We start from the raw sequence: 53,516 nt of genomic DNA, 5'->3' as shown, positions 1-53,516 counted from the left end.
GAAAGCACGTCGTCGTGGCGCGCGGCTTCCCAGATGTCGAGCGGTGGCGAAGGCATGGCGAATCTCCGTTGGCGTGGGTCAGGATTCGCCAGCGTAGGCTGAGGAGGAGAGCTCGGGGGAAAACTTGCCCAGCCGACCACCTCGAGCGTCGAATCACTTCAGCAGATTCACGAAGGTGCCGCCGCTGCCCTACCCGCCAAGCACACCTGGCAGCCAGAGCGAAACCAGCGGCACATAGGTGACGACCAGCAGAACGGCGATCAGGGCCAGCGTGAACGGCACCGCCTCCTTGAACACGGTGTGCAGTGGCGCACCGGCAATCTGCGCGGTGAGGAAGGTGATGACGCCAGACGGGGGCGTGAGCTGACCGATCATCAGATTGAGCACGACAATGACACCCAGATGGACGAGGTCGATGCCGTAGGCATTCGCAATCGGCACCAGCACAGGCACCAGGGTGACCAGCGCCACCGCTGGCTCGAGTGCGAGACCCCAGAGCAGCAGCACGACGTTGATGAGCGCCAGCATGATCCACGGGCTGTCGGTGAGGGTTTTGAGCGTGGTGGCCAGGGTTTCGCCGATGGCCAGGTTGGCCACCAGCCAGGAGAAGATGCCCGACGCTGCGATGGTGAGCAGAATGATGCCGGAACTGACCATGCATTCGCAGAAGATGTGCCAGGTCTGCGACCACGTGAGTTCCCGGTAGAAGAACACGCTGATGACAATGGCGTACAGCACGGCGATGATGCCCGCCTCGGTGGGGGTGACCATGCCGCCCACGATGCCACCGATGATGATGACGGGCATGGCGAGCGCAGGCAAGGCATCGCGCAAGGCGATGAGCACGGCACGCATGGAGGTGCGTTCGGAAAACGGCAGGTTGCGGCGGTGCGCCACCCAGCTGGCCGCGGCCAGCAGGTACACGCCCATCAGAAGCCCTGGAATGGCGCCGGCCAGAAACAGCTGGCCCACCGACACGTCGCTCACCAGCGCATAGACGACGAAGGCAATCGATGGCGGGATGATGGGGCCCATGGTGGAAGCGGCCGCCACCACGGCGGCGGCGTATGCGCCGGGGTACCCCTTGTCCTTCATGGCGGGAATCATGGAAGAGCCGATGGCCGACGCATCGGCCACGGCCGAACCCGACACGCCCGAGAACACCATGCTGGCCAGAATCGCCACGTGTGAGAGGCCACCCTTGATGTGCCCGACGGCGGCGGAGGCAAAGTTCAGGAGCCGCCGCGTGATGCCACCGGTGTTCATGAGTTCGCCGGCCAGAAAGAAGAACGGGATCGCGAGGAACGCGAACGAGTCCATGCCCTGGATCATCGAAGAGGCCACGATGTTCACCGGCACCGCGCCGCCGCTGAAGACGATGAACACCAGCGAGGCCAGACCCATGGCGAAGAACACCGGCACGCCGATGAGCGCGAAGCCCATGAAGGCCACCATCAACACGCCGAAAAGCATCACCTGTTCCATCAGGGCGCCTCGATTCCGCGCACCTGTAGCCACAGGCGATTCACCAGAGCCAACGCCATGAGCAGGGCCCCCACGGGCAACGACCAGTACAGCACCGGCTGCGTCACCGACAGCGAGGTGAACGGGATGCCCTCCATGGCATCGATCACCAGGCGGCTCTGCCAGCCATACACCAGCACGAACAGCAGCGAGAGCAGCAGCGCCAGCGTGGTCAGCGCGCGCCGTGCGCGCTCGGACATGCTCAAACCCAGAAAATCGGCCGACAGATGAGAGTTGCGCCGCACGCCCACGTAGCCGGTGAGCATGGTCGCCCAGATCATGATGAGCACGCTGAGTTCCATGGCCCACGGCAGCGGTGTGCCGATGGTTTCGCGCAGCACGATCTGTGCGCCGCCGATGCCCACCAGGCTGAGCAATGCCAGACCCAGCAGGGCCAGCACGATCCGATCGAGCAAGCCCAGGAGCCAGCTCATTTAGCCGCCCGGATCTTCTCCACCGTGCCCTTGCTCCAGAGCTGGCCATCGAAGTTCGCCACGATGCCATCGGCCATCTTGCGGAACGCGGCCAGGTCAGGTTCCACGATCTCCATGCCATTGGCCTTCAGCGTCTCAATCGACTTTGCCGCAGCGTCCCAGGTTTCCTTGCTGGCCCACTTCTCGGTTGCCACCGCCGCATCGGTCATGGCCTTCTGCTGGGCCGGCGTGAGGCGTGCCCACTTGTCGGCAGCGATCAGCACGATCAGCCCAGACTGGATGTAGTCGATCTTCATCGCGTACTTCTGCACCTCGTAGTACTTCGCCCCGGCGATGGCATCGAAGCCGTTGTCCTGCCCGTCGACCAGGCCCTGCTTCATGGCGAGATACAGCTCGGCTGCCGGCACCGGGGTGGGCGAAGCGCCCCAGCCCTTCATCACCTCCAGAATGGCCGGCGTCTCGGGCACGCGCACCTTCAGGCCCTTCATGTCTTCGGGCTTCAGCACCTTGCGGTTGGAGGTGGTGAGCTGGCGCGGCGTGCGGTCCGACACGTAGCCGACCAGCTTGAAGCCGGCTTCCTTCTCCACACCATCAAGCATCTGGCGGAAGGTATCGGACTGCATGAAGGTCTTGAAGTGCGAGTGATCGCGGAAAACGTAGGGCGCGAACAAGGCGTTGAAGTCCTTGCCGCCGCGCGCCAGCGCCAGCGTGCCCGTGTCGGCCAGCATCATGTCGATCTGCCCGGTGCGAAGACCCGCGTAGTTCTGCGGCAGGCTGCCGAGCTGGCCGGCGCCGAACGACTGGATCTTGACTTCCGCGTTCGTGCGATCGGCCACCTCTTTAGCGAAGCGGTCGGCGATCGGACCCCACACCGGCGGGGGCGCCACGTAGGCCATGCGCAGCGCAGGTTGCGCCTGGGCGGTGGAAAGGAAAGCCAGGGCAAGCCCGGCCATCAGTGGGCGAATCCATTTCATGGCGAAGTCTCCGGTGAAGGTGGCGCAGCGTGTTGCACTTGCCGGGCGGCCACGTAGTCCCGGTAGGGGGTGCCGTTGGACACCAGCATGCCGCCATCCACATCGATGGTGCTGCCTGTGATCATGGCGGCGGCGGAAGAAAGCAGGAAAGCGATGGCCTGGGCCACATCGTCCGCCTGAACCCAGCGACCCAGCGGCACCGACTCGGCGACGGCTGCGATGCGCTCTTCGTTCAAGCTGCGGTAGATCATGGGCGTGAGCGTGGGGCCAGGGCACACCGCATTGACGCGGATGCGGCGGCCCGCGAGCTCGAACGCCATATGGCGCGTGAAGGCGAGCACCGCGCCCTTGGACGCGGTGTAGGCCGCGTCACCGGAATACGACATGCGCTTGCCCGCGATGGAGGCCACATTGACCACCGATGCGCCTTCGCGCATGAGCGGTGCGGCCGCCTGCAGGCACAACATGGTGCCGCGCAGGTTGATGTCCATCACCCGGTCCCAGGCAGCCACTGGCATGTTCTCCAGCAGGTGCCGCGATTCGACGCCGGCACAGTTCACCAGCCCATCCACATGGCCATGCTCCTGTTCGATGCGCGCGAACGCTTTGCCGATCGCGTCTTCCGAGGCCAGGTCGCAGGCGAGGTGTTGAATCAGGACGTCCGCACCAACCGAGCCTGCGGTCGGCGCCACCACATCGAGCGAAACCACGCGGTGCCCAGCCGCCGCCAGCAACGCTGCAGTGGCCGCGCCGATGCCATGGCTGGCACCGGTGACCACGTGCACACCGGGCGTTTTCGAAGTGGTCGGTGGACTCGAAAGAAAAGACATGACAAGGCCTTTGGTTCCGTCATATAGTAACGTTCGTTACCTTGATGACAGCCCCTCGTTTACCCTAGGACGACACCATGACCGTTGCCGCCGAACCCCTCATCGCCACACCCGACCACGCACCCGCCACAGTCGCAGGACATCGAGTCCAGCCCGGCGTGTACGCCTACGATCTCGAGGCCATTCCGTGGCGCACGACGCCGCGCGGAACCTCGCGCGAGAAGGCCGTTCGGCGCGATCCAGAGCGCGGCCTCTTCCTCGGCATGCTGGTGTTCGACCCCATGAGCCGCTCCGGCGTGCACCAGCATCGCGGCGTGGCGAGCAGCTATTTCCTCTCGGGCGAACTCACCGATTTCCAGTGCACCACGCGCGCTGGTGCGGTGGGCATCAACCTCACGGGCGCCACCCACGATGCGGTGTCCTATGGCGGCTGCACGCTGTTCTCGCGGCTGGAGGGACCGGTGATCATCGAGCCGGATGGTGCCGCGATCCATCCGCACGCGAAGAAAACCACGGTGACCAACGCGCAGCCGTTCACGCCCCCAGACCTCACGGTGGTGCTCGACTCGGTGGCACCAGTTGCCTCGCCGTTTGCGGGGGTGTTGCGCCGTCCGGTGTTCGATTACGCGGGCACCGGCAGCAACCACCGGTTGTGCTCGTTGCAGCTCTGGCCAGGGGCCCGGCTCAGCGACCTGCACCACACGGGCCTGACGGACTTTTTCCTGCTCGCTGGCGACCTCAGCGTAGGCGACGTCACGGTCGCAGGGCCATCGGTGATGGTGATCGAACCCGGCGCGCGGGTGCAACTGGGTTCGCGCTACGGCTGCAGTTTGATTGCATGGGCAGAAGGCCCTGCGCACGCGGGCGACGACCCCGCGCTGGATCCTTACGGCTTCTGAATCAACCCATGGGAAGCCGTGCGCGCACCGAGAGCTTGCCCAGCAACTCGTGCAGCGTCTTCACCTCGGCGGCGCTCAGGCCGGCATAGACCTGCGTTTCACGCTCGATCGCGGCCACCGCGATCTCCTCGTACACCGCCCAGCCGGCCTCGGTGAGATTGAGGTGGAAGCTACGCCGGTCGGCTTCGCTGTTCTCACGCACCAGCCTGTCTTGCGCTTCCAGCTTGCGCACCACGCGCGAGACGCTCATCTTGTCCAGACCGGTGTAATCGGCCAGGCCTTGCGCGGTGATGCCGGGCTTGTCAGCCAGCGTCAGCAGGATGCGCCAGTCGGTAAGGTTCAGATCGAAACGCTCGCCGAAGCGAACGATGAAGGGCTTGGCCGTGAGGTTGGTCAGCACCCAGATCTGGTAGTACGGCGAGGCTTCGGTGGCCAGCAGCGCCTGATGGTTGCGCCGGGTTCTGGCGCGGGTGGCCTTTTTCGCGGTCGCGGGAAAGGGATTCTGGCGGGTGGCGCTGCGGGTACTCATGGAGATGCGGAGTGTATGTTCTCCGCCGACCACGCTGTCAACGCTCATCGTTAACTCAGTGGTTCAGAGTATGAGTATTTCAACCCGCCGGTTCCTCGGGTCCGATGCCCGCGTCTCTGCGCTCAATGGCCTGGTATCGCCGAAATACTGAATCTCGATGTCTTTCAGCGTGGGATCGTTGTTCCTGAGCAGCTGGGCGGCCGTCTCGGCTCGTTCGGCCGACAGTTTCAGGTTCCACTCTTGCGACCCACTGGCGTCCGCGTGACCGAACACCGTGATGCGCGTGGGCTTGCGCTCGCGTGCCGCGGCGAACACAGCGGGCAGCAGGGCCCTGGATTCTTCCGTCAGCACCGTCTTGTCCAGCATGAACTGCAGCACGAAGGTTCTGGGTGGCGAAGGTTGACTCTTGATCAGTTCGCCGTAGACGGTGTCCACCAGGCCGCGGCTGACGGGCCGCGCCTGCGATGGAGCCACGCGGTTGCCATGCACCATGGTGTGGCTGAAGGCTTGATCGAGCAGCTGCGTACCCGACGCGGTGGACATGGAAACGGTGCCGACCCTGCTGTCCTCATCGGGCAACAGGACAACGGACGTTCTCGTGGCTGGCTTCAGGCCGGTGGCACAGCCGCCCAGGCAGGCCAGGGCGACGGCGATCAGGGGCGCGCACCTTGCCCATCGCATCTGTGGAGTCTTCATGGCGTGATCAATCCGCCTCGATGATGAATCGCGTCCCGCGAATGCCGATGGTCGCCGTGGGTGTGGCCACCTTGATCGCCTCCGGTGCGAGCCTGCCCATCATTCCCGATGTGTAGATCGCGGCCCCTCTGGCGAGGTAGACGAAGAAATCGTAGCGGGACTGCCTGGGTTCAAAGGTGTAGTCGCGAACCTCGATGTCGGTGGAAGGCCCGACCGTGAGCTGCGTGCCGTCGTTGAACACGATGCCGGCCGACGCGCCGGTACCGGAGACGATGCGGTCGGACACGAACAGCGGCATGCCGGACACGGCATCCAGCCGGGCGTCGTTTCGAGCGATATCAATGTTGCCCGACACGTTCTTGAACGTGGCGACCTGGCCGTTGTTCGCCGCTTCGGGCCCCGCAAATCCCAGCGGGCAGACCACGCCCAGCAGTGCGGCAAGCATCAAACGCTTCATCCAGTTTTCCCAGTTGTCGTCCGTCACAGAACAGGTGAACAGATGTTGCTGGGGCCGATCTCCTCCGTCAGTGCGGCAACGTACGCAAACAGCTCACTCCACCGTGACGCTTTTGGCAAGGTTCCGGGGTTTGTCCACATCGGTGCCCTTCGCCAGCGCCGTGTGGTACGCCAGCATCTGCAGCGGCACCACGTGAAGCAGCGGGCTGAGTGCGCCATAGTGCTCGGGCATGCGAATGACATGAATGCCCTCGCTGCTGGCGATGCGGGTGTCGGCATCGGCCAGCACATAGAGCACGCCACCGCGCGCACGCACTTCCTGCATGTTGCTCTTGAGCTTTTCCAGCAAGGCATCGTTGGGCGCCACCGTCACCACCGGCATGGCGGCGGTCACCAGCGCAAGCGGGCCGTGCTTGAGCTCGCCGGCCGGGTACGCCTCGGCGTGGATGTAGCTGATTTCCTTGAGCTTCAAGGCGCCTTCCAGCGCAATGGGGTAGTGCAGGCCGCGGCCCAGAAAGAGCGCGTTGTCCATGCGGGCAAAGTCTTCGGCCCAGCTGATCACCTGCGGCTCCAGCGCCAGCACGGCCTGTAGCGCCACGGGCAGGTGGCGCATGGACTTGAGGTGTTCGGCTTCGGCTTCGTCGCTCAGGTGCCCGCGCACCTGAGCCAGCGCCAGCGTGAGCAGGAACAGGCCGGCGAGCTGCGTGGTGAAGGCTTTGGTAGAGGCCACGCCGATCTCCACACCGGCCCGGGTGATGTAGGCGAGCTCGCACTCGCGCACCATGGCCGAGGTGGCCACGTTGCAGATGGTCAGCGTGTGCTTCATGCCCAGACCCTGCGCGTGGCGCAGCGCGGCCAGCGTGTCGGCGGTCTCGCCACTTTGCGTGATGGTGACCACCAGGGTGCGCGGGTTGGGCACGCTGGTGCGGTAGCGGTATTCGCTGGCCACTTCCACCTGGGTGGGGATCTTCGCCATGCTCTCCAGCCAATATTTGGCGGTGCAGCCGCTGTAATAGCTGGTACCGCACGCGAGGATGAGCACGTTGTCGATGTCCTTGAACACGCTGTACGCACGGTCACCAAACAGCTCTGGCGTGATACCGACAACGCCTTCAAGCGTGTCGCCAATGGCGCGCGGTTGTTCGAAGATTTCCTTTTGCATGTAGTGCCGGTAGGGGCCGAGTTCGGCCGCACCGCTGTGCGCGTGCACGGTCTTCACCGGGCGCTGCGTGGCATCGAGCGAACGGCCCGAGGCGTCGAGCACCCAGTAGCGGCCGAGCTGCAGGTCCACCAGGTCGCCCTCTTCCAGGTAGACGATCTGGTCCGTCACGCCGGCCAGGGCCATGGCATCGCTGGCCAGGAAGTGCTCGCCATCGGCAGTGCCCACGCCCAGCACCAGCGGTGAACCGGCGCGCGCGCCCACCACCCGGTGCGGCTCGTCCTTGTGGAACACGGCCAGCGCGTAGGCGCCGTGCAGTTGGGGCACGGCCGCCTGCAGCGCGGCAAAAATGTCGCCTTCGTAGAGTGAATCGATCAGGTGGGCGATCACCTCGGTGTCGGTCTGGCTCTCGAACACATAGCCTTTGGACTGCAGCGCTGCGCGCAGCTCGTCGTGGTTCTCGATGATGCCGTTGTGCACCAAGGCCACGCGGCCCGCAGCCGTGCTGCTGCTGCCGGGACCGTGGCTGAAATGCGGATGTGCGTTGTGCACCGCTGGCGCGCCATGCGTGGCCCAACGGGTATGCGCGATGCCGGTACCGCTTCCGATGCCCTCGATCTGCACCTGTTGCGCCAGCTCGGCCACACGAGCCGTGCTGCGTGCCCGCTTGAGCCCCCCGCTGTGCACCGCCACACCGCAGGAGTCGTAACCCCGGTACTCCAGACGTTGCAGCCCCTGAACCAGCACGGGCACGATGTCGCGCCCTGAAACCCCCGCCACGATCCCGCACATGTCACGCTCCTTAAATTTGAATGGGCAGATGCTAATCAGACCTTTGAGAAATAAGTCGACATACTTTCGTTAGCTATGACAGATAATTTCTCATTAACACATGACCGGAAGAAAAATTCATTTATTGACAAACTATGGAAGTAATCACCATCGATGACGCCGATCTGCGTCTGCTCGATCTGCTCCAGACCGACGCTTCACGCAGCAACCAGACCCTGGCCGAGCTGGCCCATCTCTCGCCGCCCACCAGCTTGCGGCGCGTGAAGCGCTTGCGTCAGCTGGGTGTGATCGAGCGCGAAGTGGCCTTGCTCAGCCCCGACAGGCTGGCACCCCTGCTGGGCCACGGGCTCACTGCGCTGGTGGAAATCACCCTGGAACGCCAGGGTGCCGAGCAACTGGATGCGTTCGAGACGCGCGTGCTGCCGGTGGTGGAGGTGCAGCAGTGCTACCGCGTGAGCCCGGGACCCGACTTCATGCTGGTGGTGCATTGCACCGACATGCCGGGCTACCTGGCCCTGGCGCAGCGCCTGTTCACCAGCGATGCGAATGTGCGCAACATCAAGGCCTTCTTCAGCCTCAAGCGCGCCAAGTTCGAACCCCGCCTGCCGTTGGGCCAGACACCCAAGGGCTGACGGGATATGTGTACCTTTGGCCACAATTGCCCGGCGCTTTTGATGCAAAACGCACAGTTGGGGGAATCGACTCGCCAACCAAGTGTTGACGCGCCTGCCGGTCTGTAACAACCTCACCATCTCGACTGGGCGGACTCGCCGTCCAGCCAAAGGAGGTTGTATGGAAATGATGTGGATCGCCATTGCCGCGGGCGTGATCGTCTTGCTCGGGCTGGGTGCGTGGGCCTACAGGAAATTGTCCCAGGGCAAATCGTCCGGTCGCGAAGACCGCTACACGCCTGAACGCATTCTCACTATCGAGCAGGTGCACATGCTCGACTATCTGCAGGACACCTTTCCTGGTCAGGTGGTGCTGCCCAATGTGGCCCTCAAGAGCATGCTCTCGGTGCGTCGCGCGGCCGATCGACAGCGCGCCATGGAACGGCTGAACAACCAGAAGGTGGACTTCGTGGTGTGCGGTGAAGACGGCCGGCCCAGTTTTGCTTTCGATATCGAGCAATACCACCTGAGCGACGCCAAGGCCAAGACGCACCAGGCCAAGATGAAGAACCGCATCCTCAAGACCGCCGGCGTGCGCTTTGTGTTCCTGAAGAACGGCCTGCACCGCATGCCGTCACCCGCAGATTTCCGCGAGCAACTGAACCTGGCTGCGCTGCCCAAGCCCAAGCCGAAGGAAGACGCTCGCGAAAGCGCCATGCAGCAACTGGAAAGCCAGTTCTCCGAATTCGACCAGCAGCACTCGCAGACCGGTTTCCGCGACTCCGAAGTGATGGGTCTGAGCCGTCTGATGGACCTCAACGGCATTGGCCGTCGCCCTGCAGCCAACAGCGGCCACAGCGGCTTCGGCAACAGCCGCTTCAACGGGCAGTCGCTCGACGTGCGCGGAGGCTGAGCAATCAGCGTTTCTTCTCGGGGCGCTTCCAGTTCGGCAGCGACACCTGCCGGCCACGAGCAACGGCAAGCACACCCGGCGCTGTGCTTTTGCTGATGGTGGAACCCGCGCCCACCGTGCCCCCCGCGCCGATGGTGACGGGTGCCACCAGCACGCAATTGCTGCCCACGTGCACGTCGGCCTCGATCACGGTTCGGTGCTTGTTCGCCCCGTCGTAGTTCGCCGTGATGCTGCCCGCCCCGTAGTTCACCCGCTCGCCCACCGTGGCATCGCCCAGGTAAGCCAGATGGTTGGCTTTGGCGCCGGCGGCCAGGGTGGAATTCTTGACCTCGACAAAGTTGCCGATGTGCACCTCGGCACCGAGTTGCGCGCCCGGCCGCAGCCGCGCGAAGGGCCCCACCAGGGCGCCGCGCCCCACCGACACGCCCAGCTTCTCGCCGTCGATGTGGGTGAAGGGGTGAATCACCGCCCCGTCGTCGATGGCGGCGTTGGCGATCACGCAGTTCGCACCGATGCGCACGCCTTCACCGAGCTTCACGCGGCCTTCAAACACGCAGTTGACGTCGATCTCCACGTCCTGGCCGCAGAGCAGCTCACCCCGCACGTCCAGCCGCGCCGGATCCGCCAGACGAACGCCCTGCTCCATCAGGCCATGCGCCAGGCGGCGCTGGTACGCGCGCTCGAGTTCGGCGAGCTGCACCGGACTGTTCACCCCCGCCACCTCCACCGCGTCGTGCGTGGTGATGGCTCTCACCACCAGTCCCTGCGCCACGGCATGCTTCACCACGTCCGTCAGGTAGTACTCGCGCTGGCTGTTGTCGTTGGTCAATCCCGCCAGCAAAGGCTTGAGCAACGATGCCGGCGCCGCCATGACGCCGCTGTACCACTCGGTGATGCGCCGCTGCGCCTCATTGGCGTCCTTGTGCTCCACGATGGCGTGCACCGACCGGTCTGCGTCCACGGAGCGCACGATGCGCCCATAACCCGTGGCGTCGCCCCCCGTGTCCACGCTGAGCAGCGCCAGATGCTGCCCACCGCACGCCTGCAGCAAGGCCTCCAGGGTGCCCTGCCCGATCAAGGGCACATCGCCGTTGAGGATCAGCACCACACCGTCGTTGGCCAGCACCGGCACCGCCTGCTGCACGGCGTGGCCGGTGCCCAGCTGCGGTTCCTGGCGCACAAAGCGCAGGCTCGGGGCGGGGCTTTCGGTGGTGCCCACCGGCGTCGTGAGGCCGCCTTCAACCTGCTCGGCGCCGTGGCCGGTGATCACCACCACCGAGCGCGCCGATAACCGCGCTGCACAGTCGATCACATGCTGGGCGAGTGCGCGGCCACCCAAACGGTGCAACACTTTGGGCCGCAGACTCTTCATGCGCGTGCCTTTGCCGGCCGCCATCACCACCACATCCACCGGGAACGACATGAACACCTCTTTCGGAGACTGGCTGCGCGGCGCACTTGCCGGCCTTCGCCTGCGGCGGATTATCGCCCGCCGCCTCGCCTGGCTGGGGGCGGGGCTGGTGCTGGCGGTGGCCATGTCGGCCTGCACTGCGGCGCGCCTGGCCTACAACCAGGCACCTACCATCAGCTACTGGTGGCTCGACGCGTATGTGGATCTGGACGATGCGCAGTCGACGCAGACGCGCGATGCCCTCGACCAGTTCTTCCAGTGGCACCGGCAGAACGAGCTCCCGGTGTACGCCGGGCGGCTGCGGGAGTGGCAGGCGCTGGCGCCGGCAGACCTGACGCCCGCGCAGGCCTGCGTGCAGTTCGAAGATGTGCGCGAACGCATCGAGCGTGCGGCGGACCGGACTGTGGAGCCCTTCACGCGCCTGGCCTTGCAGCTCACACCGGCACAGCTGGAGCACCTGCAACGCCATCAGGCGCGCAGCAACGAGGAGTTTGAGAAGGACTTCCTGCGCGGCAATCCCGAGCAGCGCCTGAAGAAGCGCCTGGAGCGCGCCACCAGCCGCAGCGAAATGCTCTACGGCACGCTCAGCAAGGAGCAGCTTGCGCTGCTGCGCGAGTTGATCCAGTCCTCGCCGTTCGACGCCCAGCGAACCCAGGCCGAGCGGCTGCGCCGCCAGGCCGACCTGCTGCAGACCGTGCGCGAAGCACAGGCGGCGCCCGCGCGAGCGCAGCAACTGGTGCGCGAACACTATGCGCGCGTGAACCGTTCACCCACACCGGGCTACAACGACTACCAGCGCGAGCTGGTGCGCCAGGGCTGCGCGCAATTCGCCCGCCTGCACAACAGCACCACGCCCGAGCAGCGGGCGAACGCGGTGCGCGTGCTCAAAGGCTACGAAGACGACTTCCGGGTGCTCAGCGCCCAGCGCTGAACACGCACCAGAACGGCGGCCCGGCGGCATCGGGCGCAACACGCTTTGGTGCGCGCAGGCGCGCGCGCACCCTGAGTGCGCACAAGCCAGGTGCATTCATCTTGCATACAAGGCTTGTATGGCCGTGGCACGGAATTCGCATGGAAGACCCCCAAGAGGTCTTCCATGGTCAGTTCCACCGACATCGCCCAACGCATCATCGAAGCCGTGCTGGCCCAGCGTCTGGCGCCAGGCACGCGCCTGGGCGAGCAGAGCCTGTCGATGCTGTTCGACTGCAGCCGCACGCTGGTGCGCGAGGCGTTGGTGCGGCTGGCTGCGCGCGGCATCGTCACCGTGAGTTCGCGCCGCGGCTGGTACGTGGTGCAACCTTCGCACGAGGAAGCGCGTGACGCCTTCGAGGCGCGCCGCGTGATCGAAACCGGCCTGATCCGCAGCGCGCGCGCGATCGACAAGAACGCCTTGCGGCGACTGCGCCAGCACCTGAAACAGGAACAGGCCGCCCTGAAGGGCGACGACGTGGGCCAGCGCAGCTACCTGCTGGGCGACTTTCATGTGTGCCTGGCCGAATGCCTGGGCAACCAGCTGCTGGCCGACACGCTGCGCGACTTCACCGCCCGCACCACGTTGATTGCCATGCTCTACCAGAGCAACCACGACGCGGTGCAGTCGTGCCAGGACCATGTGGACATCGTCGCCGCCCTGGAGCGCGGCGATGTGGAGGCCGCCGAGCAGCTGATGGCCGCACACATTGGCCAGGTGCAGGCCGCACTGCGGCTGGGCGCGCCCAACGATCCGCTGGCCGATCTGCGCGAGGCGCTGGCTCCCGTGCGCGAAGCCAGCAGCCCCGCCGTGAAAAAGCGCCATCGAAAAACAGACCTCAACCCCGCCACCCCGACCGAAACCTACCTAGGAGCCCTGCTATGAGAACCACCAAACGCGCCTTCATCACGTCCACGCTGGCCCTCGCCGCCGCACTCGGCATGGGCGCTGCCCATGCCCAGACAGCGCTGGAAGGTGTGATGAAGAACAAGCTGATCAAGATCGCCGTGCCCACCGATTTCCCGCCCTATGGCTTCGTGGGCATCGACCTCAAGCCGCAAGGGCTGGATGTGGACACCGCGAATCTCATTGCGGCCAAGCTGGGCGTGAAGGTTGAACTGGTGCCCGTGACCAGTGCCAACCGCATCCCCTACCTGCAGACCAAAAAGGCCGATCTTGTCATCTCCACGCTGGGCAAGAACCCGGAGCGCGAGAAGGTGATCGACTTCACCGCCGCCTACTCGCCCTTCTTCCAGGCGGTGTATGGCCCCAAGGGTGCGGCGCTTGCGGACTTCAATGGCCTTGGCGGCAAGTCGGTGGCCGTGACGCGCGGCGCCATCGAAGACCAGGAGCTCACCAAGGTGGCTCCAGCCAACACGGACATCAAGCGCTTCGAGGACAACAACGCCACGGTGTCGGCTTTCGTCTCGGGCCAGACCCAGTTCATCGCCACCGGGGTGTCCGTGGCCGACAACATGATCAAGCGCAACCCTGCGCTCGGCGCCGAATACAAGCTGCTGCTCAAGGACAGCCCGAACTTCATCGGCGTGGCCAAAGGTGAAGACGCGCTGCGCGCCAAGGTCAGCGAGATCATCGTGGCGGCGAAGAAGGCGGGTGAACTCGATGCCATGGCGAAGAAGTGGCTTGGCCGTCCGGCGGGCACGCTCCCGGAGTGAAAGAGCCCCATGGGCATCGAACTCGACTTTCCCGCCGTGCTCGCCCAATGGCCTCTTCTGGCCAAGGGCGTGCTCTGGACGCTGGGCCTGACCGCCATTTCGGCGGTGATCGGCCTGCTGCTGGGCACGGCCTGTGCCTGGGCGCGCAGCAGTGGCCCGGTGGCACTGCGCTGGCTTGCAGGCACCTACGTGGAGCTGATCCGCAACACGCCTTTCATCGTGCAGTTGTTTTTCGTGTTCTTCGGCCTGCCCGCCGCCGGGGTGAAGCTCACGCCCGAGATCGCGTCGGTGATCGCCATGGTGATCAACCTGGGGGCGTATGCCGCCGAGATCATCCGCGCGGGCATCGAGGCCACGCCCAAGGGACAGTTCGAGGCGGCCGCCAGTCTGGCGCTCTCGCGCGTACAGACGTTTTTTCACGTGGTGCTGCCACCCGCGCTCAAGAAGGTGTGGCCCGCGCTCACGAGCCAGATCATCATCGTGATGCTCGGCTCGGCGGTGTGCGGGCAGATTTCCACCCAGGAACTCAGTTTTGCGGCCAACCTGATCCAGAGCCGAAACTTCCGCGCGTTCGAGGCTTTCATCGTCGCCACCGGCATCTATCTGGTGCTGTCCATCGGTGTGCGCGCATTGCTGAACTGGATGGGACCGCGCTACCTGTTCGGAGGCCGCCGTGGTTGACTTCACCTTATGGGACATCGTCCGCAACCTCCTGCTGGCCGCGCGCTGGACGGTGGTGCTCTCGCTCATCGCCTTCGTCGGCGGTGGCATCGTCGGCATGGCCTTGCTGGTGGCGCGCACCGCGAAATGGCCGGGCGCAGAAATCTTCGTCGCCGGCTACGTGCAGCTCTTCCAGGGCACACCGCTGCTGATGCAACTCTTCCTGGCGTATTTCGGTCTGGCGCTGTTCGGCTTCGAGACTTCGGCGTGGACAGCCGCATCGGTGGCGCTCACGCTCTACACCAGTGCCTTCCTGGTCGAGATCTGGCGCGGTTGCGTGGCCGCTGTGCCCAAGGGCCAGTGGGAAGCGGCGCAAAGTCTGGCACTCAACTTCGGCGAGCAGTTGCGCTATGTCGTGCTGCCGCAGGCCACGCGCATCGCCATCGCGCCCACGGTGGGCTTTCTGGTGCAGGTGGTCAAGGGCACGGCACTGGCCTCGGTGATCGGCTTCATCGAACTCACCAAGGCCGGCACCATGATCACCAACGCCACTTTCGCGCCCTTCCTGGTCTACAGCTGTGTGGCCCTGATGTACTTTGCGCTGTGCTTCCCCGTGAGCCTGTACGCGCGCACCCTGGAAAGGAAACTCAATGCAAGTCGCTGAAGCTCCCGCCTCCCCCGCCACCGTGCGCACCATCGTCGACATCAAACAGCTGCGCAAATCCTACGGCAGCAACGAGGTGCTCAAGGGCATCGACCTGCAGGTGAAGGCGGGCGAGGTGATCGCCATCATCGGCAAGAGCGGCTCCGGCAAGAGCACGCTGCTGCGTTGCATCAACGGGCTGGAGGTTTTCCAGGCCGGTTCCCTCAGCGTGGACGACAAGCCCCTGCTGCACAAGGACGCCGCCGCCATGCGCGAGCTGCGGCAGCGCGTGGGCATGATCTTTCAGAACTTCAACCTGTTCCCGCACCTGAGCGTGGGGCGCAACGTGATGCTCGCGCCGGGTCTGGTGAAGAAGACCTCGCCCACCGAAGGCGCCGAACGCGCGCGGCAATTGCTGTACCGCGTGGGCCTGGGCGAGAAATTCGATGCGTTTCCCGATCAACTCTCCGGCGGCCAGCAGCAGCGCGTGGCGATTGCGCGCGCCCTGGCCATGCAGCCCAGCGTGCTGTTGTGCGATGAGATCACCTCCGCGCTCGACCCCGAGCTGGTGGGCGAGGTGCTGCGCGTGGTGGAGTCATTGGCCGACGAGGGCATGACGCTGCTCATGGTGACGCACGAGATGAGCTTTGCCCGCAAGGTGAGCGACCGCGTGATCTTCATGCACCAGGGACGCGTGCATGAAATGGGCCCGCCGGCAAAACTCTTCGGGTCGCCCGAGACGCCGGAACTGCAGCAGTTCCTGTCGTCCATTCACGACTAAGCCACAAACTTCATCCAGCCCCACACCACAGCCAGCGTCATCAAGGTCACCGGAATGCCGGTGATGGCGTGTCGCTTCCAGTCGATCTCGATGCCCTGCTGGCGCGCGAGGTCGGCCACGATCAGGTTGGCGATCGAGCCGACCAGCAGCAAATTGCCGGCAAACGTGCTCACCAGCGCGAGCATCACACCCGCCTGCTCACCGCTCCCGCCCAGGTGCGGCAACAGCAGCATGACCGCCGGCACATTCGACACCAGGTTGGACAGCACCGCCCCCGCCACCAGCAGCGGACCGGGGTCGGCCAGGTGGACGCTCTGCGTGCCCAGCCAGGCCACGGCCTGCGCCGCCAGCCCAGTGGTTTCAAACGCGTGGTTCACCACGAACAGGCCCATGAAGAGAATGAGCAGCGGCCAGTCGATCAGGCCCATGACATGCGCCGAATGCAGACGACGACTCAGCAACAGCACGCCGGCCCCCACCAGCGCGGCCACGTCGCGTGGCCAGTCGGTGAACAGGAAAATCAGCAAAAGCGAGCAAGCGACCACCAGACCTTTTGCGGTTTGCCAGGCATCGAACGAGGGCTCTGCATTCACTCCCTCTCCCTCTGGGAGAGGGCGGGGGTGAGGGCTCCTAGCCCCTGCCCCCGCTTTCGCCCCAGGCCCGAACGCCAACCACCCCCACAACAGCACCAGCCCGATCAGCACCGGCGGCAACGCCTGACGCACATACCCCGCAAACGGCAACTGCAACACCGATCCGATCAACATGTTCTGCGGATTGCCAATCAACGTGGCGGCCGAGCCGATGTTGGCCGCACAGGCCAGCCCGATCAGAAATGGCAGCGGATCGATGCCGCGGCGCAGGCACAGGCGCGCCACCACCGGCGTCATGGCCAGGCAGACGATGTCGTTGGAGAACACCGCCGAGAGCGCGCCCGCCACGAGGATGAGCGCCGCAAGCAGACCACTGCGCGAGAGCGGCATCTCGCCCACCCGGCGCGTCACGGCGCCGTAGAAACCACCCAGCCGCATCTGCGCCGACACCACCATGAAGGCGAACAGCAGCACGATGGTGGGCAGGTCGATGGCCCGCGCCGCGTCTTCCACCGGCAGCCCGGCCAGCGCAATCACGGCGATGGCACCCAGCAAGGCAACGCCCGAGCGGTCCAGCTTCAGCCGAGGCAGGCCGCCGAGGAACATGCCGAGGTACACGACGGCAAAGACGGCGACGACGCCCCAGTCGGTGGCGGAGTGGTCGAGCATGTGGTTAGCGGATGTAGCCGTGGATGTTGAGGGCCGAATTGTCAGCGACCTGCCGCAGGCACAACTTGCCTGGCGACTGGTAGTAAGATATCAACACCTCAAATTTCTTTGGCAATCCATGTCGAACGTTTCCGTCAAGCTCGACGACTCCACGCACTCACGACTCAAGGCCATCGCCTCGCGCAAGGGCGTCACACCCCATGCACTCATGGTGCAGGCGATTGGCGGCGAGCTTGATCGTATCGAGGCCGAAGTCAGTTTCGTGGAGCGCGCCGCACAAGCACTGGCGCGGGCGGAATCGGGTGGGCCCGTTTTCGATGGTCCAGCGTATGCCAGCCACCTTCGCGAACGCGTGCGGGCGGCAGTGGCCGGCAGCAAGCCCACCACACGACCTCCGAAAGCCACAACGCTGGCAGCCCTCAAGAAAAAGCCTCGCGCGTGACGCGCTGGCTGCTGGCAGACGAAGCGGTTGCCGACCTGAACCGCCTGACCGAATTCCTCCTTCAATCAGCGCCTGAGGCTGCGGTGGGCACTGTGGATCTGATCCTGAATGCACTGCATATCCTGGGTGACCATCCCCTGGTGGGCCGCCCACTCCCGCAAGGGTTGCGTGAACTCGTGATCTCCCGGGGGCGCACCGGCTACCTCGCGCTGTACCGGTACGACGACACCGCCGATGTCGTGCTCGTGCTGGCTTTGCGCCACCAGCGCGAATCGGACTACCACTGATCGAAACGGGCGTCAGGCCTGCAGTGCGCTCCACATTTCCTTGTCGCGCTCGGCCGTCCAGATGCGTGGGTTCTTGATGCCCTTGGCTTCGTCGTAGGCGCGGCTCACGTCGAACGGCAGGCAGTGTTCGTAGATGAACACGTGGCCGAACACCGGGTCCATGCTCTTGCGGGTGTGCGCCATGGCGGACTTGAGGTCCATGCCGGCGGCAGCGGCTTCCTTGCCGGCCTGGAACAGCGTGGTCACCCAGCGCTGCGTGTAGTCCAGTGCCTTGTTCACGTCGGCGTTGCCCTTCATGGCCTCGCCCCGGCCCGGCACGATGTACTCGGCCTTGAGCGCGCGCAGGGCTTCGAGCGTGGTGGGCCACTCTTCCAGCTGGGCGTCGCCGGTGTAGACGCCGGCCTCGTATTCCACCAGATCGCCGCTGAACAGCACCTTCTCTTCTTCCACCCACGCAATGGTGTCGCCGCGGGTGTGGCCCGGGCCCGGGTGCCAGATCTGCACCTTCACGCCACCGAGGTCCACCTCCAGGCTGCCCTGGCGGCCCGGTTTTCCATCACCCACCACCAGGGTGGGCCAGGTCAGGCCGGGCACGCTGTCGGCACCCCGGAAGAGGCGCGGGAAGCGTTCCATTTCGCTCTGCATGTCCTCGGCGCCGCGCTCCACGATCAGCTCGTAGGTGCCACGGCTGGCGATGATTTCCGTGGCGCCTTCGGCCACATACGCACTCGCGCCCAGCACGCGCACCGCGTGGTAATGCGTGAGCAGCACGTATTTGATGGGTTTGTCCGAGACCGTTCGGATCTGCTGGATCAGGTCGCGCGCCATGGCGGGCGTGGCGGTGGCGTCGCTGACCATGATGAATTTCTCGCCAATGATAACGCCCGAGTTCGGGTCACCTTCGGCGGTGTAGGCCCAGCAGTGCGGGCTGAGCTGCTCGAAGGTGATTTTCTTGTCGGCCAGGTCGGCCTGGGAGGCGAAGGCTTTGCTCATGGTTGTCTCCAGGTGGGGTGAGGCGCGATTTTAACTAAACGAAATTCGTTACGCATACGTAAATCACTAAACCCCGACCGCGCCACCGGTCATGCCGCGTTCCAACATCGCCACCACCTCGTCGGCGAAGGCGCTGTAGCTCATGGGGCCGCCGGGGCGCAGCCAGGTGAAGGTCCAGTTGATCATGCCGAACAGCATCATGGTCAGGGCGGTCTGGTTGGCGCCGGTCACGCGCTCCGGGTAGGCGCGTTTGAGGAAACGGGTGAAGGCCGCCACCACGTCGCGCTGGCGGTTCAGGATGAGCTCGCGCTGGACTTCGCCCAGGAATTTGGTGTCGGACACCAGAGCGACGTGGCGCGTGGCCGAGGTTTCGTACTCGGCCAGGAAGGCCCGCACCAGTTCGTTGAGCGCTTCACGCTCGCTGAGGTTTTTGCGCTGCGCGCGCGCTTCTGACTCGCCAATGAGCGCCAGCAGGCGCTGGGTGTAGCGGTCCAGCAGGTCGTACAGGATCGCTTCCTTGCTCTCGTAGTAGTGGTAGAGGCGCGCCTTGCTCGTGCCGCAGGCGGCGGCGATGTCGTTCATGCTGGCGGCGGGAAAGCTCTGTCGCGCGAAGCATTGCGCGGCGACATCGAGGATCTGGTCGCGCTTGAGGTCGTGGGAGGCGGATTTGGGACGGGCCATCGGCGCATTCTGCCGGAGGGAATCTAAGATGGCGCATGGCCAAGCCGATCGACCCCTTTGCCTCTTACGCCTGCGAACTGCTCTCTGGCCTGGGGCCGTGTGTGGCCAAGCGCATGTTCGGCGGCTGGGGCATCTCGGTCGATGGCATGAACGTCGGGATCATTGCGTGGGACACGCTCTTCCTGAAGACCAACGCCGACACCGAACCGCAATGGCTGGCCGTGGGCGCGGAGCCCTTCGTGTTCGAGGCCAGGGGCAAGCGCATGAAACTGAACTACCACACGCCCCCGGCCGAAGCGCTGGAGTCGCCTGCGCTCATGCTGCCCTGGGCGCGGCTGGCCCTGCAGGCCGCTGTGGCGGCCCGCAAGCCCAAACGCAAACCGGTCAAGGTGGGTTCGACTCGTAAGGCGTGAGAACGCGGCCGCGGCCCGCGACCAGGTACTCGCTGTAGCCGAGCAGCCCACGCACCAGCCGCACCAACGCCCAGCCGGCCTGACCCAGCGCCACCACCAGCTCGCGGCCGGGTGTGGCCACTTCGCGACCAAAGCGGGATTGGACCTCCGCGGCGCGGGCTTCGGCCTCGCTGCACCACTCGAAGCGCACCGGCGTGGGTTGCGCGGGCTGCCACGGCTCCATGACCACGCGCGCACCGGCCGGCACCGCCAGGCTTTGACCGGCCTCCAGCATGTGGTCGCCGAGCTCGTTGCCGTGGCCCTGCGCGGGCAAGCCCAGCGTCACCCAGGCGCGCCCCTGTGTGATGTACAAACGGCTGGGTACCTTGGGGCGCAGGCTCATCGCGCGGCGGGCATCCAGCCGCCAGCCACGCGCCGCAGCGGCGCCAATGGCGCGCTGGAGGGTCGGGGAGCAGGAAGCGGAATGGGTGGTCATGTGAAACTCCTGGTAAGGGACGATGGCTCATCCTGGGCATCAATCTTCTCCGCTTTGCCCCCATGGGTCCAATGAATACGCAGTAACCTATTGATTCGACAACCGCATCAATGCCCGGAGCCTCGACATGCAGCTCACCAGCAGCCACCCCCGTACCCGACCGATCGCCGCAGGTCATTTGCGGGCCTTCGACGCGGTGGCCCGCCACCTGAATTTCCGCGCTGCCGCTGAAGAACTCTCGCTCACGCAGAGCGCGGTGAGCCGGCAGATCCAGGCGCTGGAAGACGAGGTGGGCACGGCCCTTTTTCTGCGCCACACGCGCGCGGTCGAGCTCACCAGCGCGGGATCGCAGCTGCTGCGGGCGACCAGCACGTCGCTCGAGCGCATCGACACCGCCGTGCGGCAGATTCGCCAGAGCGCCGGGCGCAAGAGTGTGGCCATCGCCACCTGGGCATCGTTTGCCTCCATGTGGCTGATCCCCCGGCTGGAGGCTTTCCAGCGCGACCACCCCGACATCGACATCCGGATCGACGCGACCGACAACGCGGTCGATCTCGCCACCGCCGACGTGGACCTGGCCCTGCGCTACGCCGTGCCGCAGTCGGTGCCCTCCTCGGCAACGCGGCTGTTTGGCGAGCAGCTCACACCGGTCGCCAGTCCGTGGCTGCTCAAGAGCCACCCCATCCACAGCATCGAAGACCTCTCGAACTGCGCGCTGATCGAAGCCGGCGATGCGCACCGCACACGCCACCTGGAGTGGCTCACCTGGCAACGCTGGCTGGACACGTTTGGCAGCGTGCCCATGAACAAATCGGGCAAGCGCGCAACGCGCAGCCACCTTCAGCCCAAGCTCACGCCGCAGCGCTGGATGTACTTCAACTACGCCAACCAGATCGTGCAGGCCGCGCTCACCGGCCAGGGCGTGGCGCTGGCGCGCCTGCCACTGGTGGCAGAAAGCCTCGCCAGCGGTGACCTGGTTGAGCCGCTGCCGCACACACGGTTGGACTCGCCCCTGGTCTACTGGTTGATGGTGGCGCCCCGCAGCGTGCAGCGCCCGGAAGTGAAAGCGTTTTGCGAATGGCTGCTGCTGCAGGCGGCGCTGACCCGCGAGGCCATTGGTGATGTGCCCGATCCCGATACCGTCGACCAGATTGACTGAAGCCCATGACGAAAATGCGTGACCATGCCAGTGGCAACCTGCGCAGCATCGTTTTCATGCTGGTGGCGGTGGGCTTCTTCGCGCTGATGGACGCGGTGCTCAAGACGCTCGCCGCCCGTTACCCGGTGCTACAGATCGCCGCACTGCGCGGCATGACGGCGCTGCCGCTGGTGCTCATCTACATCGCCTGGCGCGGTGCCTGGCATACCGTGCTCAAGGTGCGCTGGCCACTGCACCTGTTGCGCGGCCTGCTGGGCATCACCATGCTGGCGCTGTTCACCATGGGCGTGCGCGAGCTGCCGTTGTCGGCCGCTTACACACTGTTTTTCATCTCGCCGCTGCTCATCACAGCCCTGTCGGTCCCGGTGCTCAAGGAGCGGGTGCCCATGGCGCACTGGTGGGCCATTGGCATCGGCTTCACGGGTGTGCTCATCGCACTGCGCCCGAGCGGTGCCGACCTGCAGACGGGTTTTGTCACCATCGGCGGGCTGGCCACGCTGGGCGCCGCCCTGTGCTATGCCATCGCGGCCGTCGCGGGCCGGCTCGCCAGCCGCACCGACAGCAGCGAGAGCATGGTGCTGTGGATGATGGTGATCATGTCCATTGGCGCGGGCGCCCTGGCCTTGCCCGAGTGGGTGGCCATTCAGCGCGCCGACGCGCCCTTGCTGCTGGCCCTGGCCATCACCGGCTTCTGCGGCCAGCTGGCCATCACAGAAGCCTTCCGCCACGGCCAGGCTTCCGCCGTGGCGCCGTTTGAATACAGTGCGCTGGCGTGGGGGCTGGGGCTTGACTGGCTGATCTGGCACACGCTGCCCAGCTCACACACCTGGCTGGGCGCGGCCATCATCATCGCCAGCGGGCTCTACCTGGTGCGTCGCGAGAAGCGCATCACCGAGGCACACGCCACGGCAGAGCACCCTTGAAGTCGGCCGCAGCGCAGGGCCGCCCCAAGCAAGGCCAGCCACCTCGGGGGGCAGCGACCCGAGCAGCGGCGGAGCGTGGGGGCTCTATCTTTCAGGCCACATCACGCCGGTGTCGCTCAGGATCGCATCCAGCGGGACGTCGTGGGCTTCCGGCTTCAAATACGGCAAATAACCGAAGTCGTAGCCCAGCCCCACGGTGAAGGGCTTGGGTTGCAGGCTGGCGAGCGTGCGGTCGTAGAAACCGCCGCCGTAGCCCAGGCGGAATCCCCCGGGTCCATAGCCCACACACGGCACAAAGATCAACGTGGGTTCGACGATTTCGGTGTCCTTCGGTTTCGGAATGCCGTAGGCGTCTTCCTCCATCGGGCAGCCGGGGTACCACGTGTAGAAGGTCAGGGTCTTGTCCACCTTGTTGACCACCGGCAGGCCAATGCGGCGGTGCCGCTGCGCACCTTGAGCGTCTTCCTCCAGGCCCGCCTCCTGCCATCGGAACAACGCGGGCAGGGGATCGAACTCGCCCTTGATGGGCCAGTAGGCACCAATGATGGCGTCGGGCCGCTCGATCAACCAGACGCGCATGACCCGCTGCAGCAAGTCGTTGCGCAGGTTGCGGTCGGCCAGGGCCTGGCGCTTCTCGATCAGCGACTTGCGCCACTCGATCTTCAGCGCCGCAGCCGATCCTTCAGCGGGCGCCGTGTGGGGTCGTGAGGCACTGTGACCGTCTTTGTTGTCCATAATCAGCGCATGAAACGGGTTGGTATGACACAGGGAATTCAAAAGCAGATCGTGGCCGGCTTGCGGCTCATTATGGCGGGCACGCTGTTGCACGCCGCTGCAGCGTGTGCGCAGCCGGCGTCGGGCGGGTCGGATGCCACCTTGCTTGAAATGCGCGAAGCCTTTCGGCGCAGCAATACAGCGCAACTGGACAATCTGTTGCCTCAGGCTCGGGGGCACGCCCTCGAGCCCCTGGCGATGTACTGGACCATGCGGCCTCGACTGGAAACCGCCAGCCCGTTTGAAATTCGCGCTGCGCTGGACCGCATGGCGGGCACCTACTGGGAAGACCGGCTGCGCAACGACTGGCTGCTGCTGCTGGGCAAGGCACGCAACTGGGCCGACTTCGAAGCTGAGTTGCCGAAATTCCGGATGCAGGACGACCGCCAGGTGAGGTGCTACGGGCTGATGCTCGACGCCGCCGCCGGGCGAGTGGCTGCAGACGCAGCAGCGGTGCAGGTGCAGACCAACTGGCTCGCTCAGCGCGAAGCCGAAGACGGTTGCGCCACCGCGGCGCAGTCCCTGCTGGCCAGCGGCCACCTGAAGCCCGAGGCGGTGTGGCAACGTGCACGGCTGGCGATGGACTCCAACCGCCCGCGAGTGGCCAGCCAGGCCGTGGCGCTGCTGGACCCGGAACGGGCCTCGACGGTGGACCAGATCGCGAGCGACCCAGCCAGGTACCTGGACGACAAGATCACCGCCATCCGCCCGCGCACCAAGGAACTGGTCACGCTGGCCATCATCCGCCTGGCCTCCAGCGACCCCGCCGCCGCAGCGGTGGAGGCCGACCACGTGCGCTGGAAGACCCAGCTCACGAAGGAGGAGCGAAGCTGGATCTGGGGAGTGATCGGCAAGCGATCAGCCCAAAAGCTGCAAACTGAAGCCCTGAGCTACTTCGCCAACGGCGAAGACCGTTTCATGCACGACGAGCACCTGGCCTGGAAGGCACGCGCCGGCATGCGCGCGGGCGCCTGGGGCCATGTGCGCGACGCCGTGGCCGCCATGAGCGAGGCGCAGCGCAACGATCCGGCCTGGGTCTACTGGAAGGGGCGCGCGGTGCAGGCGCTCAAGCTGCCCGATCCGATCGCCGCTACCGCTCAGGCCAACGCGCTGTTCGAGTCCGTCGCCGCCCCGCGTGGCTTCTACGAGATGCTCGCCATGGAAGCGCTGGGCCGTCCGATCACGGTGCCAGCGGCTCCGGAGGCTCTCAGCCCGGAGGAAATTGCAGGCGCACAAACCAACCCGGGCCTGCGCCGCGCCCTCATCGCCATGAAGCTTGGCCTGCGCAGCGAAGGCGTGCGCGAATGGAACTACACGGTGGGCCTGCACACGCCCGGCGGACTGCCCGAACGCGAGCTGCTGGCTGCCGCCGAACTGGCTTGCCGCCACGAGCTGTGGGACCGCTGCATCAACACCAGCGAGCGCACGCCGCAGGCACTCGACCACGCGCAGCGCTTCCCCATGCCACACCGCGAATCGGTGGTGCCCCGTGCCAGGGAGATCGGACTGGACCCCGCCTACGTGTACGGCCTCATCCGGCAGGAAAGCCGCTTCATCACCGATGCCCGTTCGGGCGTCGGCGCCTCGGGCCTCATGCAGGTGATGCCCGCCACCGCCCGCTGGACCGCGCGCAAGATCGGCCTGACCGATTTCAAGCCCGGCCAGATCAACGATCGCGACATCAACATTCAGATCGGCACTGCTTACCTGAAGTTTGCGCTGGACGACTTCGAAGGATCGCTGCCGCTGGCCGCCGCCGCCTACAACGCCGGGCCCGGCCGCTCACGCGCCTGGCGCAACGGCCCCACTGTGACGGGCGAGGTGTGGGCCGAGAACATTCCTTTTGAAGAAACGCGCGACTACGTCAAGCGCGTGCTGGCCAACACCACACACTACGCCGCCATCCTCAGCGGCCAGCCGCAATCGTTGCGCGCACGCCTGGGCACCGTAGGCCCACGCGCCCAGACCGCACAGGCCATCAACACCGAATTGCCATGACACCGATCAGAAATGTGCTCGTCCTGGGTGGCACCGGCTTTGTCGGCCGCCATGTCTGCGAAAAACTTCACCGCCAGGGCTGGCGCATCACCGTGCCCACGCGGCGCGCGGTGAACGCGGCCCACGTGCAGCCGCTGCCACGCGTGACCGTGATCGAAGCCGACGTGCACGACTCCACGCAGCTGATTGCACTGATGCAGGGACACGATGCCGTGGTCAACCTGGTGGCCATCCTGCACGGCAGCGAAGACGCCTTCGAGAAGGTCCATGTGGAGCTGCCCCTGTCCATGGCCGAAGCGTGTGTGGCGAATGGTCTGCGAAGGGTGGTGCACGTCAGCGCGCTGGGCGTGAGCCTGGACGCGCCCTCCCGCTACCAGCGCAGCAAGGCGCGTGGCGAAGAGGTTTTGCGTGGCGCCAGCCTCGACCTGACCATCCTGCGTCCCAGCGTGATCTTCGGCGCCGGAGACCGCTTCCTCAACCTGTTTGCCCGCATGCAATCGGTGCTGCCACTGGTGCCACTGGCCGGCGCCAGGGCACGATTCCAGCCCGTGTGGGTGGAAGACGTGGCCAGCGCGGTGGTGGCCGCCCTGCGCGACACCGACCTGCCGATGAGCAGCGTAGGCCAGACCTTCGAGTGCGCTGGCCCCGAGGTGTACACGCTGGCGGATCTGGTGCGCATCGCGGGGCGCCATGGCAGCCGCCAGCGGCCGATCCTGCCGCTGCCCGGTGCGCTGGCGAGGCTGCAGGCGCGCGTCATGGAAATGCTGCCGGGCGAGCCCCTGATGAGCCGCGACAACCTGGATGCGATGTCGGTCGACAACGTGGCCTCCAACCAATGGCCCGGCCTGGCTTCACTCGGCATCGCCGCAGCCAGCCCGCTCACCATCGCCCCCACCTACCTGGGCGACCAAGGCGGCCGCAGCCGGTTGCTTGCCTACCGCCATTCGGCACGTCGCTAGCGCGTTTCGGGCTCGAACCCCTCAGGGTGAGGTATTTGTTTGGCACACTTCGTCGCCTCGTCAAAAGCGAATACTTTCAACCGACAGGAGAGCCCATGACCGCCACCCTAGTACCCTCCCCGCTTCCGGTTCCGCTCACGTCCCGCAAGATCACCCTGCTGCAGGGAAATCCGGGTGTTCGCACCGAACACCAGCGAGAGGTGATCAACCGCCTCAAGCGCATCGAGGGTCAGGTGCGAGGCCTGATTGAAATGGTGGACAGCGCACGCCCTTGCGAAGATGTGGCCCAGCAGATGTCGGCGGCGCGCAAGGCCATGGACAAGGCCTTCTACCGCATGATGGCCTGCACAGTCATGGAAGCGATCTCGGAATCGAACTCGGAAGTAGAAACCTTCCGCGAAGTCGAGCGCTCGACACGCATCCTCGAAAAATACGCCTGATCGGGCGAATCAATGGAGGCCCGGTTTGGCATCAATTGAGGACCGGGCTCCACTAACATCCCGGGATTCAACCAGGGGAATCCCATGTCACTGCAGCTCTACGTCGGCAACAAGAACTACTCGTCCTGGTCCATGCGCCCCTGGGTGCTCATGAAACAGGCCGGTATCGAGTTTGAAGAAGTGATGGTGCGATTCGACTCGTTCGACGCCCAATCTACGTTCAAGAGCAAGCTGCGCACCGTCAACCCCCTTGGCAAAGTGCCGGTGCTGGTGGACGACGGTTTTGCCGTCTGGGACACCCTGGCGATCGCCGAGTACCTCGCCGAGACCTTTCCTGACAAGCAGCTGTGGCCCGCAGAAAAGACAGCGCGCGCCCGGGCCCGCAGCATCTGTGCCGAAATGCACAGCGGCTTCAGCGCGCTGCGCAACCACTGCCCCATGAACATCGAGGCTTCGCTGCCCGATGTGGGCCGCCTCATCTGGCGCGACAAACCCGACGTGCGTGCCGACGTCGCGCGGCTCTGCGGCATGTGGAGCGACCTGCTGGCCTCTCAACCCGAGGGCAGCCTGCTGTTCGGGGACTTCACCATTGCCGATGCCTACTTTGCACCGGTCTGCATGCGCATCAACACCTACGGCCTGCCGGTACCCGCCGATCTGGCGGCCTACGTCGCGCGGGTCACGGCGCTGCCCGGTGTGCAGGCCTGGATCAAGGACGCACTGAAGGAACAGGATTTCATCGATTTCGATGAACCCTATCGACTGGGCCGCTGACAGGGCGATACCCCTAAACTCGCCCCCATGAAAATTTACCTTGTGGGCGGCGCGGTTCGAGACGCGCTGATGGCGCGCGACGCAGGCTCGCCTGAAGGCTCGCATGTGGACCGCGACTGGGTAGTGGTGGGTGCCACGCCCGAGGCCATGGTGGACCAGGGCTTCCTGCCGGTGGGCCGCGATTTTCCGGTGTTCCTGCATCCCCAAACGCACGAGGAATATGCGCTCGCGCGCACCGAGCGCAAGACCGCGCCGGGATACCACGGCTTCGCATTCCACGCTGCGCCTGGCGTCACACTGGAAGACGACCTCGCGCGGCGCGACCTGACCATCAACGCCATGGCGGTCGCTGCCGAGCACGCCGACCAGCCGGCCCACGCACCGTTGATCGATCCGCACCAGGGCCAGCAAGACCTGCGTGATCGCGTGCTGCGCCACGTCACCACTTCGTTCGCTGAAGACCCCGTGCGCATCCTTCGCGTGGCGCGGTTTGCCGCGCGCTTTCCCGATTTCACGGTGGCAGAGAAGACGCTGGAACTGATGCGCCAGATGGTCGAGCACGGCGAGGTGGACCACCTGGTGGCCGAACGTGTGTGGCAGGAACTCGCGCGGGGACTCATGGAGCAACGGCCCAGCCGGATGTTCGAGGTGTTGCGCGAATGCGGTGCCCTCAAGCGCCTGCTGCCCGAGGTGGATCGCCTCTGGGGCGTGCCACAGCGCCCCGAGTACCACCCGGAAATCGACACAGGCGTGCACCTCATGATGGTGCTGGACATGAGCGCGCACCTGGGCGCAAACCTGCCCACACGCTTCGCCTGCCTGTGCCACGACCTTGGCAAGGGCACGACGCCGGTAGAAGAGTTGCCTCGGCACATCGGGCACGAAGCGCGCAGCGCGAAACTGCTCAAACAGGTTTGCGATCGCTGGCGCGTGCCGGTGGAATGCCGCGAGCTGGCCGATGTGGTGGCACGCGAGCACGGCAACATCCACCGCAGCGGCGAACTCGGTGCGGCGGCGCTGGTCCGCCTGCTCGAACGCTGCGATGCCTTGCGCAAGCCGGCGCGGTTTCACGATGTGCTGCTGGCCTGCGAATGCGACGCACGTGGCCGGCTGGGGCACAGCGAACACGGCTACCCCCAGCGCGCGCGGCTCGCGCAAGCACTGGCGCTGGCGCAATCGGTGGACACCGCCGTGGTGGCGGCAGAGGCCCAGGCCGACGGCCTTGCCGGTCCTCGGGTGGGTGAGCGCATCCAGCGCGCTCGCGTGAAGGCGCTCGCCGAAGGCATGGGTCTGGCTGCGCCGGACTGAAGTCGAAACAAAGCGCAAGCAAGGCAACAAGTCCCGCAGCGGAGAGGTCGGTCATGGCAGCGCCGGCGCTGGCCCATCGCCGCGTCTGTTACGGTATTGGCTTGATGAGCACATTACCGATATTGCTGACAGACCGCTCGGCCCTGTTCCTGGACTTTGATGGAACCCTCGCCGATCTGGCCCAACGGCCCGACTCGGTGCTGGTCCCCGTGGAACTGGCCTCCCTGCTGGACAAGCTGCACCAACGGCTCGACGGCGCGCTCGCGCTGGTGACCGGCCGCGCGCGCCAGGACATCGAGCCCATGCTCTCGCCGTGGCGCTGGCCAGCTGCGTTCGAGCATGGCGCTCTGCGCGAGTCGGCTCAAGGTCTTTTTGAACAGGCACAACCGCTCGGCCTGGCCGCAGCGCTTGAAGCCGCCCAGGCCATCGCCGCCCGGCACGAGGGCCTGCTGGTCGAACACAAGCGCACTTCCATGGCCCTGCACTTCCGCCTGGCACCGGCGCTGGAGGCCTTGTGCGTGACGACGTTGGCCTCGGTGATCGCCAACGATCCCGAGCTGCAACTGTTGCGCGGAAAGGCCGTGGTGGAAGTGAAGTCCGCTCGCGTCAGCAAGGGGCTGGCCATTGAAGCCTTCATGCAGGAAGCGCCTTTTGCCGGCCGCGTGCCGCTGTTCGCCGGCGACGACGTCACCGACGAGGCCGGTTTTGAAGTGGCCCAGCGTCTGGGCGGTGCGGGCATCAAGATCGGCGATGGTCCCACTTGCGCTCTGTACCGCTGCCCGAGTCCCGACGCTCTGCGAACCTGGTTATCCGAATCTCTGCAAGCGCAAGCTGCCACGCCATGAAACCCGACGACATCCCCCACGCAGCGCGCGGTTTCGCGCCCCCCGCCCCGCCATCTCTCTCGCTGGGCGTGGTGGGCAACTGCGCGTTCAGCGCCCTGATTGATCCGCACGGACGCGTGGTCTGGAGTTGCCTGCCGCGCTTCGACGGCGACCCGGTGTTCCACGCCCTGCTGGGCGGCGAAGACGCCGAGCAGGGTTCCTTCGCGATCGAGATTGAAGACCTGGCCGAGGCCCGGCAACGTTATGAGCCCAACACGGCCGTGCTGGTCACGGAGTTGTGGGACCGCCATGGTCAGGGCATTGCCATCACCGATTTCGCGCCGCGCTTTCTCTCGCGCGGGCGCTTTTTTCGTCCCACCATGCTGGTGCGCCGCGTGCGCCCGCTGCAAGGCGCGCCGCGCATTCGCGTGAGCGTGACGCCGCGCTTCGACTGGGGGCGCCAGGCGCCCACCATCACCTCGGGCAGCAACCACATTCGTTACGTGGGCGACCAGCAGACGCTGCGCCTGCAGACCGACGCCTCCATCAGCCACGTGCTGGCGCGCGAGCCCTTCCTGCTCACGCGAGAACACAACTTCCTCATCGGCCCGGACGAAACGCTCGAAGGTGGCGTGGGGGACACGGCGCGACACTTCGAGCAGGAAACGCTGGCCTACTGGCGCGGCTGGAGCCAGCGCTTGGCCCTGCCGCTGGAATGGCAGGACGCGGTGATCCGCGCCGCCATCACGCTCAAGCTCTCGCTGTTCGAAGACACCGGCGCGATCATCGCCGCCATGACGACCAGCATTCCTGAAGCGCCGGGCAGCCAGCGCAACTGGGACTACCGCTACTGCTGGCTGCGCGATGCGTTCTTTGTGGTGCGCGCGCTCAACAGCCTGGCCGAGGTGGGCACTATGGAAGACTACCTGCGCTGGCTCGCCAACGTGGTGGTGGGCGCAGGCGGTGGGCATGTGCAACCGCTGCACGGCATTGGCCTGGAGCGCGAGCTGCCCGAGCGCATCTGCGACACCTTGCCGGGCTACCGGGGCATGGGCCCGGTTCGCGTGGGCAACCAGGCGCAGGAACATTTTCAGCACGACGTGTACGGCAACATCGTGCTGGCCGCCGCACAGGCGTTTCACGACCGCCGCCTGCTGCACCCCGCAGGCCTGGCCGAGTTCGAGCGGCTGGAGGAAGTAGGCGAGCAGGCCGTGCGCATCCACGACCAGCCCGATGCTGGCATGTGGGAGCTGCGCACGCGCGCCCGGGTGCACACCAGCTCGGTGCTGATGTGCTGGGCCGCTTGCGACCGCCTGGCCAAGATCGCGCACACACTCGCCCTGCCGGAGCGCGCCATCTACTGGAAGCGCCACGCCGACGCCATGCGCGAACGCATCCTGCGCGAATCGTGGAACGAGGAACGCCAGGCTTTTGCCGAGAGCTTTGGCGGCCGCGATCTGGACGCGAGCGTGTTGTTGATGGCCGAAGTGGGCCTGATCGACCCGAAGGATCCCCGCTTCATTTCGACGCTGGAGGCGCTGGAAAAACACCTTTGCGATGGCCCCTTCATGCGCCGCTACGAAGCGGCCGACGATTTCGGCACGCCCGAGACCGCCTTCAACATCTGCACCTTCTGGCGCATCGACGCGCTCGCTCGCATCGGCCGCGTGGCTGAAGCGCGCGCCATCTTCGAGACCATGCTGGCCGCGCGCAACCCGCTGGGCATGCTGTCGGAGGACACGCACGCCACCACCGGCGAGATGTGGGGCAACTTCCCACAGACCTACTCGATGGTGGGCATCATCAACGCGGCGGTTCGACTCTCCGCCGACTGGGACACGGTGATTTAGATGGGAAGACTGGTCGTCGTCTCCAACCGCATTGCCGATCCGCGCAAGACCGCCTCGGGCGGGCTCGCGGTGGCGCTGGGGCAGGCGCTGGAATCATCGGGTGGTTTGTGGTTTGGCTGGAGCGGAAAAGTGGTGGAAGACGGCACGCCGGGCGAAGGCGAGCTGCACCTGCACCAGGCCGGCAAGGTGCAACTCGCCACCGTAGACCTCAGCCGCGAAGACCACGACAGCTACTACCTCGGCTACAGCAACGGCGTGCTCTGGCCGGTGTTTCACTACCGGCTGGACCTGGCGGATTTCGATGCCGGCTACATCGGCGGCTATCGGCGCGTGAACCAGATGTTTGCGCACAAGCTGGCCAGCTTGCTCAAGCCCGACGACGTGATCTGGGTGCACGACTACCACCTCATTCCACTCGCGGCCGAGCTGCGGGCGATGGGTTGCAAGCAGCGCATGGGCTTCTTCCTGCACATCCCGCTGCCCCCGCCCTTGATCCTTGCGGCTGTGCCCGAACACGACTGGCTGATGCGTTCCTTGTTCGCCTACGATCTGGTGGGTTTCCAGAGCGAGGCCGACGTGGCGCACTTCGCTCGCTACGTGGGCACCGAGGTGCCAGCCGACATCCTGGGCGAGCACGAATTCCGTGCGTTCGGGAAAACGCTGCAGGTGCAGGCGTTCCCGATCGGCATCGACGTGGACGAGTTCATCGATCTCGGCAAGGGCCGCGAATCGCAAGACATGTTCAACCAGATGCGCACCGAGTATTCGCGCCGGCGCCTGCTGCTGGGCGTGGAGCGCATGGACTACTCAAAAGGCTTGCCGCAGCGGCTCAAGTCGTTTCGCCAGTTGTTGAAGGACTACCCGGAGAACCTGGGCAGCGCCACGCTGATCCAGATTGCCGCGCCCAGCCGCGAGTCGGTGGACGCGTATGCGGCGCTGCGGCAGGAACTCGAAAGCCTGTGCGGATCGATCAACGGCGACTTCGGCGAGCTCGACTGGATGCCGGTGCGCTACATCCACCGCAGCGTGGCGCGCAAACGCCTGCCCGGCCTCTACCGCGCGGCCAGCGTGGCGCTGGTCACGCCGCTGCGCGACGGCATGAACCTCGTGGCCAAGGAATTCATCGTCGCTCAGGACGCGGACGATCCCGGCGTGCTGGTGCTCTCGCGGTTTGCCGGTGCGGCCGAGCGGATGCGCGATGCGCTGCTGGTCAATCCCTACGACACCTCGCGCACCGCGCAGACCATTCAGCGCGCACTGCAGATGCCGCTGGACGAACGCCAGCGCCGACACCAGACACTGCTCGCGCAGATTCGCGAGCAGGACGTGCACTGGTGGCGCGAACGCTTCCTGGCCGCGCTCGCCGCCATTCCCGCCCCGTAACCCATCCTCGCCGCGGGCGCTGGTCGCAAGGCCGGCGCCCGCTTTGCTTTTCCTTTTTCCAGGAGGACTTTCCCATGACCGACAACTTCATCGACATCGCCAGCCGCTGGTGGATCAGCCTGGGTGGCGCAGCCGCCAGCCTCACGCGCATTGTTGGGATCATCCTTGCGGCCTGGCTGCTCATCATCGTGCTGCAGCGCGCCGTGCGCACCCTGCGCGAGCGCATTGCCAGCCGCATCGACGACCGTGAGGCCGCCAAACGCGCCCAGACCCTGGGCCGCGTGTTTCGCTACCTGGTGGCGGTGGTGGTGAGTCTGGTGGCGGGAATGCTGGTGCTGGCCGAACTCGGGGTGTCGGTAGCGCCCATCCTCGGTGCCGCTGGTGTGGTGGGGCTGGCGGTGGGTTTCGGCGCGCAAAGCCTGGTCAAGGACTACTTCACCGGCTTCTTCCTGCTGCTGGAAAACCAGATCCGCCAGGGTGATGTGATCAAGATCGGCGACCACGCGGGAGCCGTGGAAGAGGTCACCCTGCGCTACGTGCAACTGCGCGACTACGACGGCAACGTGCACTACGTGCCCAACGGCACCATCAGCACCGTGATCAACATGACCCGCGGCTTCAGCAACGCGGTGATGGACATTGGCGTGGCCTATCGCGAGAACGTGGATGACGTCATGGAGGTCATGCGCGAGGTGGCTGCCCAGATGCGCGATCAACCCGACTTCATGGGCAAGATCATGGCCGACCTGGAGATCGCTGGCGTCGAAAGCTGGGGCGATTCCGCCGTGGTGATCCGTTGCCGCTTCCGGACGCTGCCGCTGGAGCAATGGGGTGTGAAGCGTGAATACCTGCGCCGGCTCAAGGCGGCCTTTGACGCCAAGGGCATCGAGATTCCGTTTCCGCACCTCACGGTGTACGCCGGACAGAACCGGGAAGGCCAGGCGCCCGCCTTCGCGCTGCGGCAACTGCAGGAAAGCTGAGGAACCCCACGGCGGCCGTGGGATATCGGCCCGTGGAGCTGGTGCGCGGGCGCCGCGTGTGCCACCATGCGACACACCCCACCCCCACACCATGGCCGCCCGCAACCCCCTGAATCGCACGCTGGCCGAAGGCATACGGCGGGTGGGTTTTCGCAAATGGTACGAGCGCGAACTGCTTTCCAGCCATGCGCACATGTTGCTGGCGTTGCTCTCGGTGGTGGCCCTGCTGGCCAGCTTCGAGGCCATTGGCGGTGGCACCACCTTCGAGAAGATCTTGGACTTTGCCTTCGTCCTGATCTGTGGCGCCATCTCGCTCTGGGCCTTGCGCCGCTACCTCTACCTGCTCATGCACGCCGAAGAACTGGCCAACCAGGCCAATTGTCCGCAGTGCAAGGCCTATGGGCTGCTGCAACTGGTGGAGGCGCAGCACCGGCCCAAAGCCGGCTGGGTGCCGGTGTGCTGCAAGCGCTGCGGCTTCGCCTGGAAGCTCGAGGACGACGCCGGCTGAGCGGGTGTCAGCCCAGGTCATCCAGCGCGCGGGAGGCCCCGATCAAGGCCGGCGACTGCTCTGCGGTGATCACCCACACGGGAATGGCGGCCAGGTAGGCCTGGAAGCGCCCCTTGGCTTCAAACCGCTCCCGAAACGGCGAGGCGTCGAACCACGCGCCGAGGCGGGGGACGATGCCTCCCCCAACGTACACGCCGCCGCGCGCACCGAGCGTGAGGGCCAGATCGCCCGCCACGGTACCGAGCAAGGCGCAAAACAGGTTCAAGGCTTCGGTGGCCTGAGGGTGGCTGCCCGCGAGCGCCGCCTCGCTCACCGCGGCGGCGCTGTTCAAGTCACCGGTGCTGGCGCCGTCGGCCTCGCACAGGAGCAAAAAGGCCTCCAGCAAGCCCGGCCCGCTGAGCAGCCTTTCGGCCGAGGCGCGGCCATGGCGCCGATGAAACCCGTCCATCACCAGCCGTTCGCGCGGCGTGAAGGCCGGCAGCGTGACGTGGCCACCCTCACCCTGAATGGGAACCCAGCCGCCCCGGCCGTTGGGCAGCAGGCCGGAGACGCCGAGGCCCGTGCCCGCGCCCAGCAGGCCGATGGCCGCGTCCGGCTGCGCCTGACCACCGCCAACCTGGCGCAGGTCGGCGGCCGGAAGGTGGGGCAGCGCCAGCGCCAGCGCGGTGAAGTCGTTGAGCACGCGAAGGGTGCTCAAGCCGAACTCCGCCTGGAGCGCCGCCTGGGAGAACGACCAGTCGTGGTTGGTCATGCGCACCACGTCGCCGGTGACCGGGTTGGCCATGGCGATGGCCGCCGCAGCAGGGCGCCGAAGCCCGATGCCGTCAAGGTAGCTGCGCAGCGCGTGCTGCAGGCTGGGGTGTTCGGCAACGCGCAGCACGCGCACCTGTTCGATGGCAGCGCCGGCACTGGCTTGCCAGGCGAAGCGGGCGTGGGTGCCGCCAATGTCGGCGAGCACTCGACCAGAAGGTGAAGATGTGGACATGGATGCGGTGGGTACGGCCTTTGAAGGCCACACCATACCGCGTCGTGCGCCAGGGCTTCAGGCGGGTTGGTGCGAGCGCGCCCAGCGCACGATGTCGGCTGCGCCCATGGCGCCCGCCTGTCGAGCCACTTCTCGCCCACCCGCGAACAGCGCCAGCGTGGGGATGCTCCGGATCTGCAGGCGCGCACCGAGCGACTGGGCTTCTTCGGTGTTCACCTTGACCAGGCGCATGCCGGGCTCCAGCTGGCGGGCAGCGGCTTCAAACTGGGGCGCCATGGTGCGGCAAGGACCGCACCAGGGCGCCCAGAAATCGACCAGCACCGGCAACTGCGAACGGGCGATGTGTTTTTCGAAGGCAGCTTCGTCCAGCGCCACGGGATGCCCCTCAAACAGTGGGCGGTGGCATTTCCCGCAGTCGGGCGCCTGGGCCAGCGCGCCGCTGGCCACGCGGTTGGTGGTGTGGCAATGGGGGCAAACAACGTGCAGGGAATCGGTGTTCATGCAGGGCTCCGGGTGGGGAAGGATGCCCAGATGGCCGCCATGCCGCCGAATTCAAGCCGCGTCAGATCAACTGGGCGATGAGGCTGGCCACGAAGCTGAGCAGGATGGTGGTGGTGAAGGGCAGGAACCACTCGCGCCCGAAGGCCCTGAAACGAAAATCGCCCGGCAGTTTGCCAAAACCCAACCGGTGCAGCAGCGGCGTGAACCAGCTGATCAGCAGCAAGGCCAGGAAGATGACGATCATCCAGCGGATCATGTTTTCACTCAGAGCCTGTGGGACCGGTCGCCGGTGGCGAAGCCCATGGGCACCCAACCTTCGGCGCTGGCAGCCGGCGCCAGCGCCAGCACCTTGAACAACTCCCCCATCTCGTGTTCGTTGAGCAGCTTCTGCATCATGGCGTTCTGCCGCACGTCGGCGCGCTGCGCCAGATCGAGCAGGCCGCAGTTGAGCAGAAAACGGCCCTGGCTGGTGTAGCCGATCACGCCCAGCCCGGCGTCCTGCGCGGCCAGGGCCACGCCGGTGAAGTTCACGTGGGCCGTGATGTCCTTCAACCCCACATCGACCAGAGGCTCGCTGTCGCTGCGGTGGCCACGGTGGCACATCAGCGTGCCCATGGCGCGCTGCGGGTGGTAGTACTCGGCCTCGGGAAATCCGTAGTCGAGCAGAAAGGCCGCGCCGCGTTGCAGCCGGTCGGCCAGGGTGCGCACGAAGGCCTCGGCCTGGGGATGAATTTCGGTCAGGTAATCGTGTTCGCCCGGCACCTCGAAGGGCGGACGCAAGTCGGTTGGGCGATCTGCCCAGACCAGATGGCCACCGCCGTCCAGCGTCACGCCGCGTTCAAACCACTCACCGCCCAGGCGCACCAGCAGTTGCACCGGCATGGCATCGAGCACCTCGTTGCCCAGCACCACGCCGCTCATGCGCTCGGGCAAGGCATCGGCCCAATGAACGCGGCCCGCGTGTGCTTCGAGGCTGGCGCGCTGGCGTTCGCGCAGGCTGCCAGAGAGATCCACGATGGTGTAGCGCGCAGGTGCCCGGCCCAGCACGGTCAGCGCGTCGAGCACCTGCTGGGCGAGCGCGCCACTCCCCGCCCCGAATTCCCACACCTCATCGGTGCTGGTGGCCTCCAGCGCCTGCGCCACCTGACGCGCCAGCGCGTGGCCAAACAAGGGCGTGAGCTCGGGTGCGGTCACGAAGTCGCTGCCATCCTGCGGGAGATGGCCGAACTTGCGCGCGGCGTTGGCGTAATAGCCCAGGCCGGGTTGGTACAGGGACATTGCCATGAAGCGGTCAAACGGCAGCCAGCCGCCGGCCTGAGCGATCGCCCCGGCCACCCGCGCCAGGAGGGGGCTCGCTACACTCTCGGGTTCTGTTGCCATGGGGGTCCGCACCCCCCGGATTGTCCTTCATGTCCAGCACCGCCCCTGCGTCCCACCCCGCCCCCCGCACCGTGCTCGTCACCGGCGCGGGCAAGCGCCTGGGCCGCGAGATCGCGCTGACGCTGGCGCAAGCGGGCTGGAACGTGGCGGTGCACCACCGCCACTCTGCTGCTGAAGCGCAGCGGACCGCCACCGAATGCGAGGCGATCAACGGCCGCGCGGGCAGTGCCCAGGCCTTCTTTGCCGACCTCGGCGACGAGGCCAGCGTGCGCGCCCTGCTGCCCGCAGTGGCCGCGCACTTCGGTCAGGTGGACGCCGTGGTCAACAGCGCCTCCACCTTCGAGCACGACAACGCCGGCAGCTTCGGCTTTGCCGCCATGGAGCAGCACCTGCGCGCCAACACCGGCGCGGCCGTGTTGCTGGCGCAGGCCCTGCACGCGCACCTGGAGGCGCGCGGGGCAGAAGGCGCCGTGGTGAATCTGCTGGACCAGAAGCTCTGGAACATGAACCCGGATTTCTTCAGTTACACGCTCTCCAAGGCCGCGCTGGAAGCCGCCAACACCATGCTGGCGCTGGCGCTGGCGCCGCGCGTGCGCGTGGTCGGTGTGGCACCGGGCCTCACGCTCACCAGCCATTTGCTGACCGATGAGAAGTTCGCCGAGCTGCACCGCCAGTCGCCGCTGGGCCGCTCATCCACCCCGCAAGACGTGGCCGCCACCGTGGCTTTTGCGCTGACCAACCGCTCCATCACCGGCACCACCCTGCTGGTGGACGGCGGCCAGCACCTGATGCGCTTCGAGCGCGATTTTTCCCTGATGTGATGCCCATGAACGCCAACGACGCCGGAACGCAGATCCTCACGCTCACCGGTCTGCGCTTCGACGCCAACCTGGGCATCCTGGAGCACGAGAAATCCACGCCACAGCCGATCCAGGTCGACGCCGAACTCAACCAGGGCACGCAGCCGCTGCTGCCGCACGACGACGACATCAGCCACGTGCTGGACTACCGCAAGGTGCGCCAGATCATCATCGACGAGTGCACCGCCGAACACGTGAACCTGCTCGAGAGCCTGATCGGCAAGCTCACGCGCCGGCTCATGCAGCTGCCCGGCGTGATCGGCGTGCGGGTGAAGATCGCCAAGCTGGAGATCTTTGAAGATTGCGAAGTGGCGATCCGGATGGAGAGTGGTCGCTGGTGAGGGCTGCGCAGCCTGTCACCTCCGAATCAAGCGAAGTTTGTCAAGTTATTGAAATTCTATAACTTGACAAACTTCAGTAGAATCCGCGCATGAATCCGATCCGAAACCCCTTCGCGCCCGGCGCTGGCACGCCGCCGCCGGAACTGGCGGGCCGCGATGCACTGCGCGAATCGCTGCGCATCGCGCTGGAGCGCGCGCGCATTGGCCGGCCGGCCAAGAGCGCCATGCTGGTCGGGCTTCGTGGGGTGGGCAAAACGGTCTTGCTTGATCGCGTGCGCGACGACGCGGAGGCCGCCGGCATCCACACCGTGCGGCTGGAAGCGCCCGAGGGCCGATCGCTGCCCGCGCTGCTCGCACCCCAGTTGCGGCAAGCCCTGCTGCGCCTGAGCCAGACCGAAGCCGCCAAGGCGTTTGCCATTCGCGGCCTGCGCGCGCTGGCCGGCTTCGCCAGCCGGCTGAAGGTGACTTACAACGACATCGAGGTCGGTATCGACTACGAGGCCGAGCCGGGCCTGGCCGACAACGGCGATCTGGAGCACGACCTGCAGGCCTTGATGGAACAGGTCGGGCTGGCGGCGAAGGCAGCGGGCACCGCGCTCGCGATCTTCATCGACGAGCTGCAATACGTGGAAGAAGCACAGCTGGCCGCGTTGATCACCTCCCTGCACCGCACCGCCCAGCGCCAGTTGCCGGTGGTGCTGGTGGGCGCTGGCCTGCCGCAGTTGCGCGGTCAGCTGGGCAACGCCAAATCGTATGCCGAGCGCCTGTTCGACTTCCCCGAGATCGGCGCACTGCCCACGGAGGCCGCCACGCAGGCAATCGAAAAGCCGTTGCGCGACGAAGGTGTGGAGATCACGCCGCCGGCGATCAAGGAGATCCTGCGCCTGAGTCAGGGCTACGCCTATTTTCTGCAGGCCTGGGGTAGCCACACCTGGCTGGCCGCAGAGAGCAGTCCGATCGGGGTCGACGTGGTGCGCAAGGCCAGCGTGACGGCGGTGGCCGCACTGGACGAGGGATTTTTCCGCGTGCGCTTCGACCGCTGCACGCCGAAGGAAAAGAAGTACCTGCGCGCCATGGCCGCGCTGGGCCCGGGGCCGCACCGCTCGGGCGACATCGCGGCGGACCTCGAAGAAAAAGTTTCGTCGCTGGCGCCCACGCGCAGCTCGCTGATCACCAAGGGTATGGTCTGGAGCCAGACGCATGGCGACACGGCGTTCACCGTGCCCATGTTCGATGAATTCATGAAGCGCATCATGCCTGGCGACGCCTGGCGACAGCACCGGTAAAGGACTCCGATGAACATCGAACTCGAAAACCACAAACTCGAAAAGCGCCTGTGTCGCGAGGTCGGCCGTGCGATCGTGGACTACAACATGATCGGCGAAGGCGACCGCGTGATGGTCTGCCTCTCGGGCGGCAAGGACAGCTACGGCATGCTCGACATCCTGCAGAAGCTGCAGGCGCGCGCGCCGGTGAGCTTCGAGCTGATTGTGGTGAACCTTGACCAGAAGCAGCCCGGCTTCCCGGCCGACATCCTGCCCGCGTACCTCACGAAGCTCGGCGTGCCGTTCCACATCGAGAACCAGGACACCTATTCCATCGTGAAGCGCGTGATTCCCGAAGGCAAGACCATGTGCAGCCTGTGCAGCCGGTTGCGCCGGGGCATTCTGTACCGCGTGGCCAGCGAACTGGGCGCCACCCGCATCGCGCTCGGCCACCACCGCGACGACATTCTGCAGACTTTGCTGCTCAACATGTTCTTCGGCGCCAAGCTCAAGGGCATGCCGCCCAAGCTGGTGAGCGACGACGGGCAGCATGTGGTGATTCGACCGATGGCTTACGTGGCCGAGAAAGACCTCGCCCGCTGGGCCGAGATCCGTCAGTTCCCCATCATTCCCTGCACGCTGTGCGGCAGCCAGGACAACCTGCAGCGCAAGCAGGTGAGCCTGATGCTGCAGGAGTGGGAAAAGAAGTACCCCGGACGCGTGGAGAACATGTTCACCGCGCTCCAGAATGTGGTGCCGAGCCACCTGATGGACCGCGAGCTGCACCCGTTCACCCGCCTGGAGGCCACGGGCGAGCCCGACGACGACGGCGACAAGGCGTTCGACGAAGAGACCGTGGCGACGCCGCCCACCGAGGCGGAACGCTTTGTAAATGCCGGGAACGCCAGGACCGACCGCGCGGTCATACCGATTTCGACGACGCATTGATTCGCCCGTTGGCGAGCCTGGGAGGCTTCATGAACTGGATTCGCACCTTCATCTCCGGCCTGGCGCTGCTGGCCCTCAGCGGCTGCGCCAGCGTGTTCCTGGTGGACAACCAGGTGCAGAGCTTCGCGCGCTGGGGCGAGCGCACCGGAGCGCCCGCGGCCGCCGCTGCGGTGCCGCAGCCACCGCAGGTGTACCGCTTCGACCGACTGCCCTCCCAGCGCCAGGGACCCGGTGCCGCCGGGCAGGGCGAGATCGAGAACCTGACCGCGCTGGCGCTGGCCAGGGTGGGCTGGACGCTCGCCGCCGAAGGTACCTCGGCGCCCTGGACGGTGCAGGTCAATGCCAGCACGCTGCGCCTGCCGCGCGCTCCTTGGGAAGACCCCTACGACAGCTGGCGCGGCTTCGGCCCGGGTTACGGTTTCCCGGGGCGCGACTACTACGTGACCGGCACGGGCCAGGTGATCTTCGGGCCACCCATGATGTTCATGCGGGTGGAGACGCCGTACTACCAGCGCCAGGTCGCAATCGTGGTGCGCCATGCGGCCAGCGGCCAGGTGGTGTATGAGACCCGCGCCGCGCACGATGGCCGCTGGCACAACTCGAATCCGCTCTGGTCGGCCATGCTCGACGCGGCGCTGCGCGGCTTTCCCACGCCACCCGAGGGCTTGAGACAAGTCGATATCGAAGTGCCGCGCTGACCACTTGGCCCGCTAGGCAGAAGGCTTTTCGAGCAGGTTGCGGATCGCCTCACCCAGCGCGTCCATGCTGTCCTGCTTGCCCAGCACCTCGCGCACACCGGCCTCGGCCGCTTCGGCCAGCAACTTGTCGTTCACGTGGCCCGAGACAATCGCCACGCGCAACGCGGGGCGCAGGCGGCGCACCAGGTGGGCCACCTCTACGCCTGATAGGCCGGGCATGTTCTGGTCGCTGACCAGCAGATCCACATGCTCCTGCGGATGGGCACGCAGCCAGTCGAGTGCCGCTTCGCCGGACTCGAAGGTGCTGGCCCGGTAACCCTGCTTGCGCAGCAGGCGGCCCACCAGGAACACCAGGGCCTCGTAGTCGTCGATGTAGATCACGTGCTTGCCCGAGGCGGCGGCTTCGCTGGCCGGCTTCGCGGGCGTTGCGCGCAGCGGTGACTCCTCACCCAACGTGGCGTCCGAGGCCAGCGGCAGGTAGACATCGAAACGCGCCCCCTCGCCCGGGCGACTCTGGATCTGGATGGCGCCGCGGTGGGCCTTGACGATGCCATGCACCACCGCCAGCCCCAGGCCGGTGCCGGCACCGGGCGCCTTGGTGGTGAAGAAGGGCTCGAAAATGCGGCGCTGGGTGTGCTCGTCCATGCCGGGCCCGTTGTCGGCCACGCTCAGGCAGGCATAGGCACCGCTGGGCACTCCGCCCAGTTGCAGGGCCTTCGAGGCGTCCAGGCTCACCTCGCGCAGGGCCACGGTGATGTCGCCCTGCTGGCCGTCCATGGCCTGCCACGCGTTGGTGCACAGGTTCATCAGCACCTGCTGCATCTGCGTTGCGTCGGCCATCACCGGCAGGCTGCGGCCCGGCAGGCGCGCCACCAGCTTGATGCCGGCGGGCAGCAGCGATCGCATCAGACCCAGCGCCTCTTCCACCAGTGGTGTCAGCGGCTGCCGCACCATTTCCTGCGTCTGGCGTCGGCTGAAGGTCAGGATCTGCTGCACCAGCTGCCGCGCGCGAATGGCGGCGCGGTTGATCTCGGTCAGGCTCTCCTGCGCCGCGTGGCCTTCGCCCACGTCCTCGCGAGCGAGCACCAGGTTGCCCAGAATAGCGGCCAGCAGGTTGTTGAAGTCGTGCGCCACGCCACCGGCCAGCGTCCCGATGGCTTCCATCTTCTGCGACTCCCTCAGCTGCACCTCCAGCGCGCGCTGCTGGGCCTCGGCCAGCTTGTGTTCGGTGATGTCGGTGTGCGTGCCCACCATGCGCAGCGGCCGCCCTTCTTCGTCGCGCGCAATCAGCATGCCACGCGAGAGCACCCATTTCCAGCTTCCGTCCTTGCACCGGATGCGGTGCTCGTTGCGATAGGACGGCACGCGACCTTCGAAATGGGCCTGCCGGTCGGCCACCATCTGGGCCACGTCGTCGGGATGCGTGCGGCTGTCGAACTCGGCAGACAGGTTGTCGATGTCATCTTCGGCGTAGCCGAACATGGCCTTGATGCTGGCGGAAAAGAACTCCTCGCCGGTCACAAGGTTCCAGTCCCACACGCCATCGCCCGCGCTCTCCAGCGCGAGCTTCCACAGCGCTTCGTTGTCGTGCAGCGCGGCCTCGGCCTGCTTGCGTGCGGTGATATCGAGCAGCACGCCCACACGGTGCGTGCCCTCGGGCCCCGCCGTCACAGCGTAGGAACGTCGATAGACCCACTTCACGCTGCCATCGGGCAGCACGACGCGGAACTCCCCGCCCAGGTCCACCGGGCCCTTCTGGATGTCCTGCATGTCCTGCTCCAGGATGGCCTGGTCGTCGGGATGCCGGTAGCGCGAAGCCAGCAACGGGTCGCGCATGAGGTCCTCGGGCTCGAATCCGTAGATGTCGCGCACGCCGGGGCTCACGTAGTCGTACCGGCGCTGGCCGTCGGGCGTGACGAACACCGAGAACACCATGCCGGGCACCTGGGAGGTGATCAGCCGCAGCTTCTCTTCGCTCTCGCGCAGGGCCTTCTGGCTGCGAATCCGCTCGGTGATGTCTTCCACGGTGCCTTCGTAGTACCGCAGCTCGCCAGACCCTTCGCGCACGGCGTGCGCGTTCTCGCTGATCCAGACCCGCTCGCGCGTCTTGTGACGGTAGATTTCCGAAACGAAGCCGCGCACAAAACCATCGCGCTCCAGTTGCTGCTTGAATTCGGCGCGCCGCGCCGGATCGACATACCACTCGATGGCAATGTCCTTCACGCCCTCGATCAGCTCGGCCTCGGTGGCGTAGCCGTTGAGCGCCACCAGCGCCTGGTTGGCTCGAATCATGTGCCCGTCGGACGAGCTTCGATACGCCCCGATCGGCAGGAAATTGAAAAGGGTGGAAAAATCCCCGTCGTGCGGCGAAGGCGTCATGAGCGAATTGTGTCGCAAACCCCTGCCCGCATCGGTTTCCAGCCGGTGCCCGACCCGCTACAGTGGCCGCAGTCCGACATTCCCCGAAAGCCTCCCTTGCAGATCACCCGCATCCTGGCCGTTCGCCACGGAGAAACCGCCTGGAACCGCGACACGCGCATTCAGGGCCACACCGACATCGCGCTCAACGAGCACGGCCGCTGGCAGGCCCGTCGCTTGGGCGACGCCTTGAAAGACGAGCCGATCGCCGCCGTCTACGCCAGCGACCTGGGCCGCGCCTACGAAACCGCCGAGGCCGTGGCCCGGGTGAAAGGCCTCCCGGTGGTCACCCACACGGGTCTGCGCGAGCGCCATTTTGGTCAGTTCGAGGGCCACACCTGGGCCGAACTGGAACTGCGCTGGCCCACCGAGGCACTGGCGTGGCGCAAACGCATGCCCGATTTCGCGCCGAACGGTGGCGAGTCGCTGCATCAGTTGCAGTTGCGCGTGATCCCCACGGTGCTGGCGCTGGCCGCGCGCCACCCGGGTGAACAGGTGCTGATGGTGGCGCATGGCGGCGTGCTCGACATCCTCTACCGCGCCGCCACCCGGCTGGAGCTGCAGGCGCCCCGCAGCTGGGAGCTGCCCAACACCGGCATCAACCGGCTGCTCTGGTCGCCCGAGGGACTGAGCCTGGTCGGCTGGGGCGACACCCAGCATCTGCACGTCGAAACCGGAAACACCCTCGATGAACACAGCGCTTGACGCCCGCTCCCGGTGGGAACGGGCGCGAGAGTGGATCGGCCAGGGCGTGGCCGTGGTCGACACCCCCTCGCTGGTGATCGACCTCGACGCCATGGACCGGAACCTCGCCCGCATGGCGGCATTTGCCAGCGAGCGCGGGCTGCGCCTGCGGCCGCACGCCAAGATGCACAAGAGCGCCGAACTGGCGCGCCTGCAGGTGGCCCACGGTGCGGTGGGCGTCTGTGTGCAGAAGACCGATGAAGCGCTGGTGCTGGCGCAAGCGGGCGCGCACGACATCCTCATCACCAACGAAGTGATCGCGCCGCAGAAGCTGCGGCGGCTGGCGCAGGCGGTGCGCGACCTGCCCACGCGCTTTGGTCTGGTGGTCGACAGCGCGCTGGGTGTGGCGCGCCTGGCGGATGCCCTCGCCGAGGCCGGCGTGCGCGGCGAGCACCGCATCGACGTGTACATCGAGATCGACGTGGGCCACGGGCGCTGCGGTGTGCCAGCGGGGGAAGCAGCCGTGGTGCTGGCGCACAGCATCCTGGCCAACCCGGTGCTGCACTTTGCCGGCCTGCAGGCCTACCACGGGGCAGCGCAGCACCGGCGCAACCCGGCCGAGCGCGCCCAGGCCATTGGCGAGGCCGCCTGGACGGCAGCCCTGGCACGCGAACGCCTGCAAGCCAGCGGCTTTTCGGTTCCCCTGATCACTGGGGCCGGCACGGGCACCTTCGTGCTGGAGGCCTCCAGCCGTGTGTGGGGCGAGCTGCAGGCGGGCTCCTACCTGTTCATGGACGCGGACTACGCGCTCAATGAACCCGCACCGCAGGCGCCCGTGTTCGAGCACGCGCTGTTCGTCAAGAGCCAGGTGATGAGCCGCGGCACCCAGCACGCGGTGTGCGACGCCGGCCACAAGAGCCACGCGATCGACAGCGGCCTGCCCGCGGTGTGGTTTCCCGGCGGTCTGGCCTACGCCAATGGCGGCGACGAACACGGCCTGCTGCGCGCTTTTGGCGCAGGTGCCACGCTGCCCGAGCTGGGCGAGACGGTGTGGCTCGTGCCGGGCCACTGCGACCCCACGGTCAACCTGCACGACTTCATGGTGGGCGTGCGTGGCGGGCTGGCCACCGGGCACGTGGAGCGCATTGTTTCAGTGGACGCGCGCGGTCACGGCTGGTAGATCTGCGCGTCCAGCCCCAGCGCGCGGATGCGCTCGGCGGCGGCATCGGCCTGCGCCCGGCTGCTGAACGGTCCCACCCGCACGCGGGTTCGGGCTCCCTTGGGCATCTCTACGATCTGTGTGTAGGCCGGCAGGTCGGCTTCCAGCAGACGGGCATGCGCCTTTTCAGCGTTGGCAGGATCGGCGAACAGGCCCACGTTGATGGCGAACTCCCGGTTTGAGGACGTTGCAGGCGGGTCGGCTGCAACTGGCTTTGGCGCGGGCGCAAGAATCGGCGGAACGGGTGGCGCGGGCGGCGCGGGCTCCGAGGCCGCAGGTTCGACCAGCAACACGGGCGGCACCTCCACCGGCGTGGGTTGGGGCTCGGAGGCCGCAGCGGGTGCGGGTTCAGCCACAGGTGCAGCGACGGGTTCGGCTGCAGGGGGCGCGGATACCTCGACGACCGCCGCTGGCACAGAAACCGGGGTTGAAGCAGGCTCGATCGCTGCAGCGGGCGGCCCGGCCTGCACCCGCGACCAGGCCAGATAACCAGCAGCCAAAGCCCCGGCCAGCAGCACATTCAGCAACACCAGCCCCCAGAGCCGGCGCCGCGTACTGGCCTGTTTCTCCAGGGCTTCGCAGGCTTCGCGCACGGTGCGGGCTTCGCGCACGGCGCGCGTCATGCGGCGGCGGGTGTCGGCGTGCAGCCAGGCGTTGCCGTAAGCACCTGGTATGGCGATGCACAAGGCAAAAAGCGCCCCCAGCACACCCCACTCCACCGCAGGTGGCCAGTGTAGAAAGCGCCGGCCCACACCCAGAATGAGCAGGGCCAGCCCTTCTGCGCAGGCCACATACACCAGCGCGGCCAGCCACACCTGCCGAAACGCAAGCCAGTTGAGCGTGACGAGACCAGCGGCCCAGTTCCAGGCCGGGCCGGCGCGCCCGTCGTCGTCGAAGCGCGCGAACAGCTTGAGGTAGTGGGCCGTGTTCACCGGGCCGAGGGCGGCGCGGTAGAGCGCCGTGGTGGCGCTCTCCGGGGCGGTCGCGGCGGGCTGCGAGGGGGCGGACATGCCCGATTCTGGCATGCGACATGCGGGTTGTTGCCAGCCTCGCGCCGCATGGATTCTGGCCACAATGCGCGCATGCATTGCCTCTGCACCGCCACGCCCCCATGAGCCCCAGCCAGATCATCGTGCTGGCCACGCCGGTTTTCTTCGCCCTCATCGCGCTGGAATACGCCATCGGCCTGAAGCGCCAGCGCAACACCTACCGGCTCGACGACGCCATCTCCAGCATCGGCCTGGGCATGCTGAGCCAGATCAGCGCCGTGTTCACGCGGCTGCTGCGCGTGGGCATCTACACCGCCGTTTATTCGGCGGTGGCGATCTGGCCGGACCACCCGTTCTGGACCACGTGGGCCGGCTGGCTGCTGGCGCTGGTCTTCTACGATTTCTGCTACTACTGGCTGCACCGCGCCGGACACGAAACCGCGCTCTTCTGGGCCGCGCACGTGGTGCACCACCAGAGCCAGGACTACAACCTTTCCACGGCGCTGCGCCAGACCAGTTCGGGCGCACTGGTCGGCTGGGTGTTCTACCTGCCCATGGCCGTGGCGGGCGTGCCGCCGCTGGTGTTTGGCGTGGTCGCCCTCATCGACCTGCTCTACCAGTTCTGGGTGCACACCGAGCAGGTGGGCAAGCTCGGCTGGTTCGACCGCTGGTTCTGCAGCCCGTCCAACCACCGCGTGCACCACGCCGTGAACGACCGCTACGTCGACCGCAACTACGGCGGCATCCTCATCGTCTGGGACCGCCTCTTCGGCAGCTTCCGGGAAGAAGACGAGAAGTGCGTCTACGGCACGCGCAAGCCACTCAACAGCTGGGACCCGCTGTGGGCCAATGGCGAGGTGTACTGGAGTTTGCTCAAGGACTCGTGGCACACACGGAGCTGGGTCGACAAGCTGCGCGTGTGGTTCAAGCCGCCGGGCTGGCGCCCCGCCGATGTGGCGGGGCGCTTTCCTGCGCCGGCCTTCAATATCGCTCAGGTGCAGCGCTACGCACCGCCCATGGGGCGGGGCGTGCAGGTTTTTGCCGCCGCACAGTTCGCGTTGCTGCTCGGCGGCGTGGCCGGGTTCCTGTGGTTCGCCGATGGCTGGCCCATGGCGCGCAATGCGGTGGTGTTTGCGGTGCTGCTGGTGTCGCTGTGGTCCATTGGCGCGGTGATGCAGGGGCGCATCGGCATGGGCGAGGCGCTGCTGATCGAATGCGCAGCGCTGTCCATGGCCACCGCCGCGCTGGGGTGGGTGGAACTGCACCGCATCTTCAAGCCGCTGACCATGCTCGTCGCGATGGCGGTGGTGCTGGGCCATTCGCAGGGTGCAGGCGGCCTGCAGCGGGCCAGCGGGTTGCTGCTGGGCGCGCTCGCGTTCTCGCTTGCCGGCGACGCATTTCTGATGTTCCCGGGTTACTTCATTCCGGGACTCGTTTCTTTCCTGATGGCGCACCTGATCTACATCGCGCTGTTTCGCCAGCAGGTGCCATGGTTCCCGAGCCGACGCGCGCTGATCGCCACGCTGGGCATCGGCCTGGCCATGTACGCCTTTCTCTGGCAAGGCGGACTGCCCGCCGCACTGCGTGCACCCGTGGCAGCCTACGTGCTGGTGATCGCGCTCATGGCCGCCCAGGCCATCGGTCGCGCCACGTTGCTGCGCAGCGCCGCAACGATCGGGGTGGCGGTGGGCGCAGCGTTCTTCATGCTGAGCGACACGCTGCTCGCGATCAACCGGTTTGTCTCGCCGCTGCCGATGTCACAGGTCTGGGTCTTGAGCACCTACTACGCGGCACAGATTCTGATCGTGCGGAACATCGTTCGACCCCAGCCAGATCCCGTCACGCACTGACGGTCCGGCGCCCGCTGTTCAGGCCGGGGGAGTGGCCTCGTCGCGCGATATTCGGCCGTCCACCAGCTCCACCAGCCGGTCGCAGCGCGCCGCCAGCCGCGGGTCGTGTGTGACCACGACGAAAGACACGCCGCGCTCGGCATGCATGCGGCGCAGCTGAACGAACACCTCGTCAGAGGATGCTGTGTCGAGGTTGCCGGTGGGTTCGTCGGCCAGCACCAGCGGCGGCTCCATCACCAGCGCGCGGGCAATCGCCACGCGCTGCTGCATACCGCCTGACAGCTGTGATGGCCGCTTGTCCATGGCCTTGGCCAGACCCACCGCGTCCAGCAACTCACGCGCCTTGGCCAGCTGCGCGGCACTCACGCGGCCTTCGGCCATGAGCGCGGGCATGGTCACGTTCTCCAATGCGGTGAATGCCGGCAACAGGTGGTGGAACTGGAACACGAAACCAAGCAGATTGCGCCGGCGCATGGTCAGGCCGTTGTCGTCCAGTCCCTGCACTTCTTCACCCTGGAAGCGGTAGGTGCCCGAACTCATGCGTTCAAGCAGGCCAATGATGCTGAGCAAGGTGCTCTTGCCCGATCCCGAAGGGCCGATGAGCGCGATGAATTCGCCTGGCATCACGCGCAGGTTCAGACCGTGCAGCACTTCAGTTTCGCTGGGCAGGCCGGGGTTGTAGGTCTTGCGCACCTCGCTGAGTTCGATCAGGGGCACCGGGGCGGTGGTTGCGGTCATGGGGCTACATGCGGATGGCCTGCCCCGGGTCCATGGCCGCAGCGCGGCGGGCCGGTGCAATGGCCGCCAGCACACCACACAGCGTGGCCAGAACGGCCACCTGCAGCGCCAGCAAGGGTGGGAGCGAAATGGAAAACAGCGGCTGCCCGTCGGAGCCGCGCACGAAAGTGGTGAAAAGCCAGATCATCAGCACGGCCAGGGCAATGCCCAGCACCGAGCCGACCGCGCCAACGACCGCGCCCTGCACCAGGAATACCCGCAGCACCTGGGCGCGTGTGGCGCCCATGGCCCGCAGGATGCCAATTTCGCGGCGCTTCTGCACCACCGACACCACCAGCACACTGGCGATGCCCAGCACGACCACCACCAGCACCACGCCCCGGATCAGGCCGGTGCTTACCGACTGGGCGTTGAGGGCCGACACCAGTTGGGCGTTGCTTTCCTGCCAGCTCTCCAGCTGGTAGGGCAGCTGCCGCCGCAGGTCGTCAGCCAGGCCTTGCGCGGCCCACACGTCGTCCACCGTGAGGTCGATGGTGGTGGCACCACCCGGCAGCCCGAGCAGGCTTTGAGCACCGCGCAGCGGCAGAATCACGGTGCGCCGGTTGAGCTCCTTCAAACCGAAATCCACCAGCGCGGTCACGCGCACCGGTTCGCTCAGGGTGGACGTCTGCACCGTCAGGCGGTCACCCACGCGCACCCCCAGATCGGTTGCCAGATCCCGCCCCACAACGGCCTCGCCCGGTGCCAGGCGCGCGGTACCGCTGACCACCTTGCTGCGCAGTCCGACGATGCGGTCGTACCGGTCCAGATCGACCCCGAACAGCGAGATGGATTGCGTGGCCTCACCGCGCAGTGCGAGCGCACCCCCGGCCACCATGGGGGACACCGCCGCGATGCCGGGCATTCGTTCGAGCTGCGGCACCAGCGCCTGCCAGTTGGCCACCGAGCGCAGGCGCTGCGCGCGCGGCTGGGCCTCGGTCAAGCTGGTCGTGCCCGCGGGCCTGGCGGCGGGCGGCGCCACCACGTCGTCGGGTGCGCTCAAGGTGATGTGGGCCTGCGCGCCGAGTGTCTTGTTCAAGGTGTTGGTCTGCAGGCCGCTGATGAGCGCCGAAATGTAGGCAATGACCGCCACGCCGGCGGCCACGCCCACGATGATCAGCAAGGTCTGCATACGCCCTTCGCGCAGGAAGCGCATCGCCACTCGCCGCTCGAAACCCAGCCAGGGGGTCATGGGCGTGCTTCCACTTCGGTCAGCGTCCCATGGCATTGGTCAGCGCGGCGCCGGCGTCGGGCGCGGCCGCACCGGGCGCCAGTGGCTGACCCGGCTGCCAGGGCACCCGCCGCACACGCACGCCGGCGTCGGCCTGCGGGTTGCCGCCGATCAACACCACATCGCCTTCAGCCAGGCCTTCAACCACCTCGGCGGCGTCGAGCGTGCGCAAACCGAGCTTCACGGCGCGGCTGCGTGCGCGGCCCTGGTCACTCACCATCACGGCAGCCGAGCCGTCGGGCAGGGCGGTTCGCAACGCGGCCAGTGGCAGCACCAGCGCCCGCTCCCGCCGGGCGGTTTCCACCTCGACCGACACCGTCATGTCTTCGCGCAGAAAGGCAGGTGCAGGCGCATCCAGCGCGAGCCTCACCTCAATGGCGCCACGCTGCGCATCGACCGACGGGGCGATCGACAGCACGCGCGCGGCCAGCGGCTGCCCGGCAAACGCATCGGCCACCACCTGCGCAATCTGGCCGGTCTGCAGCTGGTCCAGGAAACGTTCGTCCACTTGCGCACTGATCTGGGTGGGCCCGTCCAGCGCCAGGCCGAGCAAGGCCTTGCCGGGCTGCACGATCTGGCCAGGCTCGACCTCCCTCAGCAACACCTGCGCATCGGCTGGCGCCAGCAGCGTTGCTTGCGCCAGCCGGGCTTGTGCCGCCTGGGTGGTGGCCTGTGCCACGGCCAGCTGGGCCTGCGCCTGCACGAGATCGGTCCCGGTTTCTTCATTGGCCCGCGTCTGCGCCCGCGCGCTGACCTGCTGAGCCTGGGCGACTTCCAGACTGCGCCGGACTTCGTCCAGACGCGAGGCGCTAAGGAAGCCCTGCGCCACCAGCTGTTCGGTGCGGGTGAGTTCGGCCCGGGCGGCGCGCACGGTGGCATCGGTCTGGGCCAGCGCGGCCTGGGCCGCCGTGCGCCCGGTGCTGCGCAAGCCCGCCAGCCGGGCAGCGGCCTGGCGCTCGGCCGCCACTGCCTGCGTGAGTGCGGCAACGAGCTCGTCTGACTCGAGGCGCAAGAGCACGTCCCCCCGTCGAACGCGTGCCCCTTCTTCGACCACCACAGCCTGCACCCGTCCGGTGATGGTGCTGCCGATCTCCACCCGCGACAAAGTGGCCACGCGGGCAGAAAACTGCAGGCTGCGCACGAGAGGCGCCGACTGCAGTTCCACCGCGTCCACCCTGGGATGGCGCCAGAGCCAGCCGGTCCACAGAGCAAGCACCAGCAGCGCCCCTGCTGCACCCCATCCCCAGCGGCGTTGAGCGGAAGAGAGGGTCATGGGTGAGATGGCTTCAGTTACCAGGCTGGAAGAGTTCGTTGTCGGCCGCTGGCGGCGCCACCCCCAGGTGCCGGTACGCGGCCAGCGTGGCGATGCGACCGCGCGGTGTGCGCTGCAGAAAACCCTGCTGGATCAGGTAGGGCTCGATCACGTCTTCGATGGTGTCGCGCTCTTCGCCGATGCTGGCCGCGATGTTGTCCAGCCCCACCGGGCCGCCGTCGAAGCGGTGGATCACGGCTTCGAGCAGCTTGCGGTCCATCAGGTCGAAGCCCTGCGGGTCCACGTCGAGCATGGCCAGCGCGAGGTTGGCGATTTCTTTGGTGATGGTGCCGCTGCCTTTCACATCCGCGTAGTCGCGCACGCGGCGCAGCAACCGGTTGGCAATGCGGGGCGTGCCGCGCGATCGGCGCGCGATCTCGAAACCACCTTCGGGGTCCATCGGCGCATTGAGCAGACCCGCGCTGCGCTTGACGATGCGCGCGAGTTCTTCCGAGGTGTAGAACTCCAGCCGCGCCACGATGCCGAAACGGTCGCGCAGCGGGTTGGTGAGCATGCCTGCGCGCGTGGTGGCGCCCACCAGCGTGAAGGGCTGCAGATCGAGCTTGATGCTGCGCGCGGCCGGGCCTTCGCCGATCATGATGTCGATCTGGTAGTCCTCCAGCGCGGGGTAGAGAATTTCTTCCACCACCGGCGAGAGTCGGTGGATCTCGTCGATGAAGAGCACATCGTTGGGTTCGAGGTTGGTCAGCAGCGCCGCCAGGTCCTTGGGTTTCTCCAGCACCGGCCCGCTGGTCTGGCGCAGGTTCACACCGAGTTCCTGCGCAATGATGTGACTGAGGGTGGTCTTGCCCAGCCCGGGCGGGCCGAACAGGAGCACATGGTCCAGCGCCTCGTTGCGCTTCTTCGCTGCGCCAATGAAAATTTCAAGCTGCTCACGCACCTTGAGCTGGCCCACGTATTCGTCGAGCAGCTTTGGGCGCAGCGCGCGCTCGATTGCTTCTTCCTTGGGCGAGGCGGGCGCGGCGGACACCACGCGCGGCGCGGGGGCGAAATCGTCGGTCTGGATGCTCATTTATCGGGCCAATGATTTGAGAGCGAGCTTGATGCCCTCGCTCACGCCGACATCCTTCGGCAAAGCCTTGAGCGCCGCAGCGGCGTCCTTGTCGCTGTAGCCCAGCGACATCAGCGCTTGCTGAATATCGCTCTGCACATCGCTCTGCGCGGGGCCGCCGCCGGGCAGGTTCAGGTCGGCACCGAGCTTGCCCTTGAGTTCGAGCAGCAAGCGCTCGGCGGTCTTCTTGCCGATACCGGGTACCTTGATGATGCGGCCGCTGTCCTGCGCCGTGATGGCCTGAGAAAGATCGGCCACGCTCATGCCGGAAAGCACCGAGAGCGCGGTGCGCGGGCCCACGCCGCTGATCTTGATGAGCTGGCGAAAGGCCTCCCGCTCCGGAGCGGTGCCGAACCCGTAGAGAATCTGGGCGTCTTCACGCACCACAAAGTGTGTGAGCAAAGCTACTTTTTCACCGGTGGCGGGCAGGTTGTAGAAGGTGCTCATGGGCACATCCACCTCGTAACCCACGCCATGGCAGTCCAGCAGGATCTGGGGCGGGTTTTTCTCCAGCAGGGTGCCGGTCAACTTGCCTATCATCGGGACGTTCCTTAATTCAGCGGAATTATCGGCTTGATTCTCAGACACACCTTCT

59 protein-coding genes (2 of these 59 cut by a window edge) are annotated in these 53,516 nt (G+C 66.4%); 33 read left to right on the top strand and 26 right to left on the bottom strand.

Features of this window, described 5'->3' with window-relative positions; translation table 11 throughout:
• From CAP37_RS01360 to CAP37_RS01340, 5 genes are all read right to left on the bottom strand, one after another.
• On the bottom strand, window positions 1-56 hold the 5' end (the start) of the coding sequence (locus CAP37_RS01360) for an ankyrin repeat domain-containing protein (RefSeq protein WP_086122506.1). It extends 328 nt beyond the left edge of the window; only the first 56 of its 384 coding nucleotides appear in the window; its start codon is at window positions 54-56; its stop codon lies off the left edge, out of view.
• 133 nt (window positions 57-189) lie between these two features.
• On the bottom strand, window positions 190-1,485 hold the full coding sequence (locus CAP37_RS01355; protein WP_086122505.1) for a TRAP transporter large permease: 1,296 nt from the start codon (window positions 1,483-1,485) through the stop codon (window positions 190-192).
• Window positions 1,485-1,958 (bottom strand): TRAP transporter small permease, encoded by a 474-nt coding sequence (locus CAP37_RS01350; protein WP_086122504.1) that lies wholly within the window; start codon window positions 1,956-1,958, stop codon window positions 1,485-1,487. The genes CAP37_RS01355 and CAP37_RS01350 overlap by 1 nt, the downstream gene beginning before the upstream one ends.
• The gene (locus tag CAP37_RS01345; protein ID WP_086122503.1) at window positions 1,955-2,932 is read right to left on the bottom strand and encodes a TRAP transporter substrate-binding protein; all 978 of its coding nucleotides are present in this window, start codon (window positions 2,930-2,932) and stop codon (window positions 1,955-1,957) included. The genes CAP37_RS01350 and CAP37_RS01345 overlap by 4 nt, the downstream gene beginning before the upstream one ends.
• The gene (locus CAP37_RS01340) at window positions 2,929-3,762 is read right to left on the bottom strand and encodes an SDR family NAD(P)-dependent oxidoreductase (RefSeq protein WP_086122502.1); all 834 of its coding nucleotides are present in this window, start codon (window positions 3,760-3,762) and stop codon (window positions 2,929-2,931) included. The genes CAP37_RS01345 and CAP37_RS01340 overlap by 4 nt, the downstream gene beginning before the upstream one ends.
• Before the next feature lie 77 nt (window positions 3,763-3,839).
• Here CAP37_RS01340 and CAP37_RS01335 point away from each other — a divergent pair, with 77 nt between their 5' ends.
• Window positions 3,840-4,661, top strand: a complete 822-nt coding sequence (locus CAP37_RS01335; RefSeq protein WP_086122501.1) for a cupin domain-containing protein — start codon at window positions 3,840-3,842, stop codon at window positions 4,659-4,661.
• A gap of 1 nt (window position 4,662) precedes the next feature.
• On the opposite strand, the gene CAP37_RS01330 is transcribed toward CAP37_RS01335, so the two are convergent.
• From CAP37_RS01330 to glmS, 4 genes are all read right to left on the bottom strand, one after another.
• Entirely contained in the window at window positions 4,663-5,190 is a 528-nt protein-coding gene (locus CAP37_RS01330; protein WP_179190099.1) for a MarR family winged helix-turn-helix transcriptional regulator, read from the bottom strand.
• Between the two features lie 63 nt (window positions 5,191-5,253).
• Window positions 5,254-5,886: an OmpA family protein gene (locus tag CAP37_RS01325; RefSeq protein ID WP_086122499.1), complete on the bottom strand. Its 633-nt coding sequence runs from the start codon at window positions 5,884-5,886 to the stop codon at window positions 5,254-5,256.
• Window positions 5,887-5,893: 7 nt separating this feature from the next.
• Window positions 5,894-6,343, bottom strand: a complete 450-nt coding sequence (locus CAP37_RS01320) for a FecR domain-containing protein (RefSeq protein ID WP_086124766.1) — start codon at window positions 6,341-6,343, stop codon at window positions 5,894-5,896.
• Between the two features lie 93 nt (window positions 6,344-6,436).
• The gene (gene glmS / locus CAP37_RS01315) at window positions 6,437-8,293 is read right to left on the bottom strand and encodes a glutamine--fructose-6-phosphate transaminase (isomerizing) (protein ID WP_086122498.1); all 1,857 of its coding nucleotides are present in this window, start codon (window positions 8,291-8,293) and stop codon (window positions 6,437-6,439) included.
• Window positions 8,294-8,427: 134 nt separating this feature from the next.
• On the opposite strand from glmS, the gene CAP37_RS01310 reads away from it, so the two are divergent.
• Window positions 8,428-8,925, top strand: coding sequence for an Lrp/AsnC family transcriptional regulator (locus tag CAP37_RS01310; RefSeq protein ID WP_086122497.1), 498 nt, complete (start codon window positions 8,428-8,430; stop codon window positions 8,923-8,925).
• A 160-nt stretch (window positions 8,926-9,085) separates the two neighbouring features.
• On the top strand, window positions 9,086-9,817 hold the full coding sequence (locus CAP37_RS01305; protein WP_086122496.1) for a DUF2726 domain-containing protein: 732 nt from the start codon (window positions 9,086-9,088) through the stop codon (window positions 9,815-9,817).
• A gap of 4 nt (window positions 9,818-9,821) precedes the next feature.
• Here CAP37_RS01305 and glmU read toward each other — a convergent pair whose 3' ends face one another.
• Window positions 9,822-11,240: a bifunctional UDP-N-acetylglucosamine diphosphorylase/glucosamine-1-phosphate N-acetyltransferase GlmU gene (gene glmU, locus CAP37_RS01300; protein ID WP_086122495.1), complete on the bottom strand. Its 1,419-nt coding sequence runs from the start codon at window positions 11,238-11,240 to the stop codon at window positions 9,822-9,824.
• Here glmU and CAP37_RS01295 point away from each other — a divergent pair.
• From CAP37_RS01295 to CAP37_RS01270, 6 genes are all read left to right on the top strand, one after another.
• Window positions 11,239-12,159, top strand: a complete 921-nt coding sequence (locus CAP37_RS01295) for a DUF6279 family lipoprotein (protein ID WP_086122494.1) — start codon at window positions 11,239-11,241, stop codon at window positions 12,157-12,159. The genes glmU and CAP37_RS01295 overlap by 2 nt on opposite strands.
• Window positions 12,160-12,324: 165 nt before the next feature.
• Entirely contained in the window at window positions 12,325-13,083 is a 759-nt protein-coding gene (locus tag CAP37_RS01290) for a GntR family transcriptional regulator (protein WP_086122493.1), read from the top strand.
• The gene (locus CAP37_RS01285; RefSeq protein ID WP_143435862.1) at window positions 13,080-13,874 is read left to right on the top strand and encodes a transporter substrate-binding domain-containing protein; all 795 of its coding nucleotides are present in this window, start codon (window positions 13,080-13,082) and stop codon (window positions 13,872-13,874) included. Before CAP37_RS01290 ends, CAP37_RS01285 begins: the two co-directional genes overlap by 4 nt.
• Window positions 13,875-13,883: 9 nt before the next feature.
• Window positions 13,884-14,555, top strand: coding sequence for an amino acid ABC transporter permease (locus CAP37_RS01280; protein WP_086122492.1), 672 nt, complete (start codon window positions 13,884-13,886; stop codon window positions 14,553-14,555).
• Window positions 14,548-15,198, top strand: a complete 651-nt coding sequence (locus CAP37_RS01275; RefSeq protein WP_086122491.1) for an amino acid ABC transporter permease — start codon at window positions 14,548-14,550, stop codon at window positions 15,196-15,198. The genes CAP37_RS01280 and CAP37_RS01275 overlap by 8 nt, the downstream gene beginning before the upstream one ends.
• Window positions 15,185-15,958, top strand: coding sequence for an amino acid ABC transporter ATP-binding protein (locus CAP37_RS01270; protein WP_086122490.1), 774 nt, complete (start codon window positions 15,185-15,187; stop codon window positions 15,956-15,958). The genes CAP37_RS01275 and CAP37_RS01270 overlap by 14 nt, the downstream gene beginning before the upstream one ends.
• Here CAP37_RS01270 and CAP37_RS01265 read toward each other — a convergent pair.
• Window positions 15,955-17,220, bottom strand: coding sequence for an anion transporter (locus CAP37_RS01265; RefSeq protein WP_086122489.1), 1,266 nt, complete (start codon window positions 17,218-17,220; stop codon window positions 15,955-15,957). The genes CAP37_RS01270 and CAP37_RS01265 overlap by 4 nt on opposite strands.
• Window positions 17,221-17,338: 118 nt before the next feature.
• Here CAP37_RS01265 and CAP37_RS01260 point away from each other — a divergent pair, with 118 nt between their 5' ends.
• Both CAP37_RS01260 and CAP37_RS01255 read left to right on the top strand, forming a co-directional pair.
• Window positions 17,339-17,662 (top strand): CopG family ribbon-helix-helix protein, encoded by a 324-nt coding sequence (locus tag CAP37_RS01260; protein WP_086122488.1) that lies wholly within the window; start codon window positions 17,339-17,341, stop codon window positions 17,660-17,662.
• Window positions 17,659-17,949, top strand: coding sequence for a type II toxin-antitoxin system RelE/ParE family toxin (locus CAP37_RS01255; protein ID WP_086122487.1), 291 nt, complete (start codon window positions 17,659-17,661; stop codon window positions 17,947-17,949). Before CAP37_RS01260 ends, CAP37_RS01255 begins: the two co-directional genes overlap by 4 nt.
• A 12-nt stretch (window positions 17,950-17,961) precedes the next feature.
• Here the strand turns inward: CAP37_RS01255 and CAP37_RS01250 are convergent, their stop codons facing one another.
• Window positions 17,962-18,942 (bottom strand): MBL fold metallo-hydrolase, encoded by a 981-nt coding sequence (locus tag CAP37_RS01250; RefSeq protein WP_086122486.1) that lies wholly within the window; start codon window positions 18,940-18,942, stop codon window positions 17,962-17,964.
• Window positions 18,943-19,008: 66 nt separating this feature from the next.
• The gene (locus CAP37_RS01245; RefSeq protein ID WP_086122485.1) at window positions 19,009-19,623 is read right to left on the bottom strand and encodes a TetR/AcrR family transcriptional regulator; all 615 of its coding nucleotides are present in this window, start codon (window positions 19,621-19,623) and stop codon (window positions 19,009-19,011) included.
• A gap of 35 nt (window positions 19,624-19,658) precedes the next feature.
• Here CAP37_RS01245 and CAP37_RS01240 point away from each other — a divergent pair, with 35 nt between their 5' ends.
• Entirely contained in the window at window positions 19,659-20,036 is a 378-nt protein-coding gene (locus CAP37_RS01240) for a TfoX/Sxy family protein (protein WP_086122484.1), read from the top strand.
• On the opposite strand, the gene CAP37_RS01235 is transcribed toward CAP37_RS01240, so the two are convergent.
• Window positions 20,008-20,511, bottom strand: a complete 504-nt coding sequence (locus CAP37_RS01235) for a DUF2917 domain-containing protein (RefSeq protein WP_086122483.1) — start codon at window positions 20,509-20,511, stop codon at window positions 20,008-20,010. The genes CAP37_RS01240 and CAP37_RS01235 overlap by 29 nt on opposite strands.
• A gap of 127 nt (window positions 20,512-20,638) precedes the next feature.
• Here CAP37_RS01235 and CAP37_RS01230 point away from each other — a divergent pair, with 127 nt between their 5' ends.
• Both CAP37_RS01230 and CAP37_RS01225 read left to right on the top strand, forming a co-directional pair.
• Window positions 20,639-21,670, top strand: coding sequence for a LysR substrate-binding domain-containing protein (locus tag CAP37_RS01230; RefSeq protein ID WP_086122482.1), 1,032 nt, complete (start codon window positions 20,639-20,641; stop codon window positions 21,668-21,670).
• A gap of 5 nt (window positions 21,671-21,675) precedes the next feature.
• The gene (locus CAP37_RS01225; RefSeq protein ID WP_256926846.1) at window positions 21,676-22,593 is read left to right on the top strand and encodes a DMT family transporter; all 918 of its coding nucleotides are present in this window, start codon (window positions 21,676-21,678) and stop codon (window positions 22,591-22,593) included.
• An 84-nt stretch (window positions 22,594-22,677) separates the two neighbouring features.
• On the opposite strand, the gene CAP37_RS01220 is transcribed toward CAP37_RS01225, so the two are convergent.
• Complete coding sequence (locus CAP37_RS01220) at window positions 22,678-23,328, bottom strand: 5-formyltetrahydrofolate cyclo-ligase (RefSeq protein ID WP_086122481.1); 651 nt, start codon at window positions 23,326-23,328, stop codon at window positions 22,678-22,680.
• Between the two features lie 24 nt (window positions 23,329-23,352).
• On the opposite strand from CAP37_RS01220, the gene CAP37_RS01215 reads away from it, so the two are divergent.
• From CAP37_RS01215 to CAP37_RS01170, 10 genes are all read left to right on the top strand, one after another.
• A complete protein-coding gene (locus CAP37_RS01215) occupies window positions 23,353-25,365 on the top strand; it encodes a lytic transglycosylase domain-containing protein (RefSeq protein WP_086122480.1) in 2,013 nt (670 codons plus the stop codon).
• A gap of 5 nt (window positions 25,366-25,370) precedes the next feature.
• Window positions 25,371-26,324 (top strand): complex I NDUFA9 subunit family protein, encoded by a 954-nt coding sequence (locus CAP37_RS01210; protein WP_086124763.1) that lies wholly within the window; start codon window positions 25,371-25,373, stop codon window positions 26,322-26,324.
• Window positions 26,325-26,419: 95 nt separating this feature from the next.
• Window positions 26,420-26,764: a metal-sensitive transcriptional regulator gene (locus CAP37_RS01205; protein ID WP_086122479.1), complete on the top strand. Its 345-nt coding sequence runs from the start codon at window positions 26,420-26,422 to the stop codon at window positions 26,762-26,764.
• 84 nt (window positions 26,765-26,848) lie between these two features.
• On the top strand, window positions 26,849-27,538 hold the full coding sequence (locus CAP37_RS01200) for a glutathione S-transferase family protein (protein ID WP_086122478.1): 690 nt from the start codon (window positions 26,849-26,851) through the stop codon (window positions 27,536-27,538).
• Window positions 27,539-27,565: 27 nt separating this feature from the next.
• Window positions 27,566-28,846, top strand: a complete 1,281-nt coding sequence (locus CAP37_RS01195; protein ID WP_086122477.1) for a multifunctional CCA addition/repair protein — start codon at window positions 27,566-27,568, stop codon at window positions 28,844-28,846.
• Between the two features lie 104 nt (window positions 28,847-28,950).
• The gene (gene otsB, locus CAP37_RS01190; RefSeq protein WP_086124762.1) at window positions 28,951-29,691 is read left to right on the top strand and encodes a trehalose-phosphatase; all 741 of its coding nucleotides are present in this window, start codon (window positions 28,951-28,953) and stop codon (window positions 29,689-29,691) included.
• The gene (locus CAP37_RS01185) at window positions 29,688-31,520 is read left to right on the top strand and encodes a glycoside hydrolase family 15 protein (protein WP_086122476.1); all 1,833 of its coding nucleotides are present in this window, start codon (window positions 29,688-29,690) and stop codon (window positions 31,518-31,520) included. Before otsB ends, CAP37_RS01185 begins: the two co-directional genes overlap by 4 nt.
• A complete protein-coding gene (gene otsA / locus CAP37_RS01180) occupies window positions 31,521-32,903 on the top strand; it encodes an alpha,alpha-trehalose-phosphate synthase (UDP-forming) (RefSeq protein WP_086122475.1) in 1,383 nt (460 codons plus the stop codon).
• Between the two features lie 74 nt (window positions 32,904-32,977).
• Window positions 32,978-33,883 (top strand): mechanosensitive ion channel family protein, encoded by a 906-nt coding sequence (locus CAP37_RS01175; protein ID WP_086122474.1) that lies wholly within the window; start codon window positions 32,978-32,980, stop codon window positions 33,881-33,883.
• Between the two features lie 91 nt (window positions 33,884-33,974).
• Complete coding sequence (locus CAP37_RS01170) at window positions 33,975-34,391, top strand: hypothetical protein (RefSeq protein WP_086122473.1); 417 nt, start codon at window positions 33,975-33,977, stop codon at window positions 34,389-34,391.
• 7 nt (window positions 34,392-34,398) lie between these two features.
• Here the strand turns inward: CAP37_RS01170 and CAP37_RS01165 are convergent, their stop codons facing one another.
• The 4 genes from CAP37_RS01165 to CAP37_RS01150 form a co-directional block, all read right to left on the bottom strand.
• The gene (locus CAP37_RS01165; RefSeq protein WP_086122472.1) at window positions 34,399-35,376 is read right to left on the bottom strand and encodes a glucokinase; all 978 of its coding nucleotides are present in this window, start codon (window positions 35,374-35,376) and stop codon (window positions 34,399-34,401) included.
• Window positions 35,377-35,433: 57 nt separating this feature from the next.
• Window positions 35,434-35,877: a thioredoxin TrxC gene (trxC, locus tag CAP37_RS01160; RefSeq protein WP_086122471.1), complete on the bottom strand. Its 444-nt coding sequence runs from the start codon at window positions 35,875-35,877 to the stop codon at window positions 35,434-35,436.
• A gap of 61 nt (window positions 35,878-35,938) precedes the next feature.
• Entirely contained in the window at window positions 35,939-36,133 is a 195-nt protein-coding gene (locus tag CAP37_RS01155; RefSeq protein WP_086122470.1) for a DUF2905 domain-containing protein, read from the bottom strand.
• A gap of 8 nt (window positions 36,134-36,141) precedes the next feature.
• Window positions 36,142-37,257 carry a class I SAM-dependent methyltransferase gene (locus tag CAP37_RS01150; RefSeq protein ID WP_086122469.1) on the bottom strand — a complete coding sequence of 372 codons (1,116 nt, stop codon included), beginning with the start codon at window positions 37,255-37,257 and terminating at the stop codon, window positions 36,142-36,144.
• 29 nt (window positions 37,258-37,286) lie between these two features.
• On the opposite strand from CAP37_RS01150, the gene CAP37_RS01145 reads away from it, so the two are divergent.
• From CAP37_RS01145 to CAP37_RS01125, 5 genes are all read left to right on the top strand, one after another.
• Entirely contained in the window at window positions 37,287-38,078 is a 792-nt protein-coding gene (locus CAP37_RS01145) for an SDR family oxidoreductase (protein ID WP_086122468.1), read from the top strand.
• A gap of 5 nt (window positions 38,079-38,083) precedes the next feature.
• Window positions 38,084-38,458 (top strand): dihydroneopterin aldolase, encoded by a 375-nt coding sequence (locus CAP37_RS01140; RefSeq protein WP_086124761.1) that lies wholly within the window; start codon window positions 38,084-38,086, stop codon window positions 38,456-38,458.
• An 89-nt stretch (window positions 38,459-38,547) separates the two neighbouring features.
• Entirely contained in the window at window positions 38,548-39,744 is a 1,197-nt protein-coding gene (locus CAP37_RS01135; protein WP_086122467.1) for an ATP-binding protein, read from the top strand.
• A gap of 9 nt (window positions 39,745-39,753) precedes the next feature.
• Window positions 39,754-40,671, top strand: coding sequence for a tRNA 2-thiocytidine(32) synthetase TtcA (gene ttcA, locus CAP37_RS01130; protein WP_086122466.1), 918 nt, complete (start codon window positions 39,754-39,756; stop codon window positions 40,669-40,671).
• Window positions 40,672-40,700: 29 nt separating this feature from the next.
• Window positions 40,701-41,369, top strand: coding sequence for a hypothetical protein (locus CAP37_RS01125; protein WP_086122465.1), 669 nt, complete (start codon window positions 40,701-40,703; stop codon window positions 41,367-41,369).
• A 12-nt stretch (window positions 41,370-41,381) separates the two neighbouring features.
• Here CAP37_RS01125 and CAP37_RS01120 read toward each other — a convergent pair whose 3' ends face one another.
• Entirely contained in the window at window positions 41,382-43,748 is a 2,367-nt protein-coding gene (locus CAP37_RS01120; RefSeq protein ID WP_086122464.1) for a PAS domain-containing sensor histidine kinase, read from the bottom strand.
• A 96-nt stretch (window positions 43,749-43,844) separates the two neighbouring features.
• Between CAP37_RS01120 and CAP37_RS01115 the strand changes: the two genes are divergently transcribed.
• Together CAP37_RS01115 and CAP37_RS01110 are read left to right on the top strand one after the other, a co-directional pair.
• Window positions 43,845-44,492: a histidine phosphatase family protein gene (locus tag CAP37_RS01115; protein WP_086124760.1), complete on the top strand. Its 648-nt coding sequence runs from the start codon at window positions 43,845-43,847 to the stop codon at window positions 44,490-44,492.
• Window positions 44,476-45,651, top strand: a complete 1,176-nt coding sequence (locus CAP37_RS01110) for a DSD1 family PLP-dependent enzyme (protein ID WP_086122463.1) — start codon at window positions 44,476-44,478, stop codon at window positions 45,649-45,651. Before CAP37_RS01115 ends, CAP37_RS01110 begins: the two co-directional genes overlap by 17 nt.
• Here CAP37_RS01110 and CAP37_RS22100 read toward each other — a convergent pair.
• Window positions 45,639-46,700: an SPOR domain-containing protein gene (locus CAP37_RS22100; RefSeq protein ID WP_086124759.1), complete on the bottom strand. Its 1,062-nt coding sequence runs from the start codon at window positions 46,698-46,700 to the stop codon at window positions 45,639-45,641. The genes CAP37_RS01110 and CAP37_RS22100 overlap by 13 nt on opposite strands.
• 101 nt (window positions 46,701-46,801) lie before the next feature.
• Between CAP37_RS22100 and CAP37_RS01100 the strand changes: the two genes are divergently transcribed.
• A complete protein-coding gene (locus tag CAP37_RS01100; protein WP_086122462.1) occupies window positions 46,802-48,529 on the top strand; it encodes a lysoplasmalogenase family protein in 1,728 nt (575 codons plus the stop codon).
• 18 nt (window positions 48,530-48,547) lie between these two features.
• Here the strand turns inward: CAP37_RS01100 and CAP37_RS01095 are convergent, their stop codons facing one another.
• Genes CAP37_RS01095 through ruvA form a run of 5 tightly spaced genes read right to left on the bottom strand, consistent with a single transcriptional unit; the run spans window position 48,548 to window position 53,461 of the window.
• On the bottom strand, window positions 48,548-49,267 hold the full coding sequence (locus CAP37_RS01095; protein WP_086122461.1) for an ABC transporter ATP-binding protein: 720 nt from the start codon (window positions 49,265-49,267) through the stop codon (window positions 48,548-48,550).
• Window positions 49,268-49,271: 4 nt separating this feature from the next.
• Window positions 49,272-50,498 carry an FtsX-like permease family protein gene (locus tag CAP37_RS01090; protein ID WP_086122460.1) on the bottom strand — a complete coding sequence of 409 codons (1,227 nt, stop codon included), beginning with the start codon at window positions 50,496-50,498 and terminating at the stop codon, window positions 49,272-49,274.
• A gap of 19 nt (window positions 50,499-50,517) precedes the next feature.
• On the bottom strand, window positions 50,518-51,810 hold the full coding sequence (locus CAP37_RS01085; protein ID WP_086122459.1) for an efflux RND transporter periplasmic adaptor subunit: 1,293 nt from the start codon (window positions 51,808-51,810) through the stop codon (window positions 50,518-50,520).
• 13 nt (window positions 51,811-51,823) lie between these two features.
• Window positions 51,824-52,882: a Holliday junction branch migration DNA helicase RuvB gene (gene ruvB, locus CAP37_RS01080; protein ID WP_086122458.1), complete on the bottom strand. Its 1,059-nt coding sequence runs from the start codon at window positions 52,880-52,882 to the stop codon at window positions 51,824-51,826.
• Window positions 52,883-53,461: a Holliday junction branch migration protein RuvA gene (gene ruvA / locus CAP37_RS01075; protein ID WP_086122457.1), complete on the bottom strand. Its 579-nt coding sequence runs from the start codon at window positions 53,459-53,461 to the stop codon at window positions 52,883-52,885. It abuts the gene before it with no gap.
• A gap of 33 nt (window positions 53,462-53,494) precedes the next feature.
• Here ruvA and CAP37_RS01070 point away from each other — a divergent pair, with 33 nt between their 5' ends.
• Window positions 53,495-53,516 carry the 5' portion of a PhoH family protein gene (locus CAP37_RS01070; protein WP_086122456.1) on the top strand. It continues 959 nt past the right edge of the window, so only the first 22 of its 981 coding nucleotides appear in the window; its start codon is at window positions 53,495-53,497; the stop codon falls past the right edge of the window.

It is taken from the genome of Hydrogenophaga sp. IBVHS1, assembly GCF_002127265.1.
Taxonomy (GTDB): Bacteria; Pseudomonadota; Gammaproteobacteria; order Burkholderiales; family Burkholderiaceae_C; genus Hydrogenophaga.
This window is presented reverse-complemented; position numbering and strand designations above follow the sequence as displayed.

Excerpts from the sequence above, each read along its gene's own strand:
- CAP37_RS01225 (WP_256926846.1), top strand. The coding sequence starts at position 21,676 with ATGACGAAAATGCGTGACCATGCCAGTGGCAACCTGCGCAGCATCGTT.
- ruvA (WP_086122457.1), bottom strand. The coding sequence starts at position 53,461 with ATGATAGGCAAGTTGACCGGCACCCTGCTGGAGAAAAACCCGCCCCAG.
- CAP37_RS01215 (WP_086122480.1), top strand. The coding sequence starts at position 23,353 with ATGACACAGGGAATTCAAAAGCAGATCGTGGCCGGCTTGCGGCTCATT.
- ruvB (WP_086122458.1), bottom strand. The coding sequence starts at position 52,882 with ATGAGCATCCAGACCGACGATTTCGCCCCCGCGCCGCGCGTGGTGTCC.
- CAP37_RS01150 (WP_086122469.1), bottom strand. The coding sequence starts at position 37,257 with ATGGCAACAGAACCCGAGAGTGTAGCGAGCCCCCTCCTGGCGCGGGTG.
- CAP37_RS01085 (WP_086122459.1), bottom strand. The coding sequence starts at position 51,810 with ATGACCCTCTCTTCCGCTCAACGCCGCTGGGGATGGGGTGCAGCAGGG.
- CAP37_RS01265 (WP_086122489.1), bottom strand. The coding sequence starts at position 17,220 with ATGCTCGACCACTCCGCCACCGACTGGGGCGTCGTCGCCGTCTTTGCC.
- CAP37_RS01355 (WP_086122505.1), bottom strand. The coding sequence starts at position 1,485 with ATGGAACAGGTGATGCTTTTCGGCGTGTTGATGGTGGCCTTCATGGGC.
- CAP37_RS01195 (WP_086122477.1), top strand. The coding sequence starts at position 27,566 with ATGAAAATTTACCTTGTGGGCGGCGCGGTTCGAGACGCGCTGATGGCG.
- CAP37_RS01100 (WP_086122462.1), top strand. The coding sequence starts at position 46,802 with ATGAGCCCCAGCCAGATCATCGTGCTGGCCACGCCGGTTTTCTTCGCC.
- CAP37_RS01290 (WP_086122493.1), top strand. The coding sequence starts at position 12,325 with ATGGTCAGTTCCACCGACATCGCCCAACGCATCATCGAAGCCGTGCTG.
- CAP37_RS01330 (WP_179190099.1), bottom strand. The coding sequence starts at position 5,190 with ATGAGTACCCGCAGCGCCACCCGCCAGAATCCCTTTCCCGCGACCGCG.
- CAP37_RS01220 (WP_086122481.1), bottom strand. The coding sequence starts at position 23,328 with ATGGACAACAAAGACGGTCACAGTGCCTCACGACCCCACACGGCGCCC.
- CAP37_RS01295 (WP_086122494.1), top strand. The coding sequence starts at position 11,239 with ATGAACACCTCTTTCGGAGACTGGCTGCGCGGCGCACTTGCCGGCCTT.
- CAP37_RS01120 (WP_086122464.1), bottom strand. The coding sequence starts at position 43,748 with ATGACGCCTTCGCCGCACGACGGGGATTTTTCCACCCTTTTCAATTTC.
- CAP37_RS01185 (WP_086122476.1), top strand. The coding sequence starts at position 29,688 with ATGAAACCCGACGACATCCCCCACGCAGCGCGCGGTTTCGCGCCCCCC.
- CAP37_RS01110 (WP_086122463.1), top strand. The coding sequence starts at position 44,476 with ATGAACACAGCGCTTGACGCCCGCTCCCGGTGGGAACGGGCGCGAGAG.
- CAP37_RS01345 (WP_086122503.1), bottom strand. The coding sequence starts at position 2,932 with ATGAAATGGATTCGCCCACTGATGGCCGGGCTTGCCCTGGCTTTCCTT.
- CAP37_RS01305 (WP_086122496.1), top strand. The coding sequence starts at position 9,086 with ATGGAAATGATGTGGATCGCCATTGCCGCGGGCGTGATCGTCTTGCTC.
- CAP37_RS01350 (WP_086122504.1), bottom strand. The coding sequence starts at position 1,958 with ATGAGCTGGCTCCTGGGCTTGCTCGATCGGATCGTGCTGGCCCTGCTG.
- CAP37_RS22100 (WP_086124759.1), bottom strand. The coding sequence starts at position 46,700 with ATGTCCGCCCCCTCGCAGCCCGCCGCGACCGCCCCGGAGAGCGCCACC.
- CAP37_RS01175 (WP_086122474.1), top strand. The coding sequence starts at position 32,978 with ATGACCGACAACTTCATCGACATCGCCAGCCGCTGGTGGATCAGCCTG.
- CAP37_RS01165 (WP_086122472.1), bottom strand. The coding sequence starts at position 35,376 with ATGTCCACATCTTCACCTTCTGGTCGAGTGCTCGCCGACATTGGCGGC.
- CAP37_RS01250 (WP_086122486.1), bottom strand. The coding sequence starts at position 18,942 with ATGAGCAAAGCCTTCGCCTCCCAGGCCGACCTGGCCGACAAGAAAATC.
- otsB (WP_086124762.1), top strand. The coding sequence starts at position 28,951 with ATGAGCACATTACCGATATTGCTGACAGACCGCTCGGCCCTGTTCCTG.
- CAP37_RS01325 (WP_086122499.1), bottom strand. The coding sequence starts at position 5,886 with ATGAAGACTCCACAGATGCGATGGGCAAGGTGCGCGCCCCTGATCGCC.
- CAP37_RS01270 (WP_086122490.1), top strand. The coding sequence starts at position 15,185 with ATGCAAGTCGCTGAAGCTCCCGCCTCCCCCGCCACCGTGCGCACCATC.
- ttcA (WP_086122466.1), top strand. The coding sequence starts at position 39,754 with ATGAACATCGAACTCGAAAACCACAAACTCGAAAAGCGCCTGTGTCGC.
- CAP37_RS01205 (WP_086122479.1), top strand. The coding sequence starts at position 26,420 with ATGACCGCCACCCTAGTACCCTCCCCGCTTCCGGTTCCGCTCACGTCC.
- CAP37_RS01285 (WP_143435862.1), top strand. The coding sequence starts at position 13,080 with ATGAGAACCACCAAACGCGCCTTCATCACGTCCACGCTGGCCCTCGCC.
- CAP37_RS01320 (WP_086124766.1), bottom strand. The coding sequence starts at position 6,343 with ATGAAGCGTTTGATGCTTGCCGCACTGCTGGGCGTGGTCTGCCCGCTG.
- CAP37_RS01280 (WP_086122492.1), top strand. The coding sequence starts at position 13,884 with ATGGGCATCGAACTCGACTTTCCCGCCGTGCTCGCCCAATGGCCTCTT.
- CAP37_RS01230 (WP_086122482.1), top strand. The coding sequence starts at position 20,639 with ATGCAGCTCACCAGCAGCCACCCCCGTACCCGACCGATCGCCGCAGGT.
- CAP37_RS01145 (WP_086122468.1), top strand. The coding sequence starts at position 37,287 with ATGTCCAGCACCGCCCCTGCGTCCCACCCCGCCCCCCGCACCGTGCTC.
- CAP37_RS01235 (WP_086122483.1), bottom strand. The coding sequence starts at position 20,511 with ATGACCACCCATTCCGCTTCCTGCTCCCCGACCCTCCAGCGCGCCATT.
- CAP37_RS01090 (WP_086122460.1), bottom strand. The coding sequence starts at position 50,498 with ATGACCCCCTGGCTGGGTTTCGAGCGGCGAGTGGCGATGCGCTTCCTG.
- CAP37_RS01245 (WP_086122485.1), bottom strand. The coding sequence starts at position 19,623 with ATGGCCCGTCCCAAATCCGCCTCCCACGACCTCAAGCGCGACCAGATC.
- CAP37_RS01125 (WP_086122465.1), top strand. The coding sequence starts at position 40,701 with ATGAACTGGATTCGCACCTTCATCTCCGGCCTGGCGCTGCTGGCCCTC.
- CAP37_RS01170 (WP_086122473.1), top strand. The coding sequence starts at position 33,975 with ATGGCCGCCCGCAACCCCCTGAATCGCACGCTGGCCGAAGGCATACGG.
- glmS (WP_086122498.1), bottom strand. The coding sequence starts at position 8,293 with ATGTGCGGGATCGTGGCGGGGGTTTCAGGGCGCGACATCGTGCCCGTG.
- CAP37_RS01260 (WP_086122488.1), top strand. The coding sequence starts at position 17,339 with ATGTCGAACGTTTCCGTCAAGCTCGACGACTCCACGCACTCACGACTC.
- CAP37_RS01155 (WP_086122470.1), bottom strand. The coding sequence starts at position 36,133 with ATGATCCGCTGGATGATCGTCATCTTCCTGGCCTTGCTGCTGATCAGC.
- CAP37_RS01335 (WP_086122501.1), top strand. The coding sequence starts at position 3,840 with ATGACCGTTGCCGCCGAACCCCTCATCGCCACACCCGACCACGCACCC.
- CAP37_RS01095 (WP_086122461.1), bottom strand. The coding sequence starts at position 49,267 with ATGACCGCAACCACCGCCCCGGTGCCCCTGATCGAACTCAGCGAGGTG.
- CAP37_RS01135 (WP_086122467.1), top strand. The coding sequence starts at position 38,548 with ATGAATCCGATCCGAAACCCCTTCGCGCCCGGCGCTGGCACGCCGCCG.
- CAP37_RS01340 (WP_086122502.1), bottom strand. The coding sequence starts at position 3,762 with ATGTCTTTTCTTTCGAGTCCACCGACCACTTCGAAAACGCCCGGTGTG.
- CAP37_RS01310 (WP_086122497.1), top strand. The coding sequence starts at position 8,428 with ATGGAAGTAATCACCATCGATGACGCCGATCTGCGTCTGCTCGATCTG.
- trxC (WP_086122471.1), bottom strand. The coding sequence starts at position 35,877 with ATGAACACCGATTCCCTGCACGTTGTTTGCCCCCATTGCCACACCACC.
- glmU (WP_086122495.1), bottom strand. The coding sequence starts at position 11,240 with ATGTCGTTCCCGGTGGATGTGGTGGTGATGGCGGCCGGCAAAGGCACG.
- otsA (WP_086122475.1), top strand. The coding sequence starts at position 31,521 with ATGGGAAGACTGGTCGTCGTCTCCAACCGCATTGCCGATCCGCGCAAG.
- CAP37_RS01200 (WP_086122478.1), top strand. The coding sequence starts at position 26,849 with ATGTCACTGCAGCTCTACGTCGGCAACAAGAACTACTCGTCCTGGTCC.
- CAP37_RS01240 (WP_086122484.1), top strand. The coding sequence starts at position 19,659 with ATGGCCAAGCCGATCGACCCCTTTGCCTCTTACGCCTGCGAACTGCTC.
- CAP37_RS01140 (WP_086124761.1), top strand. The coding sequence starts at position 38,084 with ATGAACGCCAACGACGCCGGAACGCAGATCCTCACGCTCACCGGTCTG.